Source organism: Neobacillus vireti (assembly GCF_036962345.1).
GTDB classification, from domain to species: Bacteria; Bacillota; Bacilli; order Bacillales; family Cytobacillaceae; genus Neobacillus; species Neobacillus vireti_A.
The window spans coordinates 1-42,984 of record NZ_JBALNB010000027.1 but is presented as its reverse complement, the minus strand read 5'-3'; the positions used below and the strand labels follow the sequence as shown (position 1 = coordinate 42,984).

The window sequence follows — 42,984 nt, the reverse complement described above, 5'->3', positions numbered from 1 at the left end:
AAAAATTGTTTGTTGACGTTCTTGTTTGTTTAGTTTTCAAAGAACAAGGCTACGACGTTGTAAAAACATCGTGATAAACTTCAATGAATTTACTTCTTGCTGCCTTGCGACGAGCTGAAGGATAACACCTTCTAATAAGCTATGGCGCAGGGACAATTAAAATAAAAATTGGAGCGGGTGATGAGAATCGAACTCACAACATCAGCTTGGAAGGCTGAGGTTTTACCACTAAACTACACCCGCATATATAATATTGAATGGTCGGGAAGACAGGATTCGAACCTGCGACCCCTTGGTCCCAAACCAAGTGCTCTACCAAGCTGAGCTACTTCCCGTAAATAATGGCGCGCCCGAAAGGAGTCGAACCCATAACCTTCTGATCCGTAGTCAGACACTCTATCCAATTGAGCTACGGGCGCAAACTTTTGAAGCGAACTTTTATATTGTATCAAATGTTACTTAAGATGTCAACATCTTTTTTTGGTGCGGCCGAGAGGACTTGAACCTCCACGGGGTTGCCCCCACTAGGCCCTCAACCTAGCGCGTCTGCCATTCCGCCACGACCGCATACGTTTTAGCGACATTTACAATCATACCAAATTATTAACTGTATTTCAAGTGGAAATAATTGGTTGGTGCGGGTGAAGGGAGTCGAACCCCCACGCCTTGCGGCGCCAGATCCTAAGTCTGGTGCGTCTGCCAATTCCGCCACACCCGCATAATATAAACTTATTTTGCTATCGCAAAAGGAAAGTTATTTTCGCTAACGCATAAGGACGTTTATTTTGCTGTCGAAAAAAACTTGGTGAGCCATGAAGGACTCGAACCTTCGACCCTCTGATTAAAAGTCAGATGCTCTACCAACTGAGCTAATGGCTCACAATTGCTTAAAATACCTTTCGGTATTTTTCGTAAAATCCGCCGAAGCATCTTCAGGGATGTTATGATTTGGCTGGGCTAGCTGGATTTGAACCAACGCATGTCGCAGTCAAAGTGCGATGCCTTACCGCTTGGCTATAGCCCAATATTACTATTGATAAAATAATGGCGGTCCGGACGGGACTCGAACCCGCGACCTCCTGCGTGACAGGCAGGCATTCTAACCAACTGAACTACCGGACCGAATAATGCTTTAGATAAGAAACAGGAAATGAGCTATAATCATCTCCCGTCCCTGATGACCCCTACGGGATTCGAACCCGTGTTACCTCCGTGAAAGGGAGGTGTCTTAACCACTTGACCAAGGGGCCTAAATATTTTATGGCGGAGAAGGAGGGATTTGAACCCTCGCGCCGGTTACCCGACCTACACCCTTAGCAGGGGCGCCTCTTCAGCCTCTTGAGTACTTCCCCATAAAAATGGCTCCGCAGGTAGGACTCGAACCTACGACCGATCGGTTAACAGCCGATAGCTCTACCACTGAGCTACTGCGGAATAATAATGAACTACACTGTTAAACAAGTCGCCAAACAAGGTCAATCAGCTTGTCGACTCTTTACATTATAATGACGTTGTATTATAAAGTCAACACGATTTTTCAATAAAATAACTTGTGAATATTTTCCTTATTCTTTCGATATTTCTTTTACCTTTGTTAGCTTGCCTTTACACTTTCCACAGACATATCTACTTGTATTAATACTTCGTTTCCTTATATATGACTGATTGCATTTTGTACATTCATAAATGAGAGTTTTATTAGGTGTGCGTTTCTTAGGTATATCTAGCAGCGGACTACAAAATCTTGGTGCTCCAACTTTCTTCAATAACATTTTAAAATCGTGATCTCGATGCTGGTACCCTCTTCCTTCAAGATGAAGATGGTAATGGCAGAGTTCATGTTTAATGATACCAATTAATTCGTTCATGCCCAGTTGGTCTAAATATTTTCTATTAATATCAATATCGTGAGTACCAAGGAGATATCTACCTCCAGTAGAACGCAGCCTGCTATTAAAGGAAGCTTTATGCCTAAAGGGTTTACCAAAAGATTCAATTGAGATTTTTTCGACTAACTTTTGTAGTTCTTTTTCCTCCATTTAGTAACACTCCTTAATAAAGCGAACGTGACAACCTATTATAGCATATATTGTATATACCTATAATGATTCACTTTTCGGGAGGGTTAATCTATGCCGACTTGGTTTCAAAACCAAATGAAAAGAGCTTTCTACGAGAAGGACCGATACCAAATTAAACTGTTAAATCAATGCTGGTTTTTTTACAGAAAGAAACATATTTCTTAATTACAACTAGTTCTGCTAGGAAAGGAAAAAGGAGAAGTACAAATCTATTTCGAGATTTGCACTCCTCCCTTTTCATATTTTCATTATTAAAGATACTTCATGGTCACCATGAGCTCTATACCGCTATTTAGTCTTCAATGTTCTTCTATTCTTTAGAAGGAGGCAGCATAGTTAACGCCACTCTTCCCTTTTTCATATCCACTGAGTCAACCCAAACCGTTACAACATCGCCAACAGATACAATATCTAATGGATGTTTTACGAATCGGTTGCTTAGTTTGGAGATATGAACGAGTCCATCTTGTTTCACACCGATATCCACAAAGGCACCAAAGTCGACAACATTTCGAACCGTGCCTTGAAGCTCCATTCCCGCACTTAAATCTTCTAATTTAAGAACATCCTTTTTCAAAAGTGGACGCGGTAAGTCGTCACGAGGGTCTCGTTCTGGTCTTACTAGCGCATCGATGATATCTTTTAATGTTAGTTCTCCAATAGACAATTCAGCTGACACCGCTTTAAGATCAAGCCCACTTAATGCATCCCGTAATTCAGCTGTTCCTAAATCCTTGGCTGAAAAACCTAGACTAGTCAATAATTTTTTCACTTCATCGTAGTTCTCTGGATGAATTCCGGTTCGGTCTAACGGCTGCTTGCCATCTAATACACGTAAAAAGCCAATAGCCTGTTCGTACGTTTTAGCGCCAAGGCGAGGTACCTTCTTTAATTGCACCCGGCTAGTGAACTTCCCTTCCTCTTCCCTTTTCTTCACAATATTATGTGCCGCCGTTTTTGTTAACCCGGCAACATATTGTAGTAAGGAAGCTGAAGCGGTATTCACATTAACACCTACTCGGTTTACAGCTGTTTCAACCACAAAGTGCAGCGATTCCGAAAGACGCTTTTGCGTTACATCATGTTGGTATTGACCTACTCCGACTGATTTCGGATCAATTTTTACTAACTCAGCAAGCGGATCCTGCAGTCTTCTTGCAATCGAGACAGCACTTCTTTCTTCGACTTGAAAATCAGGAAACTCTTCTCTTGCAAGATCAGATGCAGAGTACACACTAGCACCGGCTTCATTCACAATTAGATAATAGATTTCTTGATCCATTTCCTTTAGGATATCTGCTACAAATTGTTCCGTTTCTCTAGAGGCCGTTCCATTCCCAATTGCCGCCATCTCAACTTTATAGTCACGAAGAATACGAATAAACTTATCCTTTGCTTCTTTTGTCTTTGATACAGGCGGATGAGGATAGATAACATCAATCTTTAACACCTTGCCTGTTTCATCCACAACCGCAAGCTTACAGCCTGTCCGATAAGCAGGGTCTACACCAATTACTACTTTTCCTTTTAACGGCGGCTGCAAAAGTAAGTTACGGAGATTTTCAGAGAAGATATGAATGGCTTGCTCTTCACCCTTATCTGTTAGCTCTCCGCGAATTTCTCTTTCAATCGAAGGCTGAATAAGACGCTTATAACTGTCTTCGATTGCTTCTAAAACAAGCGGTGCCGCTGGAGAGTGCTGATTTAGGACCCATTTTCTAGACAGGTAAGAAATGATGATGTCATTATTCATCTTAATGGACACCCGTAAGATATCTTCCTTTTCACCACGATTTAACGCCAGAGTGCGATGTGGAACAATTTTATTTACAGGCTCCTCATATTCATAATACATTTCATAAACCTTTTTCTCGTCCTTCTCGGCATCTTTTACTGTTGATTCCACTTTTCCCGACTTAAAGGTTTCGTTACGAATCCATTTCCGCCCTTCCGCATCATCCGATACCATTTCAGCAATGATATCTTTTGCACCAGCAATGGCCTCCTCGACCGTTAAGACTTCTTTATCTTCTGATAAAAATTCCTTTGCCTTTTCTTCAATAGAACTCTTCGGAAAAGTTAATAGCCATTCCGCAAAAGGCTCCAGCCCTTTTTCCTTTGCAACCGTTGCTTTTGTACGCCGCTTTTGTTTATAAGGCCGATATAAATCTTCAACCTCTTGCAGCTTTTCTGCTTTTGTTATTTTATGTGTAAGTTCATCAGTTAGTTTCCCTTGCTCAGCAATGGTCCGAAGTACTTCTCCTTTCCTTTGCTCTAGGTTTTGTATGTATTGCCAGCGTTCCTGGATATCTCGTATTTGGACTTCATCGAGCGCCCCAGTCATTTCTTTTCGGTAGCGAGCGATAAATGGCACAGTATTACCCTCATTCAGTAAAGAAATGACGCTTTTTACCTGCTTTTGAGGTATCGCTAATTCGGCAGCAACCTTTCCAAGCAGCTGTTCATCTTTCACAACTGTATCGTTCAAAATATAAACCTCCATTCCTACTTACCATATTGTATCAAATTATCTCAATTGATTCATATCGGATCATGTCCCTCTATAAATAAAAAAGAAGCAAGCTAAATAGCTTGCTAAGGCAGAAACAAATATGAGGTCAGAGCATAAGTATAAAAAAACGCTCTTTCCTAGAAGAGCGTGTGTAAATACTAAAATTCGATGAGACCTATACTTACTCGCAAGGCTTCATCCACTTTCTCCATCATTTCGTCATCGAGATGGGTTATTTTATCGGTTAACCGCTGTTTATCAATTGTACGAATCTGTTCTAAAAGTATGACTGAATCTCGTTCAAAACCGTAACGCTTCGCATCAATTTCTACATGAGTGGGAAGCTTCGCTTTTTGAATTTGAGCTGTAATCGCTGCAACAATAACTGTGGGACTAAACCGATTCCCGATGTCGTTTTGAATGACAAGTACAGGACGGACGCCGCCTTGTTCAGAACCAACAACTGGGGATAGGTCCGCGAAATAAACGTCACCACGCTTGACAATCAAGGTATTACCCTCCGCTTACAAGACGTTCAACTGTGTGTTCTGCCTCAAATTCTGCTTGAAATGCTTCAGATGCAATTGTTAAATTGATCATTGCCATTTCCATGTATCCACGTCTCATAGACTCGCGAATTTGTCTCTTTTTACGTTCGCGTAAATACATTTTAGTCGCTTGATAAATAAACTCACTCCGGTTAACGTTTTCTAATTTTACAAAACCATCTAACTCGGTTAAAAGATGTTGCGGTAATTTCACTAAGATTTCCGTAGTTGCGCCGGATTCAGACACAAACATACACCTCCACCATCACTACACACCATTTTTTCTATCTACCATATTTAATAATACCACTTATTGCCCAACATGCAAATACTAATTCTAATACTTCTGTATTATAGGCCAAACAAACTACCTTTTATGCACGAAAAAATTCCGCACTAACATAAATATGATATTTTTTTAAAATTAGGCCATTATTCTGGAAGAAGATAGTTTTTTAGTACGACAATTTTCCCGCCTTTTTTATATAAACGGGGTACTCTCGATGAGATGATACAAGGAACTTCATAATTAATGGTTTCTAGTTTTTGAGCAATTTCATTAACGGAAATGAACTCATTACTTTGTTTTCCGATTAACGTAACGGTCGTTCCGACTGGAACAAAATGCGGCAATTTAACCATACATTGATCCATACAAATCCTGCCAACAATTGGCACCCTTCTGCCCTCAACTAATACTTCCTGCCCCTGAAGTCGGCGGATCCATCCGTCCGCGTAACCGATTGGAATGGTTCCAATCCATTCTTCCTCTTCAGCCTCATATGTTGCACCATAGCTTACCTTATCTCCTTTATCAAGCTTCTTAACATGGACAAGCCGTGAACGAAGTGAAAAGGCCTCCTTAAGCGGGAAAGGCAGTTCATGCTCTATCTCTGGAGAAGGTGTTAATCCATACATCGCAATCCCAAGACGCACGGCATTAAAATAGGTACTAGGAAACCTTAATGAAGCAGCGCTATTGCTGCAATGAATATACTTAGGACGTTCCTTTACTACAGAGAGTAAGTCGTGAAATAAGTCTAATTGTTTTTCGAAGTATTGTAAATCTAGTTCATCTGCTGTGGCAAAATGGGTGAAAATACCCTCAATGGCCATCCGGTCATCATTTGAAATACTTTGTACCAAAGCTGTTAACTCATCCTTGGTACGGATCCCAATCCTTCCCATTCCCGTATCAAGTTTAATATGAACGGTAAGTACCTTATCAGGGGGCAAATAAGATTGAGCCGCTTTCACCCATTCCAATTGGAAAACCGTAATGGTGATATCAAATTTAACCGCCAGTTCTACATCCTCTGGACGTGTTGCACCTAAAACTAAAATGGGTGCTTGGATTCCCTTATTCCTTAAGGCAATCGCTTCATCCATGAATGCGACGGCTAAATAGGAGGCTCCAGCATTCAGTGCACTTTCGGCAACTTTAAGGTCACCATGACCGTAACCATTTGCTTTTACTACAGCGATTATATCCACATTTTCAGGCAACAGTTTTTTAACAGAGGCAACATTTTCGGAAATGCAATCCAAATCTATTTCCACCCAAGTGTCTCTATAGAAAAAGCCCTGCTCTTGCATGTTCTCCACTTCCTATTAAAACTAAAGTCAGTATATATTTTATTTTTCCTTTTTGATTATCGAACTAGTTTTATCATATGTCAAATACCTTCTATACCCCAACATCTATATGACTAAAAGCAGTAACATCAAACAACCCTTTATCTGTAAGTTTTAATTCTGGGATGACTGGTAAACATAAGAATGATAAAATCATGAAAGTATTGTGTGAGTTGTGGTCTACAATGGTTTTAAGTTTTTCATGCATATTTAATAGTTTGTTGACTGTCACTTCATAAGGCTGGTCAGACATTAATCCAGCAATCGGCAGTTCTACCCGAGCTAGAATTTCACCAGCATTCACAATGACTAAGCCCCCCTGTGTTTTCTGTAATTCTTCTATGGCCAGGATCATATCTTGATCATTCGTACCTGCAGCGACAATATTATGTGAATCATGAGCAACGGTTGACGCAATTGCCCCAGACTTTAATTTCAAACCGTGTACAATACCCAGTCCAACATTACCCGTGCTTTTATGCCTTTCGCAAACCGCCATTTTAAGATAATCCTTTTCTGGGTTGCTTAGAAAGAGTCCCTCTTTTGTCTCTACAAAATCAACCCTTTTTCTAGTAATTAGTTTGCCTGGTAAAATTTCAATTATATTTGCCTTTTGTCCTTCTACAAGGGGTATTTGCAGCATTTTTTCAGTGATCTTTGGAGTTTTCACCGAATGCAGGATGGATTTTGAAATCTCGATTTGTTCTAAACTTTGCTGGTTCTCGATATAAACGGTTTTTCCATTTTTAATTACTTTATGAACGGACAAATCAACGAGATTATCCACTATAACTAAATCCGCTATATACCCTGGAGCAACGGCCCCTTTATTATCAATCTCGTGACAGTTTGCATTGTTAATCGTAGCCATTTGGATGGCAATCAGCGGGTCTAACCCATTTTTAACTGCTAGTTTTATTGCATGGTTGATGGTGCCTTCCTCAACCATTTCGTCGAGGTGCTTATCGTCTGTACAAAAAGAAAAACGAGTACTATTTTTTGAAGATATGGCTGGCAGGATAGCCAATAAATCCTTCGCTGCAGAACCTTCTCTCACCAATACATTGAAACCCTTTCTAACACGGGTTAAGGCCTCTTTTGCATTTACCGCCTCGTGATCATTGCGAATCGAAGCGATACTATAGATATCAAGGATATCATCACTCAATCCTGCAGCATGGCCGTCAATGACTAACTTTCTATTTTTAACCATCTCAATCTTTTCCATCATATCTTGTTCCATATTTATGACGGAAGGATAATCCATTACTTCCGCCAATCCGATAACCTCATCACATTCTAACAGCTCTCTTAAATCATTAGAAGTGAGGGTTGCCCCATTATTTTCAAACTTCGTTGCTGGAACACTAGATGGTAATTTCATTAAGATATCTACGACAGAGTTTTTTGCATCACTTATCATAAATTTGATACCTTCTAAACCAGATACATTGGCAATTTCATGCGGATCGGTTACGACTGTTGTAATCCCGTGTTTAATAATCGCCCGGGAGAATTCAGATGGCCGGACCATGGTCGATTCAATATGAATATGTCCATCAATGAACCCAGGTACAATGTACTGATTCGATACATCTATTACCTTCTTGCCCGTTTCGAATTGACCAATCCCAACAATATAACCATTATGGATGGCTACGTCCCCCTTAAAGGTTTCCAAAGAAAAAACGTCTACAATCTCACCATTTTTTAATACTAAATCAACTTCACCGATCTTTTGGGCCTTTTCTATTAAGTCTGTAATCAATGCTTTCATGAGTATCCTCCACAGTATAGTAAAAAAAGAAGGTGGATAAGTTATACCCTCATAACTCTTCCACCATTCTTATTATTACTTAATTTGAATTTGCTAAACGTTTTTTTAAGAGGCGGCATTACTTCTTCGCTAATGGCCCAAGTGTAGCGATATACAGTTCATTTTGGTGTTTTTTCAAGTATCGATAAATAAATCCATAGCATGCTGAACTTAGATAGCAGCACAAAAAAACAGGCCCCTATTAAGAGCCTGTTTCTTTGTAGTTTATTTTTCCACATCGCCTTGTACAGTTCTAGCAATTTCGATAAGTTCATTATTGGATAGGTCGTTGGAGGCAATCATGTAGTCAACGCCATCTATCGTCCAAGTGATAGAGCCCTCAGAAACAGCCCCAATGGTAACGCCTAAATCAACTAAATCTCCATCCACATAGGTTGGTGAAGTTGAAGCTTCCTTAACGGTTACCTTTTCTTGAACAAGTGTAAATGACTTTTCACCTTCGTACGTCAAGACAACTCGTTTACCATTCTCGAGCTTTACTTCTTTTTCATCAACCAATTCAGCACCTAGGTCCTCCGTTGGATATTTAACGGTAAAGGCTGCATCTTTACTTTCTGCCATGACTGGAAGGTTAAGGTCTGCACGCGTCATATTCTTTTTCATATCAAAATCACTATCATCAAAGCTTGCGTTAAATTTAACCTTAGAAAATTCTACGGTCACAAGAGCATTACGATCTGGATCCATTACTTTTACAACTGCAGGTGATAAATCATCTTTATTAAGTTTAATTTCTTGGATTGGCAGCATGCTATTGTTTTGGTAGCGGGTTTTTGTTTCAAAAATATAATGCTCTTTCGTTGCAGTGAATTTTGCTTCTTTATCAGCAGCAATGTCTTTAATTAACGATTCGTATAAATAGGCCTGGCTGCTGTTCTGCGGCCAATCACTTTGGAATTTGAAGCTCTTTTTAAGGGCTGGAGTTAATACAAAAACTCCTTCTTCATTCCGTAAAATCATTTGGCTTTGATCTTTTTCGGCATTTTTTAGATTAACGCGGTAGAATGTCGGATCTTTATGCCAAATCTCAACGTTATACACTTGTGAGTCCGTACCCATTTTTAACGTCATCTTCGCGTCTACTTTATACCCCGTTAAATCATTCAATTTTCCGTTTAACTCTTTCACCACGTCATCTTTTGACTTAGAGCCGCAGGCAGCTAGTAAAAAGATAACCATTAACCCCGTAATCACCAGCAAAAACCTTTTCTTCAATTCCTTCAACCCCTTCTTGTCTCATTTTCATATGAATATAAAGAAGACCTGTCTCTCCCATTTCCCTATGAATATATGAGACAACCTTTTGGAATATGATTAAAGGTGTCTGTTGATTATGCATTTTTTCTTAAACCTCTTCAATAACTACCTGTGCAACAGCATAATCTCTGCTGTGTGAAATAGAAAGAAAGCCACTCGTTTCAGGTTTTACTATATAAGGCTTACCTAATGAATCTGTTTTGATTTCAATATCTAAAAACGATAGTTCCTTACCTATTCCGGTGCCCACTGCCTTTGAATAAGCTTCTTTAGCAGCAAACCTCCCGGCTAAAAATTCAATTTTTCTCCGTTCCGGAAGCTGCTCAAACGTTTGTTTTTCATTTTCTGTGAGGATTCGATCAATTAACTTTTTTTGCCTCGTAACAATTTCTTCGATTCTGGAAAGTTCAATAATATCAATCCCAATCCCTTTAATCATGCTATATCCCCTTCTATATAAAATAAAATGTGCATATTAGTGTACAAAGAATAAATTCAGTCTATCATTATAAGTAGTAATATTCAGGAGGTTTTTATGTTTACGAGAACAGAAAGTTTTCGCGAATTTATACGCTTTTATCCGGTGGTCTCTACTATTATTGCCATCCATTTGCTTTTATATCTTTTTACCGCATTACCTATTTTCCCTAACTTTTGGTTTAAATCTACACTATCAGGCGTAAACCTCTATATTATGGAGGGAGAGTATTGGAGGCTTGTTACTCCTATCTTTATGCATGGCGGGTTTACCCATGTATTATTTAACAGCTTTTCTCTTGTTCTTTTTGGTCCAGCACTTGAAAGTATTCTGGGGAAAGGCAAGTTTATACTTATCTATCTTGTTTCTGGTATCCTTGCCAATTTAGCTACCCTGCTACTTGAACCTTTAACTTATGTACATGTTGGCTCGAGCGGTGCAATCTTTGGGTTATTTGGTTATTATATAAGCATTGTTCTCTTTCGTAAGAATATGCTCTCTCAGCAAAATTCACAAATCATCCTGATCATTTGTGCACTTAGCTTAGTCATGACCTTCATACAACCCAATATTAATATTACAGCCCACATATTTGGCTTGCTAGGCGGATTTTTACTAGGAGCGATATCCTATAATAAAAAAAGGGATTGAGTCCGAGTTCATCGGTTCAATCCCCGTTTTTGACTTCCCTCGAAAACCAAGAGTAGACCTTTCTCACATCATTCGGTCCATGTCGATAACGCGGCCCCCGGAACCGCCAAAGCCCACCTTCACAAATGCCTCAAGGGAGCCCAGCCCTTTTCTTCTTTGAAAATAACTTTCCTTTATTTCCATGGTTTGCACTTTATTCTTTTTTATCAACACGGTTGTCCTAACAATATTCCGATAACGAAGTGTCAATTGCTGTTGGTCAACACTCCAGCCAGCATCTTTAAATTTCAAGAGTCCCCAAAAGGCAAACAATCCAAGAACAATGAACGATAGAAGTCCCCAAAACTTAAAAAACACAAGGGAAATCACACTAATTGGAACTAGAATAAACCAGCTCCGAAACATATAACGATTCATCGCTCTTTTAGGAACACGAGTAAAACTAGTATTCCATTGATATTCTGTCAGATAGGGCTTCAAAATGGATTCTATATTTTCAATCTTAACCAGCGGGAGAAGCAGCACCTTTGAACCCTCTTGGTTCTTGGCTGAGCCCCCTGCACTTTCAACAAATACGGCACCGTACCCTAGCCATTGCCTTACAATATTTTCGTTAATTGTGATGGCTTGAATCCGTTTTAGTGGAATGGTAATTTGCCTTCTCTCTAATAGCCCTTGCGAAATAACTAAATCATGTTCTGTTTTCATCACATGAAAATTTGCATATTTTAACATCGTTCCAATCAGAGCGATCATCCATGCCAGGACAAATCCAAAGAAAACGATAACAGCGATGAAAATTAAATTACTTACGATAAATTGTTCGACCCCTCGAAACAATCTTCCAAAAGATAAAAAATCATCTAATTGTGATAAAGTGGCAAAGACAGCCGAAATAACTACTCCCACTCCCCCTGAAGTAAGCGAAAGCAGGATAAGCTGCTTGGGGGTAATTTTATAGATACTGTAAAGATTAGAAGCTTCTTGTTCCCCAGCTGTTTCTTGAAAAGATGAATTCTTAGCTCTGGCAACGTATTCTTGTATAAAATCTGCCTCTTCTTTTGATATCGCAGAGAGAACCGCTTCTGCTTCTTCTGTTCCGCTGCCTCCAGCTGTTTCAATTTGGACCTTCACCATCCCGAATAACCGATGAAGGACTCCTTCTGTGATATCCAAGCTTTGAATACGCTCAAGAGGAATATATCTCTTCTTCCGGACAAAAACGCCATATTCAATCCGAAGTTCATTCTGTTCTAATCGATAGGTATACCTTAACCATGATAAGATACTCATCACGATAATCGAAATGACCACAATGGTCACGGCTGCTGCCAGCAGCAGCTCACCTTTACTCCAGATAAAAAACAAAGCGATAAAGGTGAAAATAAGATCCTTTATTCTTTTACCTATATTCAGAACAATGACGATGGGATGAAGTCTTTTCGGCTCAAACATCTTCATCTGCCACCCTTGCAAGAGTTGATATGTAGTGCCTTAATTCTTCTGCTTCGTTCTCCTCTATTGCGGGAATTTTATGTGCTGTTGCAGCCGTATTCACAATGACAGAGGCTAGGTGGTATTGGCGCAAAATCGGACCTTGAACGGTATCGACATGCTGAACGCGAACCATCGGAATTAACGTGCGTTTTACAATAAGAATCCCTTCCTGCAGCTCAATTTCTTCTTCTCTGACATCATAACGCCAGCGACGCCACCTTAAGGATGGGAAAAGAAAAATACTTATATAAGTAAAAATAAGTTCTATTGCTATTAGTATCATGCTAATCCAATTAGGTACATTAAATTTATGTAAAAAGAAAATAACTGAAGCTGCTACAGCCCAACTGATCACAACAATGATCAATGCTGAGATTCTCCATACGGTTAATGCCTCTTTAGAAATTCTTTTTTGCGGCTCTCGTATCATACATTCCTCCCGTTTCAAATACAGACTTTGCTACTAGTATACCACGGAAGGAAATATCGTTTGTTAAAGTCTGTTCTCGTGAAAATTATCGTTAAAATCTTAAAGCCGATTTTAACATGGAATTAGTTATTTTGCGCCTTTGAATTTAGTTTGCAGGCTTTTTTCTTATTAGGTTTAACTGTTTTCTACGAAGCTTAGAACAATTATTAAATTTGTACCAAAAAGTATCAAGGTATAAGAAAAGAGCCTTTTTAAATAACCTCAAAACTCGATCCGTCCAAGATCTTAATCCCAGTTCGTCCCTGTAAATCCTCCATTAATTTAAACAGGGCAGCATCCTTTTGTTTTGCCTCAATCATACAGTGAATCTCTGGTATCGTACCTTTTATTCCGGTAAGAAAGTTCAAAAACATATCCGGGTCAACATAATCTGCATGTGCTCGGTATTCATTTTCAGAACGAGGGCTGGAAATATGCGTTTTCACCACAAGCGGTGAATGCTTCCACGTATTGATAATCCGTTCCCAATCCTCTTGCCAATTCTCTTCTTCGTGGTTTGCCAAGTGGTGGTGATAATCAAATACCATTGGTACCCCAAGCTTCTCACATAGATATAAGGTTTCTTTTACAGTGAAAGTTGTATCATCGTTTTCAAGCATAATCATTTTTTGAATAGCTGGCTGGATATACCCCCAATTATGTATAAATTGTTCAAGTGCCTTTTCCTTATCCTCATAACCGCCCCCAGCATGGAGGACACAGCGATGCTCCGTATCGATTCCCATGCCCAAAAGCAGTTTTCTGTGCATGACAAGTGTCTTTAAGGCATTGGATAGGATCTCCTTATTGGGAGTATTAAGAACAACAAAATGGTCAGGGTGAAAATCAATTCGCATGGGGTGTGCGTTTAGATACTCACCCACCTTCTTTAACGATTCTTTCAACGGCTGAATGTAATCCCAGTCAGCCAACTCCTCATGGTTTGCCAGCGGGATTAAACGCGAGCTTAAGCGAAAGAAATGAATCTGGTTGCCAGCATTGTGTTTTAATAATCTCAGGCAATTCTCTATATTTGAAATGGCGATTCGCTCAAGCTTACGAATACCAGCTTCCCTGTCTTTAATCCTGCTAAATTGTGCAAATGTCATCGTTTGGGATGGTGATGCGTTCTGAAGCTCCATGCTCATTGCTACATAACCAAGTTTAACAATCATTCTCATCACTCCTAACAAGCTGTTACATCTAATGTTCCCATTTAAACGAAAAAGAGAGCACAGAAAAACATCAGTCGGGCATAGTGTTTGAAAATAGAAAAAAGGGCAGTTTGGAACAGTATGAGGCAAAATTATATCAGTTTTGTCCGAAGTCGAGGCATCTTCGGACAGAGGATGGCAAAATTACTTCAGTCCTGTCCAATGTCGAGGCCCCTTCAGACACAAGATAACAAAATTACTTCAGTTCTGTCCGAAGTCAAAGCCCCTTCAGACACAAGATAACAAAATTACTTCAGTTCTGGCGATTCGTATGATTTGTCCTTAGCATTCCCGACAAACTGAAGAGAGCACAGACTTATGTCCATGCTCTCTTCCATTTTATTAACGATTAAAGCTTCTTGGCTTTGATTTGCCAGAAGTGCGCTTTTCACCTGTTCTTGGCTTAGAAGGCGACTTTTTACGATCGCGATCTCCACTACCGCCTCCGCGTGAAGAACTATAACTTCCTCTATTGTCGTCTCTTCTTCTACGGTCACGGTCTTGAGGCTTTCTGTCCCTCTTAGAATGAAGTGGTGATTCTTCTGTTAACTTCACCGGAGTTGTATCTGGTTCCTTTGTTAGCATTTTCAAAACAGCTGCAATGACAGTGGAAGCGTCATTTTCTTCAAGTAATTCGTTGGCAGCTCTCTTATAATACTGAAGGTTGTTTCCTTCAATCGTTTGCACAATTTTATCTACTACAGCACGTTGTTGACCTTCCAACGCTTCATCTAGGGTTGGAGCAGTCATTCTTTCCATCTTACGTTTCGTGGTTCTTTCTAGGACAGTAAGGTAAGACTTTTCACGTGGTGTTATGAATGTAAGTGCCATACCAGATTTACCTGCACGTCCTGTACGTCCAATACGGTGAACATAACTTTCAGGATCCTGAGGGATATCAAAGTTATAAACATGTGTTACACCAGAAATATCGAGTCCTCTTGCTGCCACGTCTGTTGCTACAAGTACATCAATCGTTCCTTCTTTAAATTTACGAAGGACTTGCATACGTTTCGCCTGTGTTAAATCTCCGTGAATTCCTTCTGCTGTATAACCTCTTAACGTTAATGCTTCAGATAATTCATCAACGCGGCGTTTTGTCCTGCCAAAAATAATCGCTAATTCTGGTGATTGAATATCGAGAAGACGTGTTAAGACATCAAATTTATTTTTTTCCATGACTTCAAGGTAAAATTGTTCAATCGCTGGAACTGTCATTTCTTTTGTTTTCACACGAACAATTTGTGGGTCATGCATGAACTTTTCAGCCATTCTTTGAATTGGTGCAGGCATTGTCGCTGAGAAAAGTAAGGTTTGGCGCTCTGCTGGTGTTGCTGCAAGAATAGATTCAATATCTTCAATGAATCCCATATTTAACATTTCATCTGCTTCATCAAGGATAACTGTATTAACAGTATCTAAACGCATAGTTTTTCTATTAATATGATCTAAAACCCGCCCTGGAGTACCAACAATAATATGTGGGAATTTCTTTAATGAGCGAATTTGACGGCTAATATCCTGTCCACCGTAGATTGATAATACGCGGACTCTTTTTCCTGATCCAATTTTATAGAGCTCTTCCGATACTTGAATCGCTAGCTCACGTGTTGGTGCGATGATAATCCCTTGAATCGCATCCTTCGTTACATCAACCTTTTCAACGAGAGGAATACCAAATGCAGCTGTTTTACCTGTTCCTGTTTGAGCTTGCCCGATCAAATCCTTATTTGCTAGCCCCATTGGGATGGTTTCTGACTGAATTGGTGTTGCTTCCTCAAAGCCCATTTTAAGGACTGATTGTAAAGTTGCCTGACTTAGGCCTAAATCTTCAAACTTTGTCAATGTTTTCATTCTCCTTCATTTCTATCAAAATTTTATCTATGTGCAGAATACGGATGTTCCGAAATGCCGTAACTAGGTGATATCTTAATTTTATCAAAAAAAAGACATCCCTCCAAAGGAGTATGCCCTATTTTACTCGTTCTTTAGACACGTTGCTGATAAGCATAACACTTTTGCAACTATATTGCAATTAATGCGATTTAATGTCAAATCCCATACAAGCATTATTGCTCCATCAAAAAGTCATATACTTGGGAAAATAGGGCGTCTTTTTCCTCACAATGACAAATATGATGGCTTGAATCCTTAATATACGTAAGCCTTTTTGTTTTTGCACTAATGGTGCGATATAAGTATTCTGCACTTTTAGGAGGCACGATTCCATCACATTCGCCTTGTGCAATCAGTGTTGGCACTTCTACTTGTGGGAGAAGTGGTTTGATATAAGAGACTAGTCTTCGAAATTGAAAAGTCGCTTCTATGGGAGTTGCTTTTATTTTTCTTTTATAACGCTGAAAAAATTCATTACTTTTTAAATTTCCTTTTAACGAGTCCAAAATCATTGATTTAATTTCATTGGCCATTTGTTTAGGATTAACGTAATAAGCGGCAGCACTTAGTAGTACAAGCTTGTCCACCGGGTACTTTGCAGCCAATAGACTTGCAATCATACCGCCCATCGAAAACCCTATCACATAAACCTGATCACAGGTATCAATCAATTTCTTTAATTCTGCCTCTGCATGTTCAATCCACTGTTGATAGTGGATGCCTTTTAGGGAAAGATTTTCGCCATGGCCGGGAAGAGTTGGGACACTAAATACCCAATCCGTTTGCTTTGTTAAATACTCAGCAAGCGGCTCTACTTCATATGGTGCCCCAGTAAAGCCATGAATACATAAACAACCAATCATGTTTACTTCACCTGCTTTGAATATTTTCCTTTAGTGTTCCTATAAGAACATTTGACATACCATATTTTTGTCATTCTATCTCTTTTGTAATGCTGTTACGATTTCTTCTAGTTTCATTCCCCTAGAAGCCTTTACTAAAACCAATGTCTGGTTATTAACATGCTGTTCTAGTTCTTTAATCAGCTCGTTCTTATCCATGTATGAAAAGACTCTGTGTTTTCCTAGAGTGGACCGAGCACCTTCAGCGATGTGCTCCGCCAATTTACCAAACGTAAATATCAAATCAATTTTCTCAGGATTTAACCCTTCACCAATTTGCCGGTGATATTGTTCTTCCTGAGGGCCCAATTCAAGCATATCACCGAGAACGAGGATGACTTTTTCGTACCCCTTAAGATTCGATACAAGTTCAATGGCAGCCATCATTGAGGTAGGGCTCGCATTGTACGCGTCGTTGATGATTTTTTCACCATGTACCCCTTCAACTAGCTCCATCCTCATATTGGTAAGTTTAACGTTCGTTAATCCCTCATTTATCTTTTTAAATGGCACTTCAAAATAATGAGCAATGATCATCGCGGCCAATGCATTTAATATATTATGCGTTCCCAGTACAGGAAGTTCGAAGTTTTCAGTGGATCGGTTGATCGTAAATCTATTCCCTTGGTCTAATTGTTTTATTTCTGAAGGAAAAAAGTCATTGGTATCGCTTCTTCCAAAAGTTTGCACATTTACATTCCCTTTGTATTGATTGATACGCTCCATTAGCAGCGGTTCATCACCATGCAAAACCGCCAAACCGCCGTCTTTTAGACCTTGTAATATTTCAAGCTTTGCTTCAGCAATTCCTTCTCTTGAGCCAAGGTCAAGTAGATGAGATTCCCCTATATTGGTAATAACAACCGCGTCAGGTGACGCAAGTTTTGTGAGGAATTCAATTTCTCCCCTTCCGCTCATTCCCATTTCTAAAACAGCTATATCTGTATCCTCATCCAAACCTAAGACTGTTAAAGGCAGTCCAATATGATTATTATAATTTCCTTCTGTTTTCTGAACTTTATAGATCGTGGATAACAGGGAAGCCGTCATATCCTTTGTCGTGGTTTTTCCATTACTTCCGGTAATCCCAACCACTTTGACTGGTAACTGTTTCCGATATTCTCTAGCCAAATCCTGCAAAGCTTCCAGACAGTTATCAACAATTAGGATGGGTAAATGGGTGGGCGGATTCGGAACATCACTTTGCCAAAGAGCAGCAGCTGCGCCTTTTCTCAGTGATTCCTCTACAAATTTATGACCATCGGAGTTTTCGCCTTTAAATGGTATAAATAGGTTTCCCGTTTCAATTTTCCTAGAGTCGATGGAAACACCCGAAATTTCACGGTCAAGAAAGGAGGTAATATCATTTTTGACAGGTATCATCTCTGTAATCTGTCTTAAGGTTTTTTTTATCATTTTAATCCTCCAGGTAGGAATTTTAATAAAGACACGGCACTCTGCCGTGTCACGCTTTTAGAAGGTATATTTTATGTTTTGTTTTTCAGCATGTCTTTCTTTTGCTAAATTAACCAGGGTTTCAATGAGTTGTGGGTACTCTATGCCAGTATGCTTCCATAGTAATGGAAACATGCTAAATGGTGTAAAGCCAGGCATTGTATTGACTTCATTAATTAAAGCCTTACCGTCCTTTGTTAAAAAGAAGTCTGCACGAACAAGTCCTGAGCAATCCAACGCTTTAAAGGCTTGTATAGCCATCTCTTTAATTTGCTGGTACTCCTCTGTCGTAACATCTGCAGGGATAATTAAGGCCGTATCACCATCTTCATATTTGGCCTTATAATCATAAAAATCCTTCTTTGGAACAATTTCACCTGCAACCGAGCACTTTGGTTCGTCATTCCCGAGAATCGCCACCTCGACTTCGCGCGCTGTGACACCCTCTTCAATGATTACCTTTCGATCAAATTGAAATGCCTCTACGAATGCAGTCTCTAGCTCGGAGCGGTTTGTACATTTACTAATCCCTACACTAGAGCCCAGGTTAGCTGGTTTCACAAAGCAAGGGTAACCAAGCTTCTCTTCTATATCTGCATAGACGGTATCTTTCGCCTTTTCCCATTCGGTTCTGATAAATGCTAAATAATTTACTTGCGGTAGGCCTGCTTGGGCGAACACATTCTTCATCATTACTTTATCCATACCAGCCGCAGAAGCTAAAACCCCATTTCCAACATAAGGAAGATTTAACAATTCCAACAAGCCCTGAACCGTACCATCCTCTCCATTAGGCCCATGAAGCAATGGGAAAATCACATCCAACGGATCTTGGTCCTGCTGGAAAAGTGCTGGTGCTAATGAGCTTGCTGCTTGATTTTCACTTGTGAATTCTAATGCTTTGACGTTGTCTACAGGTGCATGAAGCTGCGGTCCCTTTATCCACTGGCCTTCAACATTTATGTAAATCGGATGTATTTCATATTTTTCAAGATCGAGCGCCTTTATTACTGCTAGAGAAGTTTGTAAAGATACCTTATGTTCAGCGGATTTACCTCCGTATAATAACCCAATTTTCGTTTTCATCGTTAACCTCCAAATTCGCTTTTCACGATTTTATTTTAACACTTTATCATATAAAAATAAGATAGTGTTGGTCTTGTTTTTCTGTGAAATATTTTTCTTTTCCCTAATTGTTATTTTATGTAACATACAGCTTGGTTAAAAACTCTATTCGTTATAAACAAAGAAAATCTCCCCAATAAAATGGAGAGATTAGATAACAGTAAGCTTCCATTCTTTTGTTTTTTTATCATAGATGATTTTAGCATGGCAAGTTTCTCCTGATATTTGTTGATATTCCTCGTACATATCATCCATTGAGGCAAAATCCCCTATCACCCAGATTGGAATTTCCAGCCTGTTACGCGTATGATCCACATCTCGTAAGGAAATGCAGATTCCCTCTTTAATAAAAGGTGTTAAAGAAAGGAGAATTTCCTTATTAATCGGTGGATATAGTCGTTTTTTCCTAAGACCAAGGAGTGACTTTTCAAGCTTTAACTCACCTAACTTACTTGAAAGTGCATGGCTTAACAGTTGAAAAAAGTCCTTAAAGCTTCGGTAATATACTTTATTAAAGTAACCATCATCATGAGCCAAATATGCAAAACGATTCCCAAGCTTATTATAAAAGGGCAGCTTCAAATGCTGCTTTTGGTGTCCCAAATATAAGATTTCTGCAATTTCTTGTCCAGTCAGTTCATTTAACCCTTCTTCTTCAACAAAGTCAATCCAACAAAAATCTCCGTAGCTGTATATATCTTCAGCGGCTAATTTTTTGATTCTGTCTTCTGGACAGTAATCCAGTAAAGTATGCATGTTAAAGTCACCATCATCATAGCGGTGCTTTACTAAGAGCAAATGATTCAATAAACCTGAAAAAGCAGCAGCGAATTCTGCAAATTCGATACCGTAAGATAGGACATACTGATCATTTTGATTTAAGTGGACATAGACGAGATCCCGTATGTCTTGATGATGCCTTTTCAAAGTCAAACTCCTCCGATCAAGGAAAATAATGCTATTATGGGATATTAAGGTTACAGTAAACGCTTCACCAATATTAACCAGTCTTTTATCATTTTATCATTAATAGTCCAAATAGCTTATTTCAATTCTTTTACAAATGAATAAATGTCTGTGATACTTTTGAAACAGTTCGCTTGATAATTTTATGGATAACACATACTAGTCTTAAATCCTTACTAGTATGAACACCTCGATTATCAACAAACCATCTTTTTTACATACTTGTTATAGAGAGGAGCGTGTATACGATGATTAAGGATATGACGCAGGACGAAATTTCTCTGCATATTATCAAATTATTAAAGGAAAACAAAAAAGTAGACTTTCTGAACATCCTTGAAGAATTGCAACCTTATGATACAGCAAAAATATACGAGGACTTACCAGAAAAACATAAACTTCGTTTTCTTATATTTTTAAATTTTGAAGTCCTAGCGGATTTAATGCAGGAACTCGATAAAGAAGAACAGCTTGAGGTATTAAATAAACTAGGTATTGAGAAATCCAGTAAAGTTCTAGACTTAATGGACAATGATGACTTAGCACTCTTCCTAGATGAACTCTCACCTGAGAAAAAGGAATCCTTGCTCTCTGGGATGAAGACCGAAGAGTCTAAAGCAGTTACGGATATTATGAATTATCCCCCTGAAACAGCAGGAAGAATGATGACCAATCGATTTGTCTGGATCCGAAATTACTACACTGTAAGAGAAGCCGTCGACAAATTGAAAACATTTGCAGAATTTGCAGAATCCATTAACTACCTATACGTGATCGATGAAGAAAGAAAGCTGGTTGGAGTCGTTTCTTATCGTGACCTGCTGTTGGCAGATCCAAATGAAAAAATTAATGACATTATGTACGAACGCGTTATAGCTGTTTCAGTTACCACCGACCAAGAAGTAGTAGCTCAGATGACAGAACGATACGACTTCCTCGCTATACCTGTTGTAGATGAGGATAATATACTCGTTGGAATTGTAACAGTCGACGATATTATTGATGTCGTCATTCAGGAAGCAAATGAAGATATAGAAAAACTTTCAGCTTCTGGAAAATCAATTGACTTTGATACAAAGACATTTGTTGCTGCTGCTAGGAGGCTTCCATGGCTGATATTGCTTTTATTTATCGGTCTCATCTCTGGAAGGATCATAAGCAGCTTTGAACATACCCTGGAGCAGGTTGTCGCTATTGCTTTTTTCATGCCAATGATTGCGGGCATGACTGGAAATACTGGAACACAGTCACTTGCAGTGGTTGTCAGAGGGCTTATTTCCCATGATATTGATAAGGGAGTCATTATTCGCTTAATTGCCCGTGAATTAGGCGTCGGTGTGACCATTGGGATTACTTGCGCGATCCTCATTTCCATCATTGCCTACATTTGGCAGGGGAGCTTTATATTAGGCGCAGTTGTCGGCGTTTCATTATTTTTCACACTGATTATCGGTACTCTGGCTGGTACGATTATCCCGCTGATTTTATTCCGTTTAAATATTGATCCCGCTGTGGCTTCTGGCCCGCTCATCACAACCATTAATGATATTTTTTCCTTACTCACGTACTTTGGTATTGCAACGATGTTCCTAAACTATCTTCTGTAAGCACGGTCCTAGACCGTGTTTTACTTTGTTTGAAACAAATTCTTCAGTAAATTCATCATAATAATTAGTTCTTGTAATATATTTCCTAAATATATTGTTACCAAATCCTTTCTTTGTTAGCATAACACTATATAAATGTAAAAATTGGGTGGGCCTATGGACAATTTCACAAAAAAAGTGGATCGCTTTGATTGGACATTAACTTTAATTCTGTTTCTTTTTTTCCTGGTTAGCTGTGTTGGTATTTATAGTGCACAAACAGCTGGGCAGTACAATGAAAACTTCTTAGTCAGACAAACTTTCTGGTATGTTGTTGGTGCTGCTATCATATCGATTACCATTCTTTTTGACAGCTATCAATATAAGCGGCTTACTTGGTACTTATATGGGTTTGGACTTATTTTACTTATAGGAATCCTTATAGCTCCAGAAAGTATAGCCCCCATAAGAAACGGGGCAAAAAGCTGGTTTATTACACCGCTTGGTTCCATACAACCTTCAGAGTTTGTAAAAACCTTTTTAATTTTAGCTCTAAGTCGTGTAGCTGTTCAGCACCAGGAAAAACATCCTATGAAAAAGGTAAAACTAGATTTTTGGTTATTGATTAAATTCGGGATTACTACAGCGGTTCCTATTTTCTTTATTATGAAGCAAAACGATTTAGGTACATCACTCGTACTATTATCGATTTTAGTTGGCTTCATTCTAGTGTCAGGAATTACTTGGAAAATTATTTTTCCAATCTTCACTACGGGGGCTTCACTTGGCGCTTTCATCATTTATTTAGTCCTGCAAAGACCTGATATCCTTGAGAAATATTTACATGTACAGGAATACAAATTCAACCGAATTTATGCCTGGCTCGACCCATTTAACCATTCTAGCAGCTCAGGATATCACTTGTTGAAATCTTTAAGTGCGATTGGTTCTGGATTAATTACGGGAAAAGGCTTTGGCAACCGTGAAGTATATATACCTGAAGGACATACGGACTTTATTTTCAGCGTGATTGGCGAAGAATATGGTTTTGTTGGCGGCAGTATTGTCATTGGTTTGTTCTTTCTATTAATCTATCACTTAATTAAAACTGCCTTTGATACCATTGACCCGTTTAATACATACGTATGCACAGGAATCATCTCGATGATTACGTTCCATGTGTTCCAAAATGTCGGAATGACCATCCAAGTACTTCCAATTACTGGTATCCCCTTACCTTTCATCAGCTATGGCGGCAGTTCGCTGATGGGCAATATGTTTGCCATGGGGATCGTCTACAGCATTCGCTTCCATCATCGCAACTATATGTTCACATCAGAAAAGTCTCTAAGTAGTTAAAAAATGGAGCAGCGGAGATTTCCGCTGTTTTTATTTCTTTCTTTTCTAAACTGTTATAAACTTATAAAAGCAAATAAACATAGAGGTGAACTATGAAAGAATTTATTTTTTCCGTATTGGAATTCTTATCCCAGTTAGGTTACTTCGGAATCGCACTAGGATTAATGATAGAGGTTATCCCAAGTGAAATCGTCTTAGGGTATGGCGGTTATATGATTTCAGAAGGAATTCTCGGTTATCCCGGCGCTGTTATTGCTGGTACCATAGGCGGTACGTTGGCCCAGTTATTCCTTTATTGGGCTGGTTATTACGGCGGACGTCCATTTTTAGAAAAGTACGGCAAATACGTTTTTATTAAAAAGAAGCAAATTGACCTCTCAGAACAATGGTTTAAAAAATACGGTGTGGGAGTCATTTTCTTTGCCCGCTTTATTCCTGTTGTCCGCCATGCAATATCCATTCCTGCCGGCATTGCAAAAATGTCCGCAGCAAAATTTACTCTTTATACGGTAGCAGCCGTCATTCCATGGACAATTCTCTTTCTTTATTTAGGACATGCGTTAGGCAAGAATTGGTCACATATAAAGGAATATGCAGCGCAATATACCATGCCAATTCTCATCGGCGCTGTGATTCTAGGCGTTATCTATTACTTAATAAAGAAAACAAAAAAGGACAACCACTGATTGATTCATCAATCGGGAAGTCGCTGACTGCTGTCTTCATATCTAAATGGGAAAAGAAGTTTGACTCAAGTAAGGCTGAAGCCTATCTGAATGAATTGAAGGAAAAAGGCGTACCATTAAAAAAGGCTGTCTAGAGGAATCTCTAGACAGTCTTTTTTATGGTAGCTTATACCATAATACTCGTTATGGCAGCTGTTAATAAGCTAACTAATGTTGCTCCATAAAGTAATTTCAAACCAAACTTTGCTACTTGATTTCCTTTTGCTTCATTAAGACCTTTTACTGCACCCGTGATAATCCCAATCGAAGAAAAGTTCGCAAAGGAAACCAGGAATACCGAGATGATTCCAACTGTTCTACTTGAAAGGGAATCTGCTACATTCGCTAAATCCATCATCGCAACAAATTCATTTGACAATAATTTTGTTGCCATAATCGTACCTGCCTCAACCATCTCTGTTGCAGGTATGCCAATAATAAAGGCAAGCGGTGAGAAAACATATCCTAGAACCATCTGGAAACTGATTCCAAAAATGACTTCAAATACATGGTTAATCATACTAATGAGCGCAACAAAACCGATCAGCATTGCTCCGACGATTATCGCGACTTTAAATCCATCTAAAATATATTCCCCAATTACTTCAAAAAAAGTTTGTTTTTCTTGCTCCTGGACATTGATAATATCTTCTTCCTCTGAAACATCATAGGGATTAATAATATTCGCAACCATAAATCCGCCAAATAAGTTTAATACTAACGCTGTTATTACATATTTTGGGTCTATCATAGTCATGTATGCTCCCAATATGGAGGCAGATACTGTTGACATGGCTGATGTACATAACGTATAAAGCCGGTGTTCAGGAATATAAGGAAGCTGCTTTTTCACTGAAATAAACACCTCTGACTGGCCGAAAACAGCAGAAGCAACCGCGTTGTAGGATTCTAATTTCCCCAAACCATTTACCTTACTTAAAATAACACCTAGATAACGAATGATAATTGGAAGAACTCGAATATACTGTGCAATTCCAATTAATACAGAAATAAAAACGATAGGAAGAAGCACATTGAGGAAAAATGGACCGGCTCCTTCATTCGCCATACCTCCAAAAACAAAGTTGATTCCCTCTGCTGCATAACTTAATAGATGGTCGAACAAACCAGAGACAGCTGTAATAATCACGAAACCAATTTCTGTGTTCAGCAGTAAAAAAGCAAAAAGAAGCTGCAAAACGAGCATTGTGACAAGTGGTTTAACCTTAATCCTTTTCTTATTGTTACTCACGATATAGGCTAGCAAAAAGATGATTACAATTGCAGCCAGAAACAGTACATACTTCAAAAATATCTCTCCTGTTCATGATGCCTATAAATTATGTATATGGAAAAACACAATCATTTCGACAAATTTCGATAATCCTCCATCTTCAAAGGAGATTATAAAAGTACCAATGTTTAGTGTCAATCCATTGTGTCAAAGTAATATAATTCAGGTTTTTCACTCTTTTACTATTCCACCGATCTTTTCAATTACTCTTATACAAATAAAAAAACCACCAATAGGTGGCTTTGGAAAGCAATTTGATATAGAAAACTATTTTTTAACACTTTCAATAACACGTTTCATTGCTTGTATCTGGCCAAGGTGCAAGTTCTCATGGAATAAAGCAAAATTAATAAGTTCGCCAAACGTTTCCTGACCTAAAAACGGCTCTTCCAGCCTTTGGCTAATGCTTTCAACCGAAATTTCCTTCATTCTTTTTAATTGGTCCTTCAATTGAGTTGTTAAGACTGCAACGGATGGCACATCCCCCTGCCAATCTGCTGGTTTTGTCCCTTTAGAGAATAAATCCAAATAGTTGGCTGATAAATGACTCGTATTTTTAGGGAATCCAAACATAAAGATTTCAGCTGTTGTTAACACATGTCCAATATGCCAATGAAGGTTATTATTAAATCCCTCTGGCTGAACGTCAACCTGCCCTTCTTCCAACGCCTCAACATTCTTGATAAAGAAACTTCTTGTTAACTCCATGTTTTTAAACAATAATTCGCTCATCCCTAATTCCTCCTCTTTTTACGCCCATCATACCCTTTCATTTTATACCAATATCCACCAATATTTAACTAATTTGATTTTACATTTCTTCTGGAGCTTCAATCCCCAATAATCGCAGGCCTTCTTTTAGTACAATCGTTACAGAAGAGACGAGTGCTAAACGGGCCTGCTGCTCGGCATTTTCTTCGAGAATTTTTACCTCAGCATAATACTTGTTAAAGGCTTGCGCGAGGTCAACGATATATTTGGCAATCTGGGATGGATCAAACTGTTCAAATGACCTTTTAATCGCATTTGGGAACTCTGTCAGGAGCATAACAACCTTCCATTCTTTTTCCCAGGATAACGAAGATGCTTGAAGTGACGCTTCTGTATACCCGCTTGCTTTTCGTAAAATGGAGCAGCCACGTGCATAGGTATATTGAACATAAGGACCGGTTTCCCCTTCAAAACGCAGCATTTCTTCTAGTGAAAATTCAATATCATTCATCCTAAAGTTCTTTAAGTCATGGAACATAACTGCCCCTACGCCCACTTGTTTCGCTACCTCATCTTTGTTAGAGAGGTTAGGATTTTTCTCTTCGATATTGTTTCTCGCCATCTCAATCGATTCATTTAAAACTTCCTCTAATAAGACAACCTTTCCTTTTCGTGTTGACATTTTCTTTCCGTCTTTCAACATCATGCCAAAAGGAATGTGGACCATTTTCTTTGCCCATGGATAACCCATTTTTTCTAAAACGGCGATTAACTGCTTAAAATGTAGACTTTGTTCGTTTCCTACGACATATAAAGACAAATCAAATTCATAGTTTTCTTTACGATAAAGGGCAGCTGCTAAATCACGGGTGGCATAAAGGGTGGCGCCATCGGATTTTTTAATCAAACAAGGAGGTAATTCCTCTTCAAGCAGTTCTACCACTTGCGCCTGATCGGATTCAATCAGCAGCTGTTTTCCCTCTAAGAGTTCAACCACCCGGTCCATTTTATCATTATAGAAAGCTTCCCCTGCAAAGGAATCAAATTGGACGTTCATCAATTCATAGATTCTAGAGAACTCTTTGAGAGATTCATCACGAAACCACTGCCAAAGTGACAGCGCCTCCTCATCACCATCTTCCAGACTTTTAAACCAGCTCCGTCCCTGCTCGACCAGTGAAGGATCACTTTCCGCTTCCTCATGAAACTTAATATAGAGGGTTAATAACTCTTTAATTGGGTTTTGTTTTACTTTCTCAGCCTCTCCCCAAAGCTTATAAGCCGTAATTAATTTTCCAAACTGTGTTCCCCAGTCACCAATATGGTTAATTCTAATGGGCTTATATCCGCATTTTTCCGCAATAAAAGCCAGGGCGTTCCCAATAACCGTGGAACGCAAGTGACCCATCGAGAATGGCTTTGCGATATTGGGGGATGACATGTCAATGGTTACATTATGGTTATTCCCTATGGCAAGCGCACCGTATTGTTCCTTTTGCTTCGTAATTTCAGCTAGTATAGCTTCTGAAACCAGTTTTTTATTTAAAAATATATTAATGTAGGCACCCACTACTTCTATCTTTTCAAACAGGGGTGATTGTATCTTTTCACTTAATTCTTGGGCGATTACATTTGGTGATTTTCTTTTTAATTTTGCCAGTGTAAAACACGGAAAGGCTAAGTCACCATGCAGCTGACTTTTTGGCTTTTCAATTAGCATTTCAATGTCTTTTACTTGTATCTCATGCTCTAGTGCTTCTATTAATGTCTCTGCAAGTTCCTGTTTATACTTCATTTCTAGACCTCCTATTTTTAAAAACAAAAAAACTCCCGCCTCTATAATGAAGAGACGAGAGTTAACTCGCGGTACCACTCTACTTGTTCAAATGAACCAGCTTGGCTTGTTAACGAAGAACTTCTCCGGTCTGCCCTACTGCTTTCAGGCAGACATCTCAAAAGTGCGCTTCATTCCCTGTTCCGTATCAGGCTCACACCACTCCTGACTCGCTTAGACTTTCCAGAAAATTACTCTCTTTTTCATTGACTTTTTCCGACTTAATTTGTAGTTTATTATACTGGATAAATAAGGATTTATCCAGCGATTCCTGATTATTTTTTTAATATGGGTAACCTAATGTAAAGGAGGGTTATCAATGGCCAGAAGAAATAAAATTCTCGTACCTGAGGCAAGAAATGGGCTTGATGCATTAAAGGCGAAGGTCGTTCAGGCACAAAATCCAGAGAACGCAAAATTTGAGGCTGCCGAAGAAGTTGGTGTTCCGTTAAAAAAAGGGTACAACGGTCAGCTCACCTCACAGCAAGCGGGTAAGGTCGGCGGCCGGCTAGGCGGCAGCATGGTCCGAGAGCTTGTCAAAATGGCACAAGAAAATATGATAAAAAAACGGTAGCAGCGGAGGTTCTTCAGACTGTAGAGAAAAGGTATTTTTCTCGGCGTTATATTATTTTTATGTGCTTTGGGGACGAATTGCATGAGCACCAAGCAACGATTTGTCCTCAATACAGGGGCTTGAAGACAAATCTCAGGAGCACCAAGCAACGATTTGTCCTTAATACAGGGACTAGAGGACGAAAAACAGGTGCATGGAGCAACGATTTGTCCTCAATACACCAATTTGCACTAGCCCCTCTTTAGAACATTGTCAAAAATCAAAAGTAAAGGCTGTCGAGACTTACTCGACAGCCTAAAGATTGCAGCGGAGTTTTCCGCTGCAATCTTACGAACCGGTCGAACGATAGTGCCTTACACCAAATTGCCATACAAGGAAACAGGGAAGAATAAAAAGGCTGCCTGCAAGAGGAATAAACATATAAATAAACTCATCTCCCTTTGTTTTTCCAAGTATATACATAAGCGGCAAGTAATTGACGGTACCAAAAGGGATAACATAGGTAAAAAAACGAGCTACCCACTTTTGGTAAATATTTAGCGGATATTGGGCCATTTCTCTGCCGCCATCTGTAAAGATATTAGCAACCTCCAGCCCCTGAACCGTCCAAAAACACATCGCAGCTGCCAGCATATAAATACCCGTAAAGATTAATACACCACTCGTAACCATGAAAAGCAGGGTAAATGCCTTAAGCAGGCTCCATTCAATAGGAAGATTTGCCAAAGCCCATAGCAGGACGATGACACTTTGAAGCAGCCTGCCTATCCGGGTAAATTCAAACTTTGACCCCAACACTTGCAAGAATGTGCTTCGCGGGCGCACGAGTACACGATCGAAATCACCCTTGATGATCAAACTGGAAAAAGTGTCAAATCCCCGTGCAAAACACTCGCTTAAAGAAAAAGCCATATGGATAATCGCAAAACAAAGTGCGACCTCAAAAAACTCCCAGCCTTTTATCTGCCCAAACCGTTCAAACAAAAAGTAGAGTCCTGCAAAAACAGAGAATGGGATGAAAAACTGTCCAATCGATAACAGCCAGAATGATGTCCGGTATTGCATTTGTGATTTAAATAAAATCAGTAAGTACTTAAAATAAAGGCTCATCTTCACCTATCCCCCCTGTACGATGACTCTTTTTAGTGCGGCGTTAAGTGCCAGTTTTCCGAGCCATAGGAGACCCAACAGGTAAGCCAATTGAATGAAAACACCTATTAGTGCTTCTGTTTGGGGTATATGACCGGAATATACACGAAATGGAAAATCTGCGGTCCAGCGAAATGGCAGGACGTATGCTATTTTTTGAAGCCATAATGGCATGAGTGGAATCGGGATAATCAATCCTGCGAAAAATTCCCCCAATACGCCAAATATCAATAGTGATCCCATTGGTGATAACGTTACAAATACAGAAATATATAAGAACATGGAAATGGCCACTAAAAGTAGCAAGCCTAATAAAAGTGTAATAACAAATAAAAGAAAGGTGGTACCGTTTGGAGGAAGTGTCATGTTGTAGGGTTTTGGTAAAAAGAGAGCGATGATTAAGATTGGATAACACCGCAATAATGCACTGGATAATCGCTGTGCGAGAAGTTTTGCATACCAGAACCCATATAAATCTGTTGGCCTGCATAGTTCATAGGCGATATTGCCGCTTGTAATGAGATCAAATAACTCATTGTCACGAAACCAAAGCATAACAAAAGCAAGGAATGCCTGCTGAAGCCAAATATATGTAATGAGTTCTTTTAGAGAAATGGGAGGTGTAACCGCAGCATGTTCATAGAACGCTTCAAACACCATAATCGAAATAAATCCCCAGAAAAATTGCGTTGCCACCCCAGCTAACGCTGCTGCCCGATATTGCATTCCAATTAAGAGTCGTAGTTTTAATACTGCAGCATATACCTTCATATTTGAAACTCCTTATAAAGCTGAACAATGATGTCTTCAATGGGCTGAGATTCGATGGTGACATCTAATAAATCCACCTGTTTCGATAGCTCAGTAATAACATCTGATGTAAGGATTTGTTCTGTATCGATGCTAAGGACAGCGTGTTCAGGGGACCAGTGGATGATGTTGGTTCCAGGTATATCTATGAAGTTCTTGTTTTTACGGTAGTCTGCTGTAATCGTTTTATGTGTTCCAAAACGTCTTCTTAATTCCTCTAAATTCCCGTCATAGAGTAAACTGCCTTTGCCAATTAATATTACCCGATTAGCTAGCGCTTCGATATCGTTCATATCATGGGTGGTTAGAACGACCGTCACACCCTTTTCCTGATTAATCGTTTTGATGAATTGCCGGACAGCAATTTTTGAAACGGCATCAAGCCCGATCGTAGGTTCATCTAAAAATAGAATTTTCGGGTTATGGATAAGAGAGGCAGCTATTTCACAGCGCATCCGCTGACCTAAGCTTAATTGTCGGACAGGAGCGTTTATGATGTCTTTTAATTCTAAGGTTTCGATGAGCAGATTTAATGTCGTTTTATATTCCTGTGGCGGTATTTTGTATATATCCTTTAATAGTTCAAATGAATCGATGACCGGAACATCCCACCAAAGCTGCGAACGCTGGCCGAAGACAACGCCTATATTTTTTACATACTCTACACGTTCCTTCCAGGGTGTGAAGCCCTTAATGCTGCAATTTCCCCCATCTGGAACTAAAATGCCGCTCATGATCTTAATGGTTGTAGACTTTCCTGCACCATTGGGCCCAATGTAACCAACAATTTCACCGGGTTCGATGGTGAAGCTGATATCTTTTAAGGCTTCAACAATGGTAAATTCTCTATGGAAAAGTGCTTTTGTGGCCTGCAGCAATCCCGATGATCTTTTAGGAACTTTAAAAGATTTATTTATGCCTTCTACTTTAATCAAATGGTTCCCTCCCTTTTTGTCACAGAGGAAAATAGTACCATTCAGGGCAGATGAGTGTCAAGAATTTTTAGAATTGTATATAATACTTAAAAAAACCGATCTCATAAATAGTGAGAAACGGTTTTTTCTTTAACCTTTTGAAGCTGAAATTTGGTATAACCTTATTATTCCTGGAACATCCTATAGTCCTTCTTTTACCAAAAACATTGGAAGATCCTTCGCCATGACTATCGGTGGTGAGCTTCTGCAGCCATTGCCTCTCGCTTTGTTACATGAACGGTACCTGGCGGATGGTTAGGTGGTGCATATATGGAATAAAGTTTAAGCGGAATATTCCCTGTATTGGTTACATTATGCCATGTTCCTGCCGGTACCATTATTGCTGAGTCATCAGCGATTCTTCTAACAAAATTAAGATCGTTTTTTCTCATGCCCATTTGAACAATCCCTTGACCTTGTTCAATCCGTAAGAATTGATCCACGTTAGGATGAATTTCCAAACCAATATCCTCACCTGGTTGAATACTCATCAATGTTACTTGTAAATGTGTTCCTGTCCATAAAGCAGTACGATACGTATTGTTTTGTTTAGACGCCTCATTAATATTCACAACAAATGGATTGGGCCCATAATCTCTTAGTCTGGCTGGATGATTCCAGTAATCAGATTGTCTTTCGTAGTTACTTGTTGGCACATAATATGGAAACTGATATGGATCGTAATAAGGAACATAGTACAATTTTCTCCACCCCTTCACCTTTTTCAATTATCCTATGCAATTGTTTTCTCAACTGTACTTAGGTTCAGGGCTTATTACTCTTTATCAAGTGGTGAAATGATATTATCTTTATATGTATCGATATAAATGTTCCCATTAGCTGCTAGGACCGCATAAACCACTTCATCAACCTTAAGCTTCCTTTTATTTAGTTCCCTCTCTAACCAAATTTGGGAGAGGTTATTTTGCTTAAGGTTTTTTTCAATTACTTTTCCATCCATTATAAGTTCTATAGGGATCCTCTGTTCAAGATTTATTGGAATAGATAAATCCTGCTTTGTTACACTCCGATATTGTGGTTTTTTTAATAAAGCCAGGGAACCATTCACTTCAACAATTGCATAAAGAACATCTTCAATATTAAATACACCTTTTTCTCTTAATTGCTGATTGAGATAATCCAAAGTGTAACGCATCTTTTTCATATTATTCTCAAGTATTTTTCCATTTTGTATAACAATTGTAGGATCTCCCGCAAAGAACTTCCTTGCCCGTTTGTTTTTTAATGACATCAATGAAATAAAATAAACAACTGCAACAAATACACTAAATGATAAAAGTAAGTGGTGCACCTTAATATTCGTATTAAAGCCTAAGTTGGCCGCAATGGCCCCCATAGCGATAGTAGCAATAAAATCAAATAACGTCATTTGAGCAATTGTTTGTTTTCCAAGGATTTTTGAGCCAATTAAAAGAAGACCAAAGGTACATATTGATCTGATAATAACTTCAAAATGTTCAGGCATATTATTCCTCCTTGAAAATATTCATATCTATGTTTCCCTCGTGGCCTTTTAAAATTCTTTTACCTATCTTAATAATTAATGCTGCACTTCAAAATGACATAAGGAATACCCGTCGTTTGTGATCTTTCGAACTGATAACGTTCTGGGCAGCAAATGAACATACGATATTGAGAGCATATTGAATAATAGAAAAAGGGACGAAATCCAATTGGATCCGCCCCGAATATAATCCTTTTTATTCAACTGTCACCGATTTTGCAAGGTTACGCGGTTTGTCCACGTCGCAATCACGGTGTAATGCTGTGTAATACGCAAGAATTTGAAGTGGTATTACAGAGATAAGTGGTGTTAATAAATCATTTACTTCCGGAATAACAAAGCTGTCTTCATCCATGTTTAGTCCGTTCATCGAGATGATGCATGGATTTGCTCCGCGGGCAACAACTTCTTTCACGTTACCGCGAATGCTTAAGTTTACACTTGCTTGGGTTGCAAGGGCGATGACTGGTGTGCCTTCTTCAATTAAAGCAATGGTACCATGCTTTAGTTCTCCACCTGCAAAGCCTTCCGCTTGAATATAAGAAATTTCTTTTAGTTTTAAGGCACCTTCTAGTCCAACATAGTAATCAATTCCACGTCCGATAAAGAATGCATTGCGCGTAACTGTTAGAAATTCTCTAGAAATATGCTCGATTATTTCTTTAGAGTCACAAAGAACTTCCATCGCATTTGCAACTAGACCAAGTTCATGAATGAGATCAAATCCAGGGTCAAGATTGCGGCTCTTTGCGGTTACTTCCGCTAAAATAGCCAAAACAGCTAATTGAGCGGTATAAGCTTTTGTAGAAGCAACGGCAATTTCAGGTCCGGCATGTAGCAATAAAGTGTGGTCTGCTTCACGGGAAAGCGTAGATCCAGGCACATTTGTAATCGTAAGTGCTTGATACCCCATTTCCTTAATCGTAACAAGAACCGCACGGCTATCTGCAGTCTCACCACTCTGAGAAATGAAGACAAATAGCGGCTTCTCGGATAGAAGCGGCATATTGTAGCCAAATTCACTTGAAATGTGAACTTCAACTGGAATCTTCGCCATTTTTTCAATAAATTGCTTCCCAACAAGACCAGCATGATAGGATGTTCCAGCAGCAATAATGTACACGCGATCTGCACCATTCATCGCATGAATGATCTCAGGTTCGATGGTCAATTCACCTTGTTCGTTTTGGTATGCTTGGATAATCTTACGCGTTACTGCAGGCTGTTCATCGATTTCCTTTAACATGTAGTGTGGGTAAGTGCCTTTTTCAATATCACTTGCGTCCAATTCTGCAATGTAAGAAGTACGAGTAACCGTTTCTCCATCAAGGTTTTGAATGGTTATATCATTCTTTGTTACGATTACGATTTCTTTATCCATTAGCTCTACGTATTCATTCGTAACCTGAAGCATAGCCATCGCATCACTTGCCACAACATTAAAGTCAGCACCTAATCCTACAAGTAATGGACTTTTATTTTTAGCTACAAAAATAGTATCGCTATTTTTTTCATCCAATAATGCAAGAGCATATGAGCCATGTAAGAGTGTAAGTGTCTTACGAAAAGCCTCTAAAACCTCTAAGCCTTCGTGTACAAACTTTTCAATCATTTGAACGATAACTTCTGTGTCCGTTTCACTGACAAACGCAACATCTGCCAAGTAATCACGCTTTAAAAGCTCATAGTTTTCAATGACACCGTTATGAACAAGAGTAAAACGTCCAGTTGTACTTTGGTGTGGATGAGAATTCGTTCTACTCGGCACACCATGAGTAGCCCAGCGTGTATGTCCTATTCCGACGTTAGCTAAAACTTTCACATCTACAGCTTCGCGTAAATCAGCAATTCGACCCTTTTCTTTGAATACATGAACTCCGTTCCCGTTCATTACAGCAATACCTGCTGAGTCATAACCTCTATATTCAAGCTTTTCTAAGCCTTTTAATAAAATTTCCTTCGTATCATTAAATCCAATATATCCAACGATTCCACACATATTTCTTTTCCTCCCTGATATAGGGGGCAAGAATCCTTCGGAGGCTAAACCTGCCCCCTTATCTCTGTTTTTGAAAGGTATCTGTATATACCTTTTGTCTTGTATTGTTGCTGTGTTTAGTATGCGCATTTCCCTCTCTTTGTGCACCAAGTTGCCTCAATGTTTTAAAGAAGAAAAAATCGGTTGTGCGTTCAACCGGGAGGTATCCGCCGAACATTCGATAAACCTCCTCCTCGTCAACTAACCCCCATGGTTAGTTCAGGCGCTTTATGATAAATTTCTTAAACGACCCTCCTTTATCCTAATTTTTATCGCTTTTAGAAACAAAGCAAACTAATCGTAACCGATGCATTGACTTTCGTCAACTAATTACTGTTTTTACCATTTACATAATAAAATATGCATAAGGGCTATGTATCGTTCCCTTATGCATATAAGAAAAGCTGCAGCACCCAGGTGCGCAGCTAGACATTTATCGTCGCTTTATTCTACTCTTTTAATTCCATTTCTTCTCTTACAACAGATACAATTCGTTCTACATAAGCTTCACATAATTCTTCTGTAGGGGCCTCAGCCATTACGCGAACAAGTGGTTCCGTTCCAGATGGTCGAACGAGGATACGTCCATTACCATTCATTTCTGCTTCTACCTGTTCAATAACCGCTTTTACCTTTTCATTATCCGTGACATGATGTTTATCAGTTACTCGTACGTTCACAAGCTTTTGAGGGAATTTTTTCATGTCTGCTGCTAATTCTGATAAAGTTTTCTTGGTTGCTTTCATAATATTAACTAATTGCAAACCGGTTAATAGGCCGTCACCTGTTGTATTATAATCCAAGAAAATGATGTGTCCGGATTGTTCACCACCAAGATTAAACCCGTTTTTCTTCATTTCTTCTACCACATAGCGGTCACCGACAGCGGTTGGTACACTATGAATCCCATATCCTTCTAAACCTTTGTAGAATCCAAGATTACTCATTACTGTTGAAACAATTGTACTATGCTTTAGACGTCCATGTTCCTTCAGATACTTTCCGCAAATAAACATAATTTGGTCGCCATCCACAATATTGCCTTTTTCATCAATGGCTATTAAACGATCCCCATCACCATCGAATGACAAACCTACGTCTGCACCCTTTTCCTTCACCATAGCGGCTAATGCTTCAGGGTGTGTTGAGCCAACACCAGCATTGATATTAATGCCATTAGGTGAAGCTCCCATAACAGAAATATCTGCGTCCAGATCAGCAAATAAATGTGTCGCTAAAGAAGAGGTAGCTCCATGAGCACAATCTAGGGCAATATGAATGCCTGCGAAATCTTCATCCACAGTATTCTTTAAATATTGAAGGTACTTTTGTCCCCCTTCAAAGTAATCCATTACTTGACCTAGGTCTGCACCAACAGGTCTTGGTAATTGTTCATCTGTCATATCGATTAATGCTTCTATTTCAAGCTCTTGCTCATCTGAAAGCTTAAACCCATCTGGTCCAAAAAACTTAATACCATTGTCTTCGACCGGATTGTGGGAAGCAGAAATCATTACACCTGCTTCAGCCCCCAATGCCTTTGTTAAATAGGACACTCCAGGAGTTGAGATAACTCCTAAGCGCATTACTTCCGCTCCAATTGACAGTAACCCAGCCACTAATGCCCCTTCCAGCATATGGCCTGAGATACGTGTATCGCGCCCAATCAGCACTTTTGGTCTGTCTTTATCCTTTGTTAAAACAAAACCTCCGAAACGTCCTAATTTAAAGGCTAATTCAGGTGTTAATTCACTATTCGCAACTCCGCGGACGCCATCGGTTCCAAAGTATTTTCCCATTATCAAAATCGCTCCTTATCATGTATACTGCTGTGTTCTATGCGTTGTCTCTCGTGATTGTAATTTTTGCAGATATTTTATCAGGTTTCCAAGTTACATTAGGCGGTCCATTCACTTGAATGGTTACGTTATGGACACCATCTGTAAGACCTTCTAAATCAACAAATATATTGAAATCTCCCGGTCCTACGCCCGTTACGGTACTACCTGGACCGAATACTAATAAATTTATTAGTTGGTTGGCTGGGTCATTGATAACCGCTTCATATTGTTCGGATAACCCTTTTATGTTAATAGGGAGTCCTGATACGGTTTTCTCTTCCTCACTTTTCACTACCACGGTTGCTTCTACAGTCTCAGGGGTTACTTTTGTTACTCCATTTGAAATAATGACTGGTAAAGTGAGTGTAGTATTTTCAGTCATTTTACTAATGTCCACTTCAACACGGACATTATCCGTATCTTTTAAAACATCGTCGGCACCCGAAATGACTGCTTCCTTAACATCTAAAGTAATCGATTCAATCGTTATTCCTGAAGCAGGTGTCCCTTTTTCAATGATGTTAATTGGTACAGTTTTAGTATTGCTTTTTACTGGAATGGTCACTTCTACTGTTTCTGGCTCTACAATTACCTCAAGTTTATTTAATTCCTTATCAAGCACCTGTACATGCGCCTCTTTCGTTACGGTACTATCAAGAAGATCCCTGCTCTCAAGTGCTGCTTTTACGTATGAAATTCGCTCAATTACATCTTTGGCACCGGTAATTTTCACTTTATTTGGCTTAACTACAGGTTGTCCTGCAGAGTAACCATCTTTTATCAGATCGTTATCGAATTCAGCCTCCACTGTAAACTCTGTGGTAATCTTTTCTTGTATAGTTACTGTTACCGAAGCTGGATCGATCTTTGCCTTTAACTTATCTGATAACCCGCTTACTTCAAACTCTACCTTTTGATTCCCTATTTTTGCATTGGTTAGGTCAACAAAAACCTCAAAGTTTTTTAACGCCTTTGCCGACTGTACATGGGGCATTGGACCTTCAAGGGTTACCTCCACCGTATCTGGTAATCCTGAAACAACGAGGTTTTCGGTGTCGTAATAAGCTTTTACTGATATTTCTTCTAATATCACAGATGTATTTTCCCCTGGTACATTAATTTCATTTGTCTTACCTCCGGAATTTGGAACGGCTGAATAAAGCAGAACTGCCAATAAGATCGCCAGAATTTTAATAAACCAGGGATTATCCATCAATCTATCCATTATTCTTTCCCCTCCAGTTCCAACGAGCTGAAGAAGCTGGTTTTACTTTTGTGTTGTTAACAATCAAGTCATGAGAGATTAATTCTTTAAATCCCTCTACAGTTAAATTGCGGTGGAGTTCTCCATTTTTTGTTAAAGAGATATTACCGGTTTCTTCTGAAACGACTATCGTCATACTGTCTGTAACTTCGCTTATTCCTAAAGCAGCACGGTGTCTTGTACCTAACTCCTTTGAGATAAAAGGACTCTCTGATAGCGGAAGGTAACAAGCAGCTGCAGCTACGTTATTTTTTTGAATAATAACCGCTCCATCATGCAGCGGTGTATTCGGAATAAAGATGTTTATGAGCAACTCAGAAGAAATCTTGGCATCGAGTGAAATCCCTGTCTCTATGTAATCACTCATCCCAGTTTCCCGTTCAATGGATATTAAGGCACCAATACGTCTTTTTGCCATATAATCCGTTGCCTTAATAATGGCTTCCACCATTTTCTCTTGTTCCTCATCATCTGGACCGTTGCTCCTGGAAAAAAACCGTCCCCTGCCCAATTGCTCAAGGGCCCTTCTAAGCTCAGGCTGAAAAATAATGATAACAGCAAGAAATCCCCAATCAATAGCCTGTTGCATTAACCAGCTTAAGGTATTTAATCCAAAAAAACCACTAACAACTCTTACAAGGAGAATGACAACAATCCCCTTTAATAATTGTACGGCCTTCGTTCCTTTTATAAGATTTAAAAGCTTATAAATGACATACGAAACAAGGAGAATATCAACAATACTAGCTAAATACTTCCATAAAGCAAAATCCTCAAAAAACGGCATTGTTTTTCCTCCGTATATTTGTCTAACTTATAGCCCATTTATTATATCATAAATTAAACATGTACTTATTATTTGTCATAAGAATAGTTATCATTAAAGCTCTTTTCTTAAACTTTATTGATTTTTGAACAAAATTTGATGATTGTGCAAGTTTCCACAGAAAATAGCATACATTTAAGGAGAAAAGAGCCTGCAAACTAAATTCTAAAGCGCAAAGTAGCTTTTTCCACGTTAAAATCGGCTTTAAGATTTTAACAACAATATTTACAGAAACAGCCTAATTAAAAAAGAAATCACCCACTGTGAGTGACTTCCTTCTATTTTTCTTCACTATCATGAAAGATATCTATAGCCTCCAGGGCAGTTTTTTTCATGTGATACCAGATCCAATCGAAAACTGCATTCACCTCTTCAATTTGGCCCGTAACATGCCCGGCAGACGCTAAATACTTTTCTCCATTTATAATTTCTCCGTTTATAACTGTTACATCACCTTGAACTTCACCTTCAATTTTTAGCTTTCCATTCCGAACGATGACATCCCCCTTAACCACTTCACCTTCAGGGACAATCACCGTATCATTTTGGACCACTAGGTTTTCCTGTTTCGAAAAAGAAACTTCTTGTTCTTGATTCCAGGTGGAAAATATACTTCCTGTCATTAGAACTAAAAATAATGAGGCGGCAGCGATTAATGGATGATTTCGCAGCCATCTTTGCATCCCGACCTTTTTCTTTTCTTTCGGCAGACGGGCCATTACATTCGCTGTAAAATTAGGAGGTGCCTGAATACTAGAAGTTCCTTTTACAACCGCGATGGTCCTCTTAAATTCATTGAACAGTGTCTCACAGTCCTTGCAGCCTTTGAGGTGTTCTCTTAAAATCATTTCATTTTCGGGGTCAATTTCTTCGTCTAAATATTCATGCATTAATTCAACGATTTCTTCTTCACACTTCAACGTGTTCACCTCTTATCACACATAACGTAATTGTTGTCGCAGCGCCTCGCGTCCACGATGGATACGGGTTTTGACTGTGCCCAATGGCATATCAAGGATTTCACTTATTTCATTTAATGACAATTCTTCAATATATTTTAAAACTATGACACTCCTGTACTTATCAGGCAGTTTTAAAATTTCCTTTTGAACAGTTTCTTGAAGCTCAAGACTTTCCAATTCATTTTCAGGTAAAGGTGAATCGGATGATAGCTGTGAATACATGGTGAGACCATCGGTTCCAGACACTTCTGCATCTAAGTAGTAATCTGGTTTTTTCTTTCTAATTCTGTCAATACACAAATTTGTTGCAATCCGAAATAACCAAGTGGAAAACTTTAAATCCTGGTTAAATGATTTAATATTAACATATGCACGGATAAAGGCCTCCTGTGCAATGTCCTCTGCCTCATGGCGGTTTCCCAGCATTCGGTAACCAAGCTGATAAATACTATTACTATAAATTTCAACAATTTCAGCAAAAGCATCCTGATCGCCTTTTATTACCTGTTTTATTCTCTTCTTTATAAGGGCTTCCATTTATTCTTCTCAGCTCCAATGCGGCTATACAATCTTACGAATCAATAGCAAAAAGGTTTCAATATAACAATTAACTTCTTACTACTTTTAATATTAACAAATATTAACTAATTTTGATAAATGGAAGCTTAAGTTTTTTGTCAATTATTGGTGAAAAATAAAAACAGCAGCTTTCCGGGGAAGCTGCCGAACAATATTATAATAATTTTTCACCCAATAATGAACCCATCAATTCGACGGCCGCCCTTGCCGTTTTATTTTTTTCATCTAAAATGGGGTTAACCTCAACAAATTCTGCCGAAGTAATCATCTTCGACTCTTCTAGCATTTCCATTGCTAAATGGCTCTCACGATAACTAATCCCCCCCATAACTGGGGTTCCTACGCCTGGTGCATCATTAGGATCTAACCCGTCTAGATCAAGCGACAAATGGACACCATCTGTTTTCTCCTTAAGATACGCAATCGTTTCTTCCATCACTTTTGCCATTCCTAATCTATCAATTTCATGCATAGTATATACTTTTATTCCTTTTTCCTTAATTAACACCTTTTCACCATCATCCAGAGATCTTGCGCCAATAATTACGACATTCTCTGGTTTTATTTTCGGAATGTATCCCGCAATATTCGTTAATGAAGGATGACCAATGCCTAAACTCACAGCTAATGGCATACCGTGTATATTTCCAGATGGCGAGGTTTCAGCCGTATTCAAATCCCCATGTGCGTCATACCAGATTACACCAAGACTTTGATAATGTTTAGAAACACCTGCTAAAGTTCCGATGGCAATGCTATGGTCTCCACCTAGGACAAGAGGAAAGGATCCAGATTGAATAACCTCATCCACCTTTTCAGCAAGAAGTGTACTTTTTTCCGCAACAAGATCTAAATTGCGCAAATTTGATTCTTTATCAATTACTACTTCTGGCCTTCCAACCGGAATATCACCCATATCATGGATTTCATCGAACAATGGTTTTAGTCTCTCATTTATTCCAGCATAACGGATGGCACTAGGACCCATGTCTACTCCACGTCTCATTTGTCCTAAGTCCATCGGCATTCCAATAATAGATAGCTTTCTCATATTCTACCCCCCAGCCTTCGTTACTAACTATTTTAACCGTTTTCAAATGGATGACTCAACTCGACAAATTAATGAATATATATGCAATTCGAAGGATTTGAATTTATCTGCATATTTTATGATACTTTTACTCTCACTAAAAATAAAAAAGCCTTAAATCGTGTGATTTAAGGCGAGCTGTTATATGTAGTGTGGTGGTGGTTATACCTTGCAAAAAACTTTGGTGGAGCCTAGCGGGATCGAACCGCTGACCTCCTGCGTGCAAAGCAGGCGCTCTCCCAGCTGAGCTAAGGCCCCATCTTTTTGAATTGAAATTCTATGTAGTAGCGTTTCCCACTGGATTGCTGCTACTATTCATAGATAAAAGCCCTTAGAGAAATAAATCCCTTTGGGCAGTCATTTAAATATGAGCCATGAAGGACTCGAACCTTCGACCCTCTGATTAAAAGTCAGATGCTCTACCAACTGAGCTAATGGCTCACAATTGCTTAAAATACCTTTCGGTATTTTTCGCAAAATCCGCCGAAGCATCTTCAGGGATGTTATGATTTGGCTGGGCTAGCTGGATTTGAACCAACGCATGTCGCAGTCAAAGTGCGATGCCTTACCGCTTGGCTATAGCCCAATGTTAAGGACATTAACTAGTTTGTCCAACATTTTAAAAATTATAAGTGGTGGAGGGGGACGGATTCGAACCGCCGAACCCGGAGGGAGCGGATTTACAGTCCGCCGCGTTTAGCCACTTCGCTACCCCTCCACTTAATAAAAGTGGTGCCGGCGAGAGGACTTGAACCCCCAACCTACTGATTACAAGTCAGTTGCTCTACCAATTGAGCTACCCCGGCACATAAATAATATTACTTTTAATTATTCTCACTATCGTCAAATACGGAAGATTATTTTCACTACGTGAAAAAATCTTGGTGGAGGATGACGGGATCGAACCGCCGACCCTCTGCTTGTAAGGCAGATGCTCTCCCAGCTGAGCTAATCCTCCATTTTGAAATAAAGTTTTTTTACTAACTTGAATGGAACGTTATTTTCGCTATCGCGAAAAACGTTGGTGACCCCTACGGGATTCGAACCCGTGTTACCTCCGTGAAAGGGAGGTGTCTTAACCACTTGACCAAGGGGCCATAAATATCTAAATAGGAAAGCTTCCAAGCGGGCTCGAACCGCTGACCTCTTCCTTACCATGGAAGTGCTCTACCTACTGAGCTATGGAAGCATAGCTAATATTTTAACAATAAGGATGGCTCCGCAGGTAGGACTCGAACCTACGACCGATCGGTTAACAGCCGATAGCTCTACCACTGAGCTACTGCGGAATAGTAATATAACAGCCTGGCAACGTCCTAC

The 42,984-nt window shown here is 39.2% G+C and carries 38 protein-coding genes, 20 tRNA genes and 1 other annotated feature; of the genes, 6 read left to right on the top strand and 52 right to left on the bottom strand.

Translation table 11 applies throughout. The features are described from left to right. Positions 1-169: 169 nt before the first annotated feature. The 12 genes from V7108_RS25990 to V7108_RS25935 form a co-directional block, all read right to left on the bottom strand. Positions 170-243: transfer RNA gene (locus V7108_RS25990), tRNA-Gly, on the bottom strand. Between the two features lie 15 nt (positions 244-258). Next, positions 259-335: transfer RNA gene (locus V7108_RS25985), tRNA-Pro, on the bottom strand. A gap of 7 nt (positions 336-342) precedes the next feature. Next, positions 343-419, bottom strand: a tRNA-Arg gene (locus tag V7108_RS25980). A gap of 62 nt (positions 420-481) precedes the next feature. Next, positions 482-567 (bottom strand) — tRNA-Leu (locus V7108_RS25975). A 66-nt stretch (positions 568-633) separates the two neighbouring features. Continuing rightward, positions 634-718: transfer RNA gene (locus V7108_RS25970), tRNA-Leu, on the bottom strand. An 85-nt stretch (positions 719-803) separates the two neighbouring features. Then, positions 804-879: transfer RNA gene (locus V7108_RS25965), tRNA-Lys, on the bottom strand. Positions 880-949: 70 nt separating this feature from the next. Continuing rightward, positions 950-1,024: transfer RNA gene (locus tag V7108_RS25960), tRNA-Gln, on the bottom strand. Between the two features lie 21 nt (positions 1,025-1,045). After that, positions 1,046-1,122 (bottom strand) — tRNA-Asp (locus V7108_RS25955). Between the two features lie 56 nt (positions 1,123-1,178). Then, positions 1,179-1,250 (bottom strand) — tRNA-Glu (locus V7108_RS25950). 11 nt (positions 1,251-1,261) lie between these two features. After that, positions 1,262-1,352 (bottom strand) — tRNA-Ser (locus V7108_RS25945). A gap of 7 nt (positions 1,353-1,359) precedes the next feature. Beyond that, positions 1,360-1,434 (bottom strand) — tRNA-Asn (locus V7108_RS25940). Between the two features lie 131 nt (positions 1,435-1,565). Continuing rightward, positions 1,566-2,039: a SprT family protein gene (locus V7108_RS25935; RefSeq protein ID WP_335510303.1), complete on the bottom strand. Its 474-nt coding sequence runs from the start codon at positions 2,037-2,039 to the stop codon at positions 1,566-1,568. 93 nt (positions 2,040-2,132) lie between these two features. Between V7108_RS25935 and cmpA the strand changes: the two genes are divergently transcribed. Beyond that, positions 2,133-2,246, top strand: coding sequence for a cortex morphogenetic protein CmpA (cmpA, locus tag V7108_RS25930; protein ID WP_095251326.1), 114 nt, complete (start codon positions 2,133-2,135; stop codon positions 2,244-2,246). 145 nt (positions 2,247-2,391) lie between these two features. Here cmpA and V7108_RS25925 read toward each other — a convergent pair whose 3' ends face one another. The 8 genes from V7108_RS25925 to acpS form a co-directional block, all read right to left on the bottom strand. Next, a complete protein-coding gene (locus V7108_RS25925; RefSeq protein ID WP_335510306.1) occupies positions 2,392-4,569 on the bottom strand; it encodes a Tex family protein in 2,178 nt (725 codons plus the stop codon). A gap of 182 nt (positions 4,570-4,751) precedes the next feature. Beyond that, on the bottom strand, positions 4,752-5,102 hold the full coding sequence (locus V7108_RS25920; protein WP_034673264.1) for a type II toxin-antitoxin system PemK/MazF family toxin: 351 nt from the start codon (positions 5,100-5,102) through the stop codon (positions 4,752-4,754). A gap of 4 nt (positions 5,103-5,106) precedes the next feature. Continuing rightward, entirely contained in the window at positions 5,107-5,388 is a 282-nt protein-coding gene (locus tag V7108_RS25915; RefSeq protein ID WP_045519273.1) for a CopG family ribbon-helix-helix protein, read from the bottom strand. Positions 5,389-5,573: 185 nt separating this feature from the next. Then, on the bottom strand, positions 5,574-6,737 hold the full coding sequence (gene alr / locus V7108_RS25910) for an alanine racemase (protein ID WP_335510309.1): 1,164 nt from the start codon (positions 6,735-6,737) through the stop codon (positions 5,574-5,576). Between the two features lie 91 nt (positions 6,738-6,828). Next, positions 6,829-8,553 (bottom strand): adenine deaminase, encoded by a 1,725-nt coding sequence (ade, locus tag V7108_RS25905; RefSeq protein WP_335510311.1) that lies wholly within the window; start codon positions 8,551-8,553, stop codon positions 6,829-6,831. Between the two features lie 264 nt (positions 8,554-8,817). Next, complete coding sequence (locus tag V7108_RS25900; protein WP_335510313.1) at positions 8,818-9,828, bottom strand: LolA family protein; 1,011 nt, start codon at positions 9,826-9,828, stop codon at positions 8,818-8,820. Further along, positions 9,758-9,952 (bottom strand): hypothetical protein, encoded by a 195-nt coding sequence (locus V7108_RS25895; protein WP_335569806.1) that lies wholly within the window; start codon positions 9,950-9,952, stop codon positions 9,758-9,760. Before V7108_RS25895 ends, V7108_RS25900 begins: the two co-directional genes overlap by 71 nt. A 6-nt stretch (positions 9,953-9,958) precedes the next feature. Further along, positions 9,959-10,309: a holo-ACP synthase gene (acpS, locus tag V7108_RS25890; protein WP_335510315.1), complete on the bottom strand. Its 351-nt coding sequence runs from the start codon at positions 10,307-10,309 to the stop codon at positions 9,959-9,961. Between the two features lie 96 nt (positions 10,310-10,405). Here acpS and V7108_RS25885 point away from each other — a divergent pair, with 96 nt between their 5' ends. Continuing rightward, complete coding sequence (locus V7108_RS25885) at positions 10,406-10,999, top strand: rhomboid family intramembrane serine protease (protein ID WP_335510317.1); 594 nt, start codon at positions 10,406-10,408, stop codon at positions 10,997-10,999. A gap of 63 nt (positions 11,000-11,062) precedes the next feature. Here V7108_RS25885 and V7108_RS25880 read toward each other — a convergent pair whose 3' ends face one another. The 8 genes from V7108_RS25880 to V7108_RS25845 form a co-directional block, all read right to left on the bottom strand. After that, complete coding sequence (locus V7108_RS25880; protein WP_335569805.1) at positions 11,063-12,454, bottom strand: PH domain-containing protein; 1,392 nt, start codon at positions 12,452-12,454, stop codon at positions 11,063-11,065. Beyond that, on the bottom strand, positions 12,447-12,926 hold the full coding sequence (locus tag V7108_RS25875) for a PH domain-containing protein (protein WP_335510321.1): 480 nt from the start codon (positions 12,924-12,926) through the stop codon (positions 12,447-12,449). The genes V7108_RS25880 and V7108_RS25875 overlap by 8 nt, the downstream gene beginning before the upstream one ends. A gap of 251 nt (positions 12,927-13,177) precedes the next feature. Further along, positions 13,178-14,140 (bottom strand): UV DNA damage repair endonuclease UvsE, encoded by a 963-nt coding sequence (uvsE, locus tag V7108_RS25870; protein WP_335510323.1) that lies wholly within the window; start codon positions 14,138-14,140, stop codon positions 13,178-13,180. Positions 14,141-14,521: 381 nt separating this feature from the next. Then, the gene (locus V7108_RS25865; protein WP_335510325.1) at positions 14,522-16,024 is read right to left on the bottom strand and encodes a DEAD/DEAH box helicase; all 1,503 of its coding nucleotides are present in this window, start codon (positions 16,022-16,024) and stop codon (positions 14,522-14,524) included. A 224-nt stretch (positions 16,025-16,248) separates the two neighbouring features. Next, the gene (locus tag V7108_RS25860; RefSeq protein WP_335569804.1) at positions 16,249-16,938 is read right to left on the bottom strand and encodes an alpha/beta hydrolase; all 690 of its coding nucleotides are present in this window, start codon (positions 16,936-16,938) and stop codon (positions 16,249-16,251) included. A 75-nt stretch (positions 16,939-17,013) separates the two neighbouring features. Then, complete coding sequence (locus tag V7108_RS25855; protein WP_335510329.1) at positions 17,014-18,393, bottom strand: UDP-N-acetylmuramoyl-tripeptide--D-alanyl-D-alanine ligase; 1,380 nt, start codon at positions 18,391-18,393, stop codon at positions 17,014-17,016. 57 nt (positions 18,394-18,450) lie between these two features. Further along, positions 18,451-19,518: a D-alanine--D-alanine ligase gene (locus V7108_RS25850; protein WP_335510331.1), complete on the bottom strand. Its 1,068-nt coding sequence runs from the start codon at positions 19,516-19,518 to the stop codon at positions 18,451-18,453. A 189-nt stretch (positions 19,519-19,707) separates the two neighbouring features. Then, entirely contained in the window at positions 19,708-20,484 is a 777-nt protein-coding gene (locus V7108_RS25845; protein WP_335510333.1) for a hypothetical protein, read from the bottom strand. Positions 20,485-20,771: 287 nt separating this feature from the next. Here V7108_RS25845 and mgtE point away from each other — a divergent pair, with 287 nt between their 5' ends. The 3 genes from mgtE (at position 20,772) to V7108_RS25830 (ending at position 24,154) form a co-directional block, all read left to right on the top strand. After that, positions 20,772-22,130 carry a magnesium transporter gene (mgtE, locus tag V7108_RS25840; RefSeq protein WP_335569803.1) on the top strand — a complete coding sequence of 453 codons (1,359 nt, stop codon included), beginning with the start codon at positions 20,772-20,774 and terminating at the stop codon, positions 22,128-22,130. 156 nt (positions 22,131-22,286) lie between these two features. Continuing rightward, positions 22,287-23,468 (top strand): FtsW/RodA/SpoVE family cell cycle protein, encoded by a 1,182-nt coding sequence (locus V7108_RS25835; protein WP_335510337.1) that lies wholly within the window; start codon positions 22,287-22,289, stop codon positions 23,466-23,468. A 92-nt stretch (positions 23,469-23,560) separates the two neighbouring features. Continuing rightward, complete coding sequence (locus V7108_RS25830) at positions 23,561-24,154, top strand: DedA family protein (protein WP_335569802.1); 594 nt, start codon at positions 23,561-23,563, stop codon at positions 24,152-24,154. 166 nt (positions 24,155-24,320) lie between these two features. Here the strand turns inward: V7108_RS25830 and V7108_RS25825 are convergent, their stop codons facing one another. The 3 genes from V7108_RS25825 to argS all read right to left on the bottom strand — a co-directional run bounded on the left by V7108_RS25825 (position 24,321) and on the right by argS (position 27,993). Continuing rightward, positions 24,321-25,502 carry a NupC/NupG family nucleoside CNT transporter gene (locus V7108_RS25825; RefSeq protein WP_335569801.1) on the bottom strand — a complete coding sequence of 394 codons (1,182 nt, stop codon included), beginning with the start codon at positions 25,500-25,502 and terminating at the stop codon, positions 24,321-24,323. Between the two features lie 252 nt (positions 25,503-25,754). Then, a complete protein-coding gene (locus tag V7108_RS25820) occupies positions 25,755-26,219 on the bottom strand; it encodes a DinB family protein (RefSeq protein ID WP_335569800.1) in 465 nt (154 codons plus the stop codon). Between the two features lie 79 nt (positions 26,220-26,298). Beyond that, entirely contained in the window at positions 26,299-27,993 is a 1,695-nt protein-coding gene (gene argS / locus V7108_RS25815) for an arginine--tRNA ligase (protein ID WP_335569799.1), read from the bottom strand. 47 nt (positions 27,994-28,040) lie between these two features. Next, positions 28,041-28,248 (bottom strand) — a binding site (T-box leader). A 103-nt stretch (positions 28,249-28,351) separates the two neighbouring features. Here argS and V7108_RS25810 point away from each other — a divergent pair. Beyond that, the gene (locus V7108_RS25810) at positions 28,352-28,606 is read left to right on the top strand and encodes an alpha/beta-type small acid-soluble spore protein (protein ID WP_132096988.1); all 255 of its coding nucleotides are present in this window, start codon (positions 28,352-28,354) and stop codon (positions 28,604-28,606) included. A gap of 327 nt (positions 28,607-28,933) precedes the next feature. Here V7108_RS25810 and V7108_RS25805 read toward each other — a convergent pair whose 3' ends face one another. The 21 genes from V7108_RS25805 to V7108_RS25705 form a co-directional block, all read right to left on the bottom strand. Then, positions 28,934-29,716, bottom strand: coding sequence for an ABC transporter permease (locus tag V7108_RS25805; RefSeq protein WP_335569807.1), 783 nt, complete (start codon positions 29,714-29,716; stop codon positions 28,934-28,936). A gap of 6 nt (positions 29,717-29,722) precedes the next feature. After that, positions 29,723-30,526, bottom strand: coding sequence for an ABC transporter permease (locus V7108_RS25800; RefSeq protein WP_335569798.1), 804 nt, complete (start codon positions 30,524-30,526; stop codon positions 29,723-29,725). Next, entirely contained in the window at positions 30,523-31,500 is a 978-nt protein-coding gene (locus tag V7108_RS25795; RefSeq protein ID WP_335569797.1) for an ABC transporter ATP-binding protein, read from the bottom strand. Before V7108_RS25795 ends, V7108_RS25800 begins: the two co-directional genes overlap by 4 nt. Positions 31,501-31,727: 227 nt before the next feature. Further along, complete coding sequence (locus V7108_RS25790) at positions 31,728-32,195, bottom strand: cupin domain-containing protein (protein WP_420489222.1); 468 nt, start codon at positions 32,193-32,195, stop codon at positions 31,728-31,730. A gap of 119 nt (positions 32,196-32,314) precedes the next feature. Further along, positions 32,315-33,025: a DUF421 domain-containing protein gene (locus V7108_RS25785; RefSeq protein ID WP_335510355.1), complete on the bottom strand. Its 711-nt coding sequence runs from the start codon at positions 33,023-33,025 to the stop codon at positions 32,315-32,317. Positions 33,026-33,260: 235 nt separating this feature from the next. Further along, on the bottom strand, positions 33,261-35,063 hold the full coding sequence (gene glmS, locus V7108_RS25780) for a glutamine--fructose-6-phosphate transaminase (isomerizing) (RefSeq protein WP_335569795.1): 1,803 nt from the start codon (positions 35,061-35,063) through the stop codon (positions 33,261-33,263). A gap of 488 nt (positions 35,064-35,551) precedes the next feature. Further along, entirely contained in the window at positions 35,552-36,901 is a 1,350-nt protein-coding gene (gene glmM / locus V7108_RS25775) for a phosphoglucosamine mutase (RefSeq protein ID WP_335510359.1), read from the bottom strand. Positions 36,902-36,938: 37 nt separating this feature from the next. Then, positions 36,939-38,168 carry a CdaR family protein gene (locus V7108_RS25770; RefSeq protein ID WP_335569794.1) on the bottom strand — a complete coding sequence of 410 codons (1,230 nt, stop codon included), beginning with the start codon at positions 38,166-38,168 and terminating at the stop codon, positions 36,939-36,941. Continuing rightward, positions 38,161-38,994, bottom strand: a complete 834-nt coding sequence (gene cdaA / locus V7108_RS25765; protein ID WP_335510363.1) for a diadenylate cyclase CdaA — start codon at positions 38,992-38,994, stop codon at positions 38,161-38,163. The genes V7108_RS25770 and cdaA overlap by 8 nt, the downstream gene beginning before the upstream one ends. Positions 38,995-39,311: 317 nt before the next feature. Further along, entirely contained in the window at positions 39,312-39,953 is a 642-nt protein-coding gene (locus tag V7108_RS25760) for an anti-sigma factor family protein (RefSeq protein ID WP_335510366.1), read from the bottom strand. Between the two features lie 15 nt (positions 39,954-39,968). Continuing rightward, positions 39,969-40,532 (bottom strand): RNA polymerase sigma factor SigW, encoded by a 564-nt coding sequence (gene sigW / locus V7108_RS25755; RefSeq protein ID WP_335510368.1) that lies wholly within the window; start codon positions 40,530-40,532, stop codon positions 39,969-39,971. 196 nt (positions 40,533-40,728) lie between these two features. After that, the gene (gene rocF, locus V7108_RS25750) at positions 40,729-41,625 is read right to left on the bottom strand and encodes an arginase (RefSeq protein ID WP_335510370.1); all 897 of its coding nucleotides are present in this window, start codon (positions 41,623-41,625) and stop codon (positions 40,729-40,731) included. Between the two features lie 221 nt (positions 41,626-41,846). After that, positions 41,847-41,922: transfer RNA gene (locus tag V7108_RS25745), tRNA-Ala, on the bottom strand. A 110-nt stretch (positions 41,923-42,032) separates the two neighbouring features. Further along, positions 42,033-42,105, bottom strand: a tRNA-Lys gene (locus tag V7108_RS25740). A gap of 70 nt (positions 42,106-42,175) precedes the next feature. Beyond that, positions 42,176-42,250 (bottom strand) — tRNA-Gln (locus V7108_RS25735). 47 nt (positions 42,251-42,297) lie between these two features. Then, positions 42,298-42,382: transfer RNA gene (locus V7108_RS25730), tRNA-Tyr, on the bottom strand. A 12-nt stretch (positions 42,383-42,394) separates the two neighbouring features. Further along, positions 42,395-42,470 (bottom strand) — tRNA-Thr (locus tag V7108_RS25725). 76 nt (positions 42,471-42,546) lie between these two features. Then, positions 42,547-42,622 (bottom strand) — tRNA-Val (locus V7108_RS25720). A 64-nt stretch (positions 42,623-42,686) separates the two neighbouring features. Beyond that, positions 42,687-42,761, bottom strand: a tRNA-Glu gene (locus V7108_RS25715). Positions 42,762-42,780: 19 nt separating this feature from the next. Next, positions 42,781-42,853, bottom strand: a tRNA-Thr gene (locus V7108_RS25710). A gap of 25 nt (positions 42,854-42,878) precedes the next feature. Continuing rightward, positions 42,879-42,953, bottom strand: a tRNA-Asn gene (locus V7108_RS25705). Positions 42,954-42,984: the final 31 nt, after the last annotated feature.

What these genes read in the sequence shown, in the direction of transcription:
- V7108_RS25880 (WP_335569805.1), bottom strand. Translation starts at nt 12,454, where the DNA reads ATGTTTGAGCCGAAAAGACTTCATCCCATCGTCATTGTTCTGAATATA.
- cmpA (WP_095251326.1), top strand. Translation starts at nt 2,133, where the DNA reads ATGCCGACTTGGTTTCAAAACCAAATGAAAAGAGCTTTCTACGAGAAG.
- ade (WP_335510311.1), bottom strand. Translation starts at nt 8,553, where the DNA reads ATGAAAGCATTGATTACAGACTTAATAGAAAAGGCCCAAAAGATCGGT.
- argS (WP_335569799.1), bottom strand. Translation starts at nt 27,993, where the DNA reads ATGAAGTATAAACAGGAACTTGCAGAGACATTAATAGAAGCACTAGAG.
- acpS (WP_335510315.1), bottom strand. Translation starts at nt 10,309, where the DNA reads ATGATTAAAGGGATTGGGATTGATATTATTGAACTTTCCAGAATCGAA.
- rocF (WP_335510370.1), bottom strand. Translation starts at nt 41,625, where the DNA reads ATGAGAAAGCTATCTATTATTGGAATGCCGATGGACTTAGGACAAATG.
- V7108_RS25800 (WP_335569798.1), bottom strand. Translation starts at nt 30,526, where the DNA reads ATGAAGGTATATGCTGCAGTATTAAAACTACGACTCTTAATTGGAATG.
- uvsE (WP_335510323.1), bottom strand. Translation starts at nt 14,140, where the DNA reads ATGATTGTTAAACTTGGTTATGTAGCAATGAGCATGGAGCTTCAGAAC.
- cdaA (WP_335510363.1), bottom strand. Translation starts at nt 38,994, where the DNA reads ATGCCGTTTTTTGAGGATTTTGCTTTATGGAAGTATTTAGCTAGTATT.
- V7108_RS25860 (WP_335569804.1), bottom strand. Translation starts at nt 16,938, where the DNA reads ATGATTGGTTGTTTATGTATTCATGGCTTTACTGGGGCACCATATGAA.
- V7108_RS25810 (WP_132096988.1), top strand. Translation starts at nt 28,352, where the DNA reads ATGGCCAGAAGAAATAAAATTCTCGTACCTGAGGCAAGAAATGGGCTT.
- V7108_RS25935 (WP_335510303.1), bottom strand. Translation starts at nt 2,039, where the DNA reads ATGGAGGAAAAAGAACTACAAAAGTTAGTCGAAAAAATCTCAATTGAA.
- V7108_RS25855 (WP_335510329.1), bottom strand. Translation starts at nt 18,393, where the DNA reads ATGATAAAAAAAACCTTAAGACAGATTACAGAGATGATACCTGTCAAA.
- sigW (WP_335510368.1), bottom strand. Translation starts at nt 40,532, where the DNA reads ATGGAAGCCCTTATAAAGAAGAGAATAAAACAGGTAATAAAAGGCGAT.
- V7108_RS25850 (WP_335510331.1), bottom strand. Translation starts at nt 19,518, where the DNA reads ATGAAAACGAAAATTGGGTTATTATACGGAGGTAAATCCGCTGAACAT.
- glmM (WP_335510359.1), bottom strand. Translation starts at nt 36,901, where the DNA reads ATGGGAAAATACTTTGGAACCGATGGCGTCCGCGGAGTTGCGAATAGT.
- V7108_RS25885 (WP_335510317.1), top strand. Translation starts at nt 10,406, where the DNA reads ATGTTTACGAGAACAGAAAGTTTTCGCGAATTTATACGCTTTTATCCG.
- alr (WP_335510309.1), bottom strand. Translation starts at nt 6,737, where the DNA reads ATGCAAGAGCAGGGCTTTTTCTATAGAGACACTTGGGTGGAAATAGAT.
- V7108_RS25895 (WP_335569806.1), bottom strand. Translation starts at nt 9,952, where the DNA reads ATGCATAATCAACAGACACCTTTAATCATATTCCAAAAGGTTGTCTCA.
- V7108_RS25830 (WP_335569802.1), top strand. Translation starts at nt 23,561, where the DNA reads ATGAAAGAATTTATTTTTTCCGTATTGGAATTCTTATCCCAGTTAGGT.
- mgtE (WP_335569803.1), top strand. Translation starts at nt 20,772, where the DNA reads ATGATTAAGGATATGACGCAGGACGAAATTTCTCTGCATATTATCAAA.
- V7108_RS25785 (WP_335510355.1), bottom strand. Translation starts at nt 33,025, where the DNA reads ATGCCTGAACATTTTGAAGTTATTATCAGATCAATATGTACCTTTGGT.
- V7108_RS25820 (WP_335569800.1), bottom strand. Translation starts at nt 26,219, where the DNA reads ATGAGCGAATTATTGTTTAAAAACATGGAGTTAACAAGAAGTTTCTTT.
- V7108_RS25770 (WP_335569794.1), bottom strand. Translation starts at nt 38,168, where the DNA reads ATGGATAGATTGATGGATAATCCCTGGTTTATTAAAATTCTGGCGATC.
- V7108_RS25805 (WP_335569807.1), bottom strand. Translation starts at nt 29,716, where the DNA reads ATGAGCCTTTATTTTAAGTACTTACTGATTTTATTTAAATCACAAATG.
- V7108_RS25835 (WP_335510337.1), top strand. Translation starts at nt 22,287, where the DNA reads ATGGACAATTTCACAAAAAAAGTGGATCGCTTTGATTGGACATTAACT.
- V7108_RS25875 (WP_335510321.1), bottom strand. Translation starts at nt 12,926, where the DNA reads ATGATACGAGAGCCGCAAAAAAGAATTTCTAAAGAGGCATTAACCGTA.
- glmS (WP_335569795.1), bottom strand. Translation starts at nt 35,063, where the DNA reads ATGTGTGGAATCGTTGGATATATTGGATTTAATGATACGAAGGAAATT.